We start from the raw sequence: 57,671 nt of genomic DNA, 5'->3' as shown, positions 1-57,671 counted from the left end.
CGGATTATGTCCCCAAAGGTATGTTTTATGCCCATTACGAGAAAGTGCAATCGCCAATGCAGTGCCGTATGAACCGGCACCGAGTACGGTAATGGGGGCTGAATATATTTTTTCCATAAAAATATCTTAATTATTTATAATATACTTATTAACTAATTTATATATGATAATCTCTAAAAGAGATATATTACAGTTATCAAATAAATATTTCACCTAATGATTCATGGGTATAAAAGAAGTCTTTATGATTTTTAACGATTTTACTCATTTATGGAGTAAATTTAATAATGACGAAGAATATCTTAAGGAAGGTCTAATAATATGTAAGACTAACTAGCCATGATGCTAAAAATGCAATAAGACTATTCCTATTGCATTCTCTCTAAGTTTCCATAACTATTAAAATGTTTATATATTAGACGTGTGACCGTATTTTTTAATTTTTACTAACTAAACGAACTCCCCACAGAACCGATACCCTTCACCGTGAATAGTCACGATAATTTCTGGGGTATTTGGGTGATCTTCAAAGTGTTTACGGATACGACGGATCGTCACATCAACGGTACGATCGTGAGGTTTCAATTCACGTCCTGTCATTCGTTTTAACAGATCTTCACGTGTCTGGATTTTCCCTGGATTTTCACAGAAGTGAAGTAAGGCTCTAAACTCACTACGAGGAAGTTTAATTACCTCATTTTCAGGGTTAATCAAACTGCGACTATTTACATCTAAGGTCCAGCCATTAAAGCTATAACTTTCGGTATGATGTGGATCTTTGACTATTTTGTCTTTTTCCTCCATTGTGCGTTGTAGTAAATTTCTTGCACGAATGGTGAGTTCACGAGGATTGAACGGCTTAGTAATGTAATCGTCAGCCCCGATCTCTAGCCCTAAAATTTTATCCACTTCGTTATCACGTCCAGTCAAAAACATTAATGCAATATCGGTGTTTTCTCTAAGTTCTCGAGCAAGCATTAAGCCATTTTTGCCTGGTAAATTGATATCCATAATCACAAGGTTAATTTCGTGATTATCTAAGATGATGTTCATTTCATTGCCGTCAGTGGCTTCAAATACATCATAGCCTTCCGCTTCAAATACGCTTTTTAATGTACTTCTCGTAACAGCTTCATCTTCAACAATAAGAATTTGTGGATTTTGCATTAGATTACCTTCAGTTTGTTTGAATTGCTCTGCTACTATGACTACGATAGCGAACAAATGTTGCAAAGTTGTAGTATTTTATCTCTGTTTTTTAGCATCATAAATACATTATTTTACATTTCTTTAGCTTCAATCAAAATCTGCTAAGAAATATTCGCGATGATCTTAACATTATTGTTAAAGTTTGACATATTCAAGCGGTAAGTTAAGTAAGTTTTTTACCAAACTCTCGGTCATTGCTCGATGGCTGAGTACCGCATATTTTTCAGCAAGAATAACCCTTGAAATTGTCACACCTTCTAAACCTTGCATTCGACGGAAATTTAAAGCACTTTGTAACGGCAAGAAACTTGGATTGAATGCCGCATTTTCTGCATAGCGTCCCGTGATAATCTGTTCACCACACTGTAATGCTACCCCACTCACCGCTTTACTATAAGGCGCATACGCAAGATTTGCCGCCGAAATTGCCGCTTGTTGTAACGCATCGCCACTTGCTTCAAAGCCATTTTGTTGAGGATCGAATAAAACCTTGTCAATCTGTAAATCTTTTGGTCCAAAAGCATCTGGCAGGTAACTGTGTAATAAATTATTTTGACTATGTGGTAAATGAATTTTTAGTTGTTTAGCACTATTGAGTTCATTCATAAATTGGCGACAGTGTCCGCAAGGAGTGTAGTTTACCACCATATCGGTTAATGCAGTTTCCCCTGCGATCCAAGCGTGTGAAACGGCACTTTGCTCTGCGTGAACAGTTTGTTGCATCGCATCGCTCTCAAATTCTTGATTTGCCCCAAAATAGAAATTCCCTGATTTGCCAATCGCCACAGCCCCTACAAAAAAATGAGAAACAGGCACTCTAGCGTAGCAAGCCGCAATAGGTAAGCATTCTAAAGCAAGTTCGACAGGGGATAGGTTGAATGTTTGACAAAATGTGGTGACCTGTTCTGCAGAAAAGTATGCTTTATTGTTTTGTCGAATTAACTGCTCCACAACCGCTTGAACAACAGGGCTTTGTTTTTCTGCAACAAGTTCGATTAAACGTTCTTGGATATCGATCATTGTAGACATAGAATGCTCCTTTATGCTAAAAATTAGGGGCGAAAATTATAATGAGAAATCAATGGGATAACTGTGATCTAGATCGCATTTAGTAATAATAGTACGCTTTATCGTTCAACAATTACACCAACACTTGAGGCTTGAGCAACTGCTTTAGGCTTGTGTAATTCAATGCGTAATGATTTCACTCCAAACTCGTGTTGCAGTAGTTTGGCCACTCGATAAGCAACGGTTTCAACCAACTTAAACGGTGTATTTTCAACAAAATCAAGGATCTTTTGTGAAACTTCCGCATAACTTAAGCAGTACTGTACATCATCATCTGCGACAGCTCGGCTAAAATCCCACGCCATTTCAATATTGAAAACTAAACGTTGTTTAATGGTATGTTCCCACTCATAAGCCCCAATAGATGCAAAAACGGTGAGTTCGTGAATAAAAACTTTATCAGTCATCGGATCTTTCCTTGTTTTTCTTTTTGAAAGTTAAGGTAAAATATAGCACAAAGTAAGCAACAAATAAGGGGAAAAAATGAGCGTTATTGCTTATTTACTGATTTTAGGGGCATATTTGCTTGGTTCTATTTCAAGTGCCGTCATTTTTTGTCGATTAGCAGGACTACCCGATCCACGAGAACACGGATCACATAACCCAGGGGCAACAAACGTCCTACGCATAGGCGGAAAGTTATCGGCATTAGGTGTTTTAATGGCGGACATCTTAAAAGGTATGCTACCTGTTTCTCTTGGTTTTTATTTAGAACTGCCAATTTCGGTGATTGGCTTTATTGCTTTGGCAGCTTGTCTTGGACATATTTTCCCCGTTTTCTTTAAGTTCCAAGGTGGCAAAGGGGTTGCAACTGCCTTTGGAGCAATCATTCCAATGGGCTATTCAGTTGCTGGATTAGCGGTGGGAACGTGGTTGTTCGTTTTTTTGATTTCTGGTTATTCATCGCTAAGTGCAGTTATTACAGCATTGATCGTTCCACTTTATATTTGGTGGTTTAGCCCTGAATTAACATTCCCTGTCGCATTAGTTTGTTGTCTATTAGTCTATCGCCATCACGATAATATTCAGCGTTTGTGGCGAGGGCAGGAAGATAGGGGTTGGAAGAAAAAACATAGTAGACAAAATGGTTACTAAAAGTTGAATTAGCACTATATTACAAGGAATTAATCTACTTTTTGAAAACTATTTTGTCTATTACACTACCACTGTACCTATTATTATCTATTCAATACCACCAAATGTCGCTCTCCAACTAACTCAGGTACGTTCAATTTAATTATGTCCACCAACTCAATCGGTTTGCCCACTTCTGCCAACTCTTCTGGCTGATATTGTCCTTTTAACGCATAAAAATGACCGCTTGTATTCGGTAAATGGTAGCACCAATCAACCATATCATTTAGAGAGGCAAAAGCTCGGCTTAATACGCCGTCAAATTGTTGCTCTTGATACTCTTCAACCCGACTTAACACAGGTGTTACATTAGTCAGTTTTAGCTCTCGAATAGCATTTTTGATAAAGGTAATACGTTTGCCTAAGCTGTCTAACAACACAAACTGTTTGTCGGGATTAGCTATCGCCAGCGGAATACCCGGTAACCCCGGACCTGTTCCCACATCAATAAACTGTTGCCCCTGTAAATGTTGGCTTACCACAAGGCTATCCATAATATGCTTAACCAACATTTCATCAGGATTACGCACAGAAGTGAGGTTATACGCCTTGTTCCATTTATCCAATAATTTCACGAAATCAACCAACTGCTGTTTTTGCTGATCGGTCAAAGGAATGTTTGCTTGACGGAGCAAGCGGTCTAATTTGGCTAACATTTTGTTTATCCTATTTTGTGGTTAATTCTGCGAATAGTTCATCTAACCCTGCAAGGGCTGCTTCCAATTCGGCTTTTGCTTCCGCAATCAGCTCTTCTGGCTCAGGCAAATCTTCACTGCTAACAGCAGCATTATCTTTAAGCCAGCTAATATCTAAACTATCGCCTTTTACATCACGAATATAAGTACGATCAAAACATTTCCAACGGCTATTTTCCGCTGTTTGTTCCCCTTCGGTATAGCTCCACTCCCCTTCTTGGCGAGCACTCAAAATCGTCATTATATTCGCCTTATTGACATCAAGCTCGGTCGGATTAAATACCTTTTCAAAGGCTTCAAGGTATTTTTCTGTAAACGGAGTACGTTTACCAAAGCTCGGCATATTTGTACGTAAATCATAAACCCACGTTTTTTGAGTTGAATTTTCCGCATCGTTACTGACTTTGTCAAAAAACAGCACATTAGTTTTCACACCCTGAGCATAAAAAATCCCCGTTGGTAAACGCAAAATCGTATGCAAATGACATTTATCCATTAAATCTTTGCGAATATCCGTCCCTTTACCGGCTTCAAACAAAACATTATCCGGCAACACTACCGCCGCGCGTCCACCTTCTTTTAAATTACGATAGATATGCTGCAAGAAAGCCAGCTGTTTATTAGTCGTTTCAAAGGTTAAATCATCACGGGTTATCGCCGCATCACCGCCTTTACTGGTGCCAAATGGCGGATTCGCAAGGATAATATCAGCAGGTTTTAAATTTTTGCCTACATCACCTAAGCTGTTACCTTGAATAACCGCCCCTTCTGAACCACCTTCAATACCGTGTAATAAACAGTTCATTAACGCAAGGCGACGAGTATTGGTCACTAACTCCACCCCTTTAAAGGCTTCGTGAATTTGAAAATGACGATCTTGTTCGCTTAAATCAAAATAATCATCGGTTTTGTTGCGCATATATTGGTCGGCAGCAATCAAAAAGCCGGCTGTTCCAGCGGCAGGATCTTGAATTACCTCTCCAACCACGGGGTTAATACAACGCACCATCAAATTAATCAATGCACGTGGCGTAAAATATTGCCCTGCACCTGATTTCGTTTCAGTGGCATTCTTTTCAAGCAATCCCTCATATAAATCGCCCAAACCATCTTTTTGCGCCGAGAACCAATCCATTTCATCAAAGTTACGCACTAATTGCTCTAAATGCTTTGGTTGCGTTAATGAGGTTTTTGCATTGGCATAAATCGCTAACAATAACGGGTTATTATGAACGATCTCATCATTTTCTTTACCCGTTGAAAGCACAAGCAACATACGGCGATAGTTATCTAAAAGATTGATACCTGATTTACCGCTTAAATCTTCCCAACGGCAGCCTTCGGGTAATAACGGTTTAAATTCCGTTTTCTCTTCAATAAATAATTGCTCTTTTTCGTGCACCATTTTAATAAACAGCAACATCACCAATTCGGTTAAATAGTCGTTGTAGTTAATGCCATCATCACGTAGCACATCACACAAATTCCAAAGTTTTTGGACTATTTCATTGTTTGTCATTAATAATTCCTTTTTCGGTCAGCCATTCTCTGCCTTTATCTGTTGTTCGATAGGCTTGCTCTGGATGATTTGGTTGTTCGGGATAAATATAAGTGAGATACCAACTATCAATTAGTTTTTTCAAGTAATTTTTGGATACATATTGCTGATTTCTATTTAATTTTTCAGCAATAAACTCTGCTGAACAAGGCTGTTCTAAACACAACATTGCAATCACTATACTAATTTGTCCAAAAGAACTTCTATTACCTAAATCCTCAAGTAACTCATCTAACTTAGTAGGTTTATCATCTAACTTAGTAGGTTTATCATCTAACTTAGTAGGTTTATCATCTAGCTTAGTAGGTTTGTCATCTATATTAGATGCTAAGTCTGATAGCAGATAAAAAGTATATTGTCCTTTTCCAAACTTATCTAAAAGATGTTTATCTCTTAACTTACCAAGTAATTTACTTGCTGCTAATGTATCAAGACCTGATATTTCCCTTAGGCCTGAATTATCAACAAAACCCGTTTCTCGAGCTAATACCAACGCAACAGCTTCATTATCCGATAAATTATATTCTGAAAATAATTTTAGCCATTCTAATTGCTCTTCACGCATCAAATGTTGTAACAACAGTGTCGCTTTAAATTGATTATTATCTTGATTACTGTGAAAAATAGGTGGGCTAAGTTTTGCCTTTTTTAGCAAGGAACGCATAGTGTTTACACCACTACCTTTTGTTTCTGCAAATTTTAAATCATACAAAACCGCAGCAATTAATGGGTTTCGAGTAATAGATTTTGCATTTCCTAAATCTTCTAATGGTTTTAAAGAATATCCTGCATTTTGTAATTCAAGACGATTACTAAAGCGATTAACTTGCGAGGGCTGATTTACAGCATAATCTCTATTCATAACCATATTAACCACCGCTTCACGCACAACTTTTTGTGGTAAAAATGGTCTATCTGTTCTTTATAAAGCATTTTCTTCCAAATTAAAATATTCTGGTATATCGTCTAAGATCATTGCTTCTAAACGAGGTATTAAAGTCAATAGAGATTCTCTAAAATCTTTGGTGTAAAGAAAACGCTGTTCATCATCGATCCATTGAGAACCTCGATGCCTAATATAATCCACTCTAATCATTGGTAAATGTTTTCTTAATGCAACATTTGTACCAAATAACAATAACCCCGCAATATTTGGCTGAATAGCACCATCTTTTTGGCGAATTAAATTAAATGTATCAAGTAAAGTCACATCATCATAATCTAACTCTGGAGAGTCTTGTCGCACTTTCCTACGTAAACGACGATACTCCTCTATTTTTTCAGGATCAATATCATCCCAAGTAACATTGGGTAAAAACGTATTTTCGTAAGAAAGCCCTTGTTTTTGAGAATAAATGCTTTGTAACTCATCTACCGTGGCTTCATAATCTCCATTAAGTCCTCTTCGCCAAATGCCTGTTTTAGTAAAATTCTTTTTATTTTTTCCACTAGATAAAAAGCTACAAGGTTTAGAAGCTGGATCTAATTCAAATACTTTTACAGCAATTACCGTTTTATTTTCAATAATTGCCATTCCTGCATCAATATTAACTACAACTTTAAATTGATTACGACAATTTGTTAGAATTTGATCTAATACACGATCAGAGTCAGAAACACCTGAAACCCAATAATTTTTATGCTCATCATCAGGCTCACTAACTCCTAGTAATAAATAACCATATTCCAAACCGACTTCATTTGCAAAAGCACATACTGTTTGCATAACTGAATCACTAACAGTATCTGAACATCGTTTAGCTTATATTCGTTGGCTTTCACTTTCTTGCAAACACAATTGTTCGTATAACTCAATAATCTCTTTTGGATAAATCACATTATTTACCTTTTACCAACATCACTTGCACTATCTACTATTCTAATTAATTTACAAAATTTAGATGTTTTTCGACCGCTTAGCTTAAGTTTTGCTTAAGCATTCAAACCTACCCTGTTTTATCCCATAGCCCCTCATTTAATTCTGCCAATAACTCATCTAATGTTTCACCAAATTCGGCTCGAATACCACTAAATTGTCCTTGGAATAGCTCGGTTAAACGACTACGATCTAAGATTTCATCGTGATTTTGTTTAAGCTGTTTTGCGATCCGCTCTAACCATTTTTGTTGGTTGGGTTTAAATGAATGTGCTTGGCACAATTTTTCAATCGCATGATCAACACGCTGTTCAAAAGGAACAAGACTCTCGCCAATCGCCGCACGGCGGATATGCGCCACAATACCGGCGGAAATGTGACGGTTCGTTTTTTGCCCCATTGCTTTATTCAGTTTCGCTTTACTAAACCCCTGTGCATCTAAAGCAAGCTCAATCTCTTTAAGCTGCTGACGAGTAAGATTGCGAGGGCGGTTAATAATTACCTGTATCGCAACACTGTCGTTACTATGCTGTTGAATATAGGCCATAAATTCTTGCAAATAATCGTCCGCACTTTCGCCCTTTCCGTAGATTGGGGTAATTTCTCGCACTTCATCTTCGTGCGTAGAAATCACCGGCATTCGTTCGCTTGGTAACATAGCTTGCAAGCGGTTAAATTCGGTTAAGATATTGCGATGTTTTTCGAAAAATTGTACCGCCCCTTGAACGCCAATCTTAAGTAAATGTTTATGCAACAAATTAGGTTTTACACCCCATTCCTGTTCAAGAATAGCGAGATTTTCCTTCATCTGTGGGCTTTTTTCTGCCATTTTGTCCGCTTTACGCAGCAATCGCATAATTTTTTGGCTAATTTGTTCAAGTAATGCCTGCTGATGTTCATTGGCTAGTGGGTTTGCATTATTTTCAATTTTTCCTACCGCTTGTAATTCTTCCACTAATTGCGAAATGGGTTGATGAACGTTCTTCACTATCGGTTTCATGGTATCCACACTTGCCATTGCTCGGCATAAACCCACCGCATCGTAAATATGGAACACTGTTTTCCCTAATGCTTCACATTTACGTGTCGCTCGACCTTTCATCTGTTCATAAAGCACACGAGATTTTACACGGCGTAAAAAGACTAAATTGCAAATCTCCGGTACATCAATCCCCGTAGAAAGCAAATCCACCGTAATGGCGATATTCGGGTAACGTTCGTTTTTAAAATATTTGATAAGCGTATTAGGTTTATCCGCTTGCCCCGTAATTTTCGCCACGGCATTGGTATTATACTCATCACCATATTTTTGTTTGAATAAGGTATCTAATATGCCTTTAATCTTATCAGCGTGTAGATCTGTCGCACAGAAAATCAAGGTTTTTTCGCTGCCAAAAGGATCAAGATAATCCAGTAAACCTTCACAAACCACTTGATTAAAACTGTCATTTAATACCGTGCGATTAAAACTCTCTACATCAAAATTTTGCTCATCGGCAAGTTCACTTAATACCACTTCACCTGTACCGGTGTCGATAAATTCTAACTGCTCGCCACGCTCAAAATGAATACCATCTTGATTAAGTTTCGTCTTAATCTCTATCGGAGGCTCGTGATCGACCAAATAATCATCAATCACCGCTTCTTTGTAAGAATAGACAAAAACAGGCTCACCAAAAATTTCTTTGGTGTGTAGAGCAGGGGTTGCCGTCAAACCAATTTTTACTGCATCAAAATAATCTAACACTCGGCGATACGTGGATAAATATTGCTCATTATCTTGAAATTCTAACTCACCATCTGTCATTTCTTGATCAAGCGTATAGCCACGATGGGCTTCGTCCACAATAATACAGTCAAATTGATCAATTGCCGGTGCTTCGCCCGAATAAAAAATCTGTTTTACCAAAGATTGTACCGTCGCCACCTTCACTTTCGTTTCAGGTTCAACCACACCATTCACCGCAAAGTTATACAACGTATTTAAGGTTTGGTTGGGTTCCACGTTCATCCCACCAAAGGTATCTTCCGCTTGCTCCGCCAGTGCGGTTCTATCCACCAAAAAAAGAATTCGGCGAAAACGATCCGTTTTTAAAAAGCGGTGAATTAATCCTGTAATTGTCCGAGTTTTCCCTGTTCCCGTTGCCATTGCCAGCAACATTTCTCGTTTACCCTCACTCAAGTTCTGCTCTACCGCTTGGATAGCTTTCTCTTGATAAGGTCGTAGCCCCAAGAAATCAAAGGGTTCATTTTCGAGTTTTTGCGTTGCTTGTTCTTCATCTTTTTTTAACATTTCCAATAATACATCTGGTGTATGAAATTGTTGTAACGCACGCTTAAGATTAGACGGCTGACGAACATCTCTAAACCACGTCCCCGACAGTTCTAGCTGTTGCTTAAGATAAGGTTTACCATTACAGGAATACACAAAGGGTACATAAAAATGCAAGCCATCATTGGCACCTTCATCTGAAGCCCAAGCGACAGTCCGTTTCGCCAACACCCAAGGTGCGGTTAAATTTTCTGTGATCTCAAACTGTTTCGCATAACGCTCCGCTTGTGCAACTTTACCGGCAACATTCACATTCGCCTTTTTTGCTTCCACAATGGCTACAGGCACTAACCCACAAAAAAGCACATAATCTGCACGATCTTTCCCCACCGGATATTCAGCAATGGCAAGATAACGTCCTTTTTCAGGGCGAACACCTTTTCGATAATCCAAATTTTCACTATCGGCTTCCCAGCCGGCTTCTCGCAACATAGGGTCAATCATCAAAAGGCGAGTTTGTTTTTCGTCCAACAAACGTAATTCATAATTCTTCAAACGCTCAAAGGCTTGTGCTGCACGTTTTTCGCGCGCCACATCAAAGGCTTGTTTTTCTTCTTCGCTTTGGTTTGAAAGTGCGGTGGAAATGGCTTGAATTTCTGCTTGATTAGCTTCGACTAATTGCTGTTCTTCCTGTTGCGAAGCAGTCGGATTTTCGGTGTATTTTGCAGGATTTTCATTGCTTCTTACCGCTTGTAAATAATCCGGACAAAACGGTACAGGCTCAAAATTTGCCATATTATCGCCAAAGGTACGAACAAACCAAATAGAAAGCTGCCAAGCTGCAATCATTGCCGTAATTGCTTTTTGACTATCTTCAATCCCTTCGTGAACAGCTTCATTACCTGCATTTTTGAGAAAATGAAACATTGACAAAATCTCACGATCAAGGCGACATTCTTTCAATGCTTTTAAACGATCATTTTGCGTGATATTTTCAGGCAGTGCCAAACGAAAACGTACGGCAATTTGCTTGGCTAAGAACTCGCCAAACTGGCGGAGTTTATACATTGACGTATTCGGATCTTCAGAAAAATAACGCTCTGCAAATTGAACCTGTTTGAATAAGGTTGGAAAGGCTTGAAGAAAAGAGAAGTTGGTTTCCATTATTCGCTCCTCGGTTTTTATTTAAAATTATTGGCAAAATTTTGGCAATTATAACAACTCCCCACGAAATCCTTTCGCCAAAATAGCTTGTGTCATTAAATTTACCCGTTCCAAAGCTGCATTGACTTGGGCTTCAAGCTGATTGGCAAAGTTTAGGTGTTTTTCGACCGCTTGGGTGATGTAGTTTTGTTCTTCAAGAGTTGGTACAGGAACAATCATATCTCTACATTGACTTAAAGATATATTAATTTGCCCAACAATTCCTTTTAAATCGTGTTCTATTTCTCTAATAAATCTACCTTCTCGAAGGACAAAGTAAAAAAATTTATAATGTAAATTTCTAGGATTACATCTAAAAAGCGTAATAGCTTGGTTAATATTCCATTCAGAATATTGATTTGTAACAATCGTAACCTTTCCAAGTGGCGGACCAACAATATTCATCAAAACATCATTAGGTAATGTTATTGAACGCTGTGAGTGTTGTTCTTTAGTTACAAATTGAGGTTTGTAATCAAAATTTAATTCTTGATTTACTATATTATAAACTTTCAAAAAAGGAATTGTGCCATTTTGCTCAAATGGATTACCTTTGGGAGTTGAACCGCTTTGAACTTTATCACAAATATGTTGTGCTTTTTCATATACCCAACTCTCCAAACTTACCCCATTTTCTTCCCGCCATTTCGCCGATAATTCTCCATTAACAGCTCTTGCCAGCACAGATTGGCGGTAAGTTTTCAGTAAAGCAGGGATTTTCTCAAGCCGTTGTTTGATTTCTGCCACTTGAGATAAAAGTACGGTGAATTTTTTGGCGAGTTTTTGTTGTTGGGAAAAAGAAGGGTAAATAAAATCACACTCTTTCAAATAACGAAAATGGCGATGATAACCTTTATTAGGCAAATTTAATGACAAACACTGATAATAAAAAAAATCAGGATCTATATCTTTTGCAGGTTGAAAAATTTTTACACCATCAGCACCAACAATAAAATCAAAATCAATTAATTTGAAATTTCTTGTATGATCACCAAAAACAATTACCTTATTTTCAACAGGAATAACTTTAGTTTCATCGTTAAAATAGCCTGAAATATATTCAGCACCTTGATCAATAACAGGGTATTTACCAACAGATAAACAATCTTTGGTTGCGATATTTTTACCTGTTGTTGATATTTGGGTAAATACTTTAGTTATATTTATTTTATTCCACCCTTCCGGCAATGCTTTGTCTTTCATTCAATTTCCTGTGGGGCAAATGATATTTGCCTAATTAAATTTATTCGGTATTTATTAGGGGCTAATGTGATTAGCCCCTACAACAAGGTTGAATTGTATAATGTCCACGAAACATTTAATTCAATATGTAGGGACACACTGCGTGTGTCCACAAGGGGTTAATAAAATCTAAAATGTGTAAAACATTGAGAACGGACACACGCAGTGTGTCCCTACGATTAATTTATTGAAATGATTGGCAAATTTTACAACTCGCCTCTTTTCAACATACCTTGCTTTTTCAAATTCACCAATAAAATGGAAATCGCCGCTGGAGTAATGCCTGAAATACGGCTGGCTTGTCCGATAGAGACTGGACGATGTTGCATCAGCTTCGCACGCACTTCGTTAGATAAGCTTTCCACTTTGTCGTAATCAAATTCAGCTGGAATTTGGGTGTTTTCGTGGCGTTTGTGGCGTTCGATCTCTTGTTGTTGATGTTCGATATAGCCTTGATATTTAATCGAAATTTCCACTTGCTCGGCAGCTTCTTTATCTTCAATCGCTGGTGCAAAAGGGGCAATTTGAGTTAAGGCTTCGTAAGTCACTTCAGGACGGCGAATTAAATCTTCACCGCTTGCTTCACGGGCAAGTGGGCTATTTAATAACGCATTCACTTCCGCAAGGTTCGCCATTTGTAAGTGCGTCCACGTCTGTTTCAAGCGCGCTTTCTCTTTTTCGATGTTTTCCATCTTCTCGTTAAAACGAGCCCAACGCGCTTCATCAATTAAACCAAATTGATGGGCAATCGGTGTTAAACGCGCATCAGCATTGTCTTCACGCAACAACAAGCGGTATTCCGCACGAGAAGTAAAGACACGGTACGGCTCTTTGGTGCCTAAGGTGCAGAGATCGTCCACCAATACGCCTGTATAAGCTACATCGCGGGTCGGGAACCACGCATCTTTGCCCTGTACTTGTAAACCAGCGTTGATCCCAGCCAATAAACCTTGCGCCGCAGCTTCTTCATAGCCCGTTGTGCCGTTAATTTGTCCGGCAAAGAATAAGCCGTCAATCGCTTTGGTTTCAAGGGTTGGTTTTAGATCTCGTGGGTCGAAATAGTCGTACTCAATGGCATAACCCGGTTTGATAATACGGGTGTTTTCCAAACCTTTCATTGAATTGACGATCCCCATTTGCACATCAAACGGCAAACTGGTTGAAATCCCGTTCGGGTAAACCTCAATGGTGGTTAAACCTTCTGGTTCGAGGTAGATCTGATGGCTGTTGCGATCGCTAAAACGCATTACTTTATCTTCGATCGATGGGCAATAACGAGGTCCGATCCCTTCAATAATCCCCGTGTACATCGGGCTACGATCTAAACTATTACGGATCAAATCGTGAGTTTGTTCGTTAGTGTGAGTGATGTAACACGGAATTTGGCGAGGGTGTTGCTCAACGGATCCCATAAACGACATTACAGGTAACACCTCGTCCCCGTGCTGTTTTGCCAATACATCAAAATTGATCGTGCGAGCATCTAAACGTGGCGGTGTGCCTGTTTTTAAACGATCTACACGCAAATTGAGATCACGCAAACGATCAGCCAACATTGCTGCTGCTGGATCGCCTGCACGTCCACCTGCGTAGTTATCTAAACCGATATGGATCTTACCCGCCAAGAAAGTACCAGCGGTTAAAATGACCGCTTTCGCTTTAAAAGTTAAGCCCATTTTGGTTACCGCACCGACTGCACGGTTATTCTCAACTAGAATATCGACTACTTCTTGTTGGAAAATATCCAAATTCGGTTGATTTTCTAATGCAGTACGCACCGCTTGGCGGTAAAGTACACGATCTGCTTGCGCGCGGGTTGCTCGAACTGCTGGGCCTTTTGAACTGTTTAAGGTGCGGAATTGGATCCCGGCTTTATCCGTTGCTGTTGCCATTAAACCGCCCATCGCATCAATTTCTTTGACTAAATGTCCTTTGCCGATCCCACCAATCGCTGGGTTACAAGACATTTGTCCTAAGGTATCTACATTGTGTGTTAAAAGTAAGGTTTTTAAACCCATACGCGCAGGGGCTAGTGCTGCTTCAGTACCAGCGTGTCCTCCACCAACTACGATCACATCGTATATTTCACGATAAATCATCTTATTTGCCTTGATTAAATTCTGTTTAAATGAAAATTTGTCTATTCTACCTGAAAAAAGCAAGATCTGAAAAAAGGTTTTGATCTAAGGTGAATAGGGTCTTGATAATGATCGCCGATCTTAATAAAAAAAGATCTATTTATATAAAGATCTTTATTATTGTAGTTATTAGTCTTACGAAGAACTGTGAATAACTAATAAATATGTAATAAATTCAATAAGATCTAAAGATAAAACGATTGTGATGATCTTGAAAAAGAGTAAGATCTTAGTTGTGGATAAAGTGGTAAGTTATCCACAGATGATATTTTTTGATAAGTTATTCAAGAATAGATCTCAAGATAAATACAGGAAAAAAGAGAGTTATCCACAGATGAAATGAATTACTTTTCCCTTTTTTTGAACAATATCTATTCTATTTATAATGTGACACAACTCACAGTTTTTAATGGATTAGCTTCTCTTTTAGAAAAAAATCCCTAAAATTTGTGCAGTTCAGTTGTTTATGGATAAACTTTATGCAACATCGTCAGCAATTAATTTTAACTTACATTGAAACCTATCAAGAAGCGAGCGTGCAGGAGCTTGCAACACATCTCAACGTTTCTTTGGAAACTATTCGCCGTGATCTGAATAAAATGGCAAAGGAAGGTCTATTGTATAGAACTCACGGCGGTGCGGTAAGCCATAAAAATCGTGATATAGGTCGTTCTTTTGATGTTCGTCGCAGAATGAATAGTAACGTGAAAAAGTCTATTGCAGAAAATGCATTAGAGCATTTTTTTGTTGGAGCTGTGATAGGTTTAGATGCGAGTTCAAGTAGCTGGAATTTTGCACAACTCTTACCTGATCTACCTTGTACAGTTGTCACAAGTTCTATGCACAATATTAGAGCATTGGCAAATAAAACCAGCATTGAGATCATTGCAACAGGTGGTGTGTATTCAGCGAAATATGATGCATTTTATGGCTCTCTTTCGGGACATATACTATCTCGTTTAAATATAGATATTGCCATTTTTTCTTGCACCGGTATTGCAGACGGTATTGTGTGGGAATCTAATGAAATGAATGCAATAGCTAAACGAAAAATGCTAGCAGCGAGTAAGAAAGTATTTTTATTGGCGGATCATTCAAAATTTGAACGTAAAGATCTGATACAACTTTGTGATCTTTCTACAATTCACCATTTATTTACGAATCGTTCCCCTCCTGATTCTATTCAGATGCTTTGTAGGCAACATCAAATTAATATAACTATTTAAAGTAAAATAATAATGTAATGCTCAAATTTTGCCCTGCTTCTTTATTCCGCTAATCATAAATCTGGGTTTAGAAACAAGGCAATTTTGTTTTAAGTCTGCTATTTACTTACTTGAGTCTTGTTGTAATCAGGATGTTTTGGTCCAATAAGCAAACCACCGTTTTTCCCTAAGTGAACAAGATTTGATGTTGCAGGTGCTGCTATTTGATACCCTTTATCTTTACTGGTATCCATTATTTGACTCACAGCTGCTTTAACTAGCATCACTAGCAGACCATCATTACTATTTGATGATCCTTGTGCGAAAGAACCAATCCCTTCCCATAAGGTTTTTCCTGTCTTGAGATCAACTAGTTTTCCTTCTAAGGATACTTTAGTTACGCTATCAATTAATTTATAGCTCGTGCCATATTCCTCAACATTCACATAGAAGATCGCATCTGCACCAAAAATTTCACGGATTTTGTTTGTTTTTGCTGAGCGGATTGCATTCCCATCAGTTAAACCATTCTGTTTGAATATTTCATCAACTAATGCAACAGGAAAAACATAGTAACCTAGCTCACCTAAAGGATAGCTTGCTCTAGCAAGAACACTTATATCCGCCTTTGCATCTACAGAGCTATTTGTTGGCATCACTACCAAAATTGATTTTGGTTTGCTATTTTTTAACTCAGTATAATCATAAGAATCCACTTTTTGTTTAGCACAGCCAGCTAATAATATTAAACTTGTTAATAAAACAAACAATTTTTTCATAGATGATCCCTATTTTTTACGTTGTAGGTATTGCATAAGCGTTGTACTTTCAGGATGTAATTCCTGCTCTTTTTTCATAGCTGTTTGAGCTTCAGCTTGTTTTCCCTGTTTTAATAAAACAAGAGCTAAATGCCCATATACACCGGGTGCAACAGTTTTTTGATGTTTAGCTGCTTCAGCAATAATTTGATTTAAACTTTCTTCTTGCTTACCAAAATCACCAGGTTCATTATAATAATGATATATAACATCAGAATAATTTCCCCAATAGTAAATATCTTTATTTACATTATTAGAAGAACAAGCAGATAAAATGATAGAGCTAACAAGGAAAATAGTATATTTTATTTTTTTCATATTGATTCCTTAGTGAGATGGCTGCCAAGAGCCAGATTCGATACCATTTACAAGGTTATTTACAGCTTCACGAATTGCAAGATCAAGAACTTTTCCATTTAGTGTTGCATCATAGCTTGCAGTTCCACCAAAACCTAGCACTTCACGGTTTGATAAATTATATTCACCAGCACCTTGTGAGGAGTAAACAACTTCCGATGTTTCTACGTTAACGACGTTTAAGGTCACTTTTGCATAGGCTACTTGTTCTTTTCCTCTACCTAGAATTCCAAATAGTTGATGATCGCCTACGGTTTTACGTCCAAATTCTGTAACATCGCCAGTAATCACATAGGTTGCACCTTTTAGATTTTGTTTTTTACCTTTGATTTTTGCTTCAGAAGCAATTTCACTCATATTTGTACGATCAACCACAGAAAAACGACCAGTTTGTTGCAAATGAGAGATTAAAATTGTTTTTGATTGGTTACCTAATTGATCAGGACCATCAGAGAAAACTCCGTTTTGGAAACTTGATTTGTTATCAAATTTTCCTACTGAAATAACTGATTTTACGCCTTTATATTGACTTGCAGTTGTCGCTGCCTGAGTTGATGTTGGTGTAATTACTTTTGAATTTTCAGTAGCACATCCGACTAATGTTAATACAGTAAGGCATAAAGCTCCTACTTTCAAATTACTCATAAAAAACTCCTGTTAAGATGAAAATAAAACCTATCAAATAGATTTATCAATATTTGATACCAATTTCGGTTTAAAACGAAATTAGTGTGCATATTATTATATTTATTTTATGTTGAAAAGATGCCCGATTTTCCCCTTTCTATCACCAAATCGGGCAAGTAAATTGTAAAAAAATTACTCAATCTTACCGCTTAGGGCTGGCTTTTTGTGAGGCAATTCACAAAATCTGCACAAATTTCGTAAAAATTCTTTTTTCATCGTCAATAAGTAGCAAAATATCCTCGTCAGTTTAACCAGTTAATTAAGGGGATTTTTATGACTCAACTCAAATCAACTCCAGTAAAAATTGGTATCCGCCCAACCATTGATGGTCGTCGTCTTGGGGTGCGTGAATCATTAGAAGATCAAACAATGAATATGGCGAAAGCGGTGGCGAAGCTCATTAGCCAAGAAGTTCGCCATACAAATGGGGATTTTGTCGAATGTGTGATTGCCGATACTTGTATCGGTGGTGTATTTGAAGCAGCTGCTTGTGCCGAAAAATTTAAACGTGAAAATGTTGGTGCGGTGATTACCGTGACACCTTGTTGGTGCTATGGTTCTGAAACCATTGATATGGATCCGCATATGCCAAAAGCGATTTGGGGCTTTAACGGAACTGAACGTCCAGGGGCAGTTTATTTAGCGGCTTCACTTGCAGGGCATAACCAAATGGGCTTGCCGGCGTTCTCTATTTACGGCACCGAAGTGCAAGAAGCGAGCGATCAATCTATCCCTGATGATGTGCGTGAAAAATTACTTCGCTTTGCTCGTGCAGGCTTAGCGGTGGCGACCTTACGCGGTAAATCTTATCTCTCTATCGGTTCTGTATCGATGGGTATTGCAGGCTCTATCGTTAATCAAGAGTTCTTCCAAGACTACTTGGGTATGCGTAACGAATATGTTGATATGTCTGAACTCACTCGCCGTATGGAACGTGGTATTTACGACAAAGAAGAGTATGAGTTGGCATTGAAATGGGCAAATGAATTCTGCATTGAAGGTGTGGATGTCAATGCGCCTGAAAACCAAATGAGTGCGGAAGAGAAAGCTAAATTGCGTGAAACCTTGGTGAAAATGACCATTATCACCCGTGATTTAATGGTGGGCAATCCAAAACTGGCTGAACTCAATTTTGGTGAAGAAGCCTTAGGTCATAATGCGATTGCCGCTGGTTTCCAAGGACAACGCCATTGGACAGACCACAGCCCGAACGGCGACTTTATGGAAGCCTTACTCAACTCTACTTATGACTGGAACGGCGTGCGTCCTCCATATATTCTTGCGACCGAAAACGACTCGCTCAATGCAGTTAATATGTTGTTCGGTAACCTCTTAACCGGTCAAGCTCAAATCTTTGCCGATGTGCGTACTTACTGGAGCCAAGACTCCGTAGAACGTGTAACAGGCTGGCGACCAGAAAGTGGCTTTATCCACTTAATCAACTCAGGTTCAGCCGCGTTAGACGGTACAGGACAACATACCGACAAGGACGGCAAACCTGTGATTAAACCGTACTGGGAAGTGACAGAAGAAGATGGTAAACGTTGCTTAGAAAATACCCGTTGGTGCCCAGCGGTTTATGAATACTTCCGTGGCGGCGGTTTATCTTCACAATATCTCACCAAAGGCGGAATGCCGTTTACGATGCACCGCATCAATCTCGTGAAAGGTGTCGGCCCTGTACTACAAATTGCGGAAGGTTGGTCTATCGACTTACCTGAACACGTCCACGACATTCTCAACAAACGGACAAATGAAACTTGGCCAACCACTTGGTTTGTACCACGCTTGACAGGACAAGGTGCGTTTACCGATGTTTACTCTGTAATGGCAAACTGGGGAGCGAACCACTGCGTTGCCACCTACGGACACGTTGGTGCGGACTTAATTACCCTTGCTTCAATGTTGCGTATTCCAGTCAATATGCACAACGTGGCAGATAAAGATGTGTTCCGCCCAAGTGCGTGGAGTATGTTCGGACAAGATAAAGAAGGTCAAGATTACCGTGCTTGTGCGAACTTTGGACCGCTTTATCGTTAATATCTTGGTATGGGACGCCAAGCGTAGCGTCCCTACAAATAAGCGTTAATAGACATTTGAACAAACTACATTTGTTTAAATGTAGGGACGCCACGCTTGGCGTCCGTTCTTCAAATAAAAAGGAGAACACTATGCCAATCGCATTTATCTTCGATTGTGGTGCAACCAATTTACGCACAGTGGCAATGGATCATCACGGCAAATTACTGGCGGTACATCACATTGCAAACAATACCCAACAAGGTGAAGAAGCAACCGACTATCACATTTGGGATATTGATGAGATCTGGTCAAAACTAATGACCTGTGCCAAACAAACCCTTGCACAGCTTACCCCTGAACAACGGCAAGATATTGTCGGGATTTCGGTTACGACCTTTGGGGTGGACGGGGCGATTTTTGACAAACACGGCAAACAGCTCTACCCGATTATTTCGTGGAAATGCCCACGCACTCAGCCAATCATGCAAGCGCTCGGCGATTATCTCAATGTGGAAAAACTCTACCAACGCAACGGCGTGGGGCATTACAGCTTCAACACGTTATTCAAATTGCTTTGGTTGAAACAACATAAACCCGAACTTTACGCACAAGCGGAGAGTTTCTTGTTTATTTCTTCCATTCTCACTTATCGTTTAACGGGTGTACAAAGCACCGACAGAACAATGGCTGGTACATCAATGATGACCAACATTGCAAGCGACTCGTGGGATAGCGAAGTGTTAGATGTGTTGGGCTTAACGGCAAACCATTTTCCACCGATGAAAAGTGCAGGGGAAAAAATCGGCACATTACTGCCTACACTTGCTGAAGAGCTTGGTTTATCGGCGGATATTCCTGTTCTCTCTTGCGGACACGATACCCAGTTTGCGATCTTCGGCTCAGGCGCAGGCTACAACCAACCAATGTTAAGTTCTGGCACTTGGGAAATCTTAATGGCTCGCACCCAACAAGCCAAACCGGAATGGCAATACGTCAAAGATGGCTTAACCATTGAATTTGACAGCCAAGCAGGCTATTTCAACCCAGGCGTGCAATGGGTCAGCTCAGGTATTATGGAGTGGCTCGGTAAACGCTTCTTTAGCGATGTTGCAGGCACAGCTGACTATTATCCAACGATGATTAACGAGGGATCACAAGTTCCAGCAGGTTCGAACGGCGTAAAACTAGTCGGCAATTTTGACGGTACCAGCCAACAAACAGGCTCAATCGAAGGGCTATCAATGCACACCCAACGGGGCGAAATTTATCATGCAGGTTTGGAATATATGGCTCACCGCTTAAAAGCTGGACTTGATGTATTGCAACAAGTCGGACAGTTCAATGCAGAAAGTATTATCTGTATTGGTGGTGGTTCAAAAAACGGCTTATGGAACCAAATCCGTGCCGATGTGCTTAACCGCCCAATTGATGTCATTGATATGTCCGAAACCACAGTGTTAGGTGCAGCGATGTTCACGCTCACAGGTGCAGGCGTATTCGAGAATATCGAACAAGCTCAACAGGCAATGAAACCCACGTTTAAACGGGTTGAGCCGAGTGGGAATGTGAAAATCTATCAATAAAGATGTAGGGACACACTGCGTGTGTCCACTTAAATAAAATCATATCCAACGGACACACGCAGTGTGTCCCTACAAAGATTTGGAGAATATATGTTAAAAGGCATTCACCCCGCACTTTCCCCTGAATTACTGAAAGTGCTTGCAGAGATGGGGCACGGCGATGAGATCGTGTTGTCAGATGCCCATTTTCCTGCACATCAATTACATCATAAAGTGATCCGTGCAGATGGCATTCAAATTGCCACCTTACTTGAAGCGATCACCCCATTATTTGAATATGACCAATATGTCGAACGTCCACTGGCAATGATGCAAGCCGTACCTGGCGACAGCCTTGATCCAGCGGTGGAAGAACGCTATCTTGCTGCAATCACAAAAATTAACGGAAAAGCACCGCTTGTTGAGCGTGTTGAACGCTTCGCCTTTTACGACCGAGCAAAAACCGCTTATGCCGTAGTGATTACAGGCGAATTAGCCAAATACGGTAACATCATCTTGAAAAAAGGCGTTACCCCAGTTTTAACAGATTAGGAGGAGAGTATGAATCGTCAAACATTAGCGAGAAAAATTATTGACACCTGTTTGGAAATGACCCGTTTGGGGTTAAACCAAGGCACGGCAGGAAACATCAGTGTCCGTTATCAAGACGGTATGCTGATCACCCCATCAGGTATGCCTTATGAAAAAATGACAGAAGACGACATTGTCTATGTAGATAACGAAGGCAATTTTGAAGCTGGAAAACTGCCGTCAAGTGAATGGCAATTTCACCTTGCTGTGTACCAAACTCGTCCAGAGTTAAATGCAGTGGTGCATAACCACGCTATCAACTGCACAGGTGTATCTATCTTAAATAAAGATATTCCAGCTATTCATTATATGATTGGCGTTACGGGAACAAATCACGTTCCGTGTGTGCCTTATGCTACTTTCGGTACTTGGCAACTTGCGGAATATGTAAAACAAGGTATCGCAAAAAGCAAAGCGATTTTATTACAACATCACGGAATGATTGCTGCTGAAGTCAATCTGGAAAAAGCCCTTTGGGTGGCTCACGAAGTTGAAGTGTTAGCCCAATGGTATCTGAAACTATTGGCAACGACACCAGATGTACCAGTTCTTTCTGATGAAGAAATTAAAGTCGTTTTAGGCAAATTCTCAACTTATGGATTGAGAGTTGAAGAGAAACATTAATTTGATGTTATGTTAGAAGGGCGAGTAGTTAAATTACTCGCCCTTTTACTATGAAGCTTTTCTTAAGGCTAATGAAACAGCTATAGTTTGAGCTAATGTCATTGTGGCACATTGTGAACGGAAGCCGCTAATTTGAGCTTCTTTAATAATAAAAGAAACATCACTGAATGTAAGCAGTGGGCTAAGTTGGCTATCTGTTATAGCTATGTGTTTTACACCTGTGCGAGCAGTTGCGTCTAGTACAGATATTGTTTCTGTCGCATAGGGTGAAAAACTGATTGCAATAACGACATCACCTTCTCTAATCCTATTTAGTTGTTCACTAAACATACCACCTAAACCATCAATTAAAAATACGTCGTAATTCAAATGGCTTAAGGCATAATTTAGATAACTTGCGATACTAAAAGATCGTTTTAAACCAACAATAAAAATACGGTTTGCATTATCTAGAATTTTTGTAACGGCTTCTAATTGTTCTTCGGTAATTTGATTGGCTAGTTGAGCGAGAGCTTGATTATTTCCTTGAATAAATAAGCGAAGGACATCTGTATGATCGCCTTTGGATTCATTTAATTTAGGTTCTATTTGACGAAAAAGTTGAACTCGCTCAGTATAACTTGTTGTTCCTTCCATCAAATTTTGTCGATAGAGTTGTTTTATATCGTTAAATCCACTTAAGCCAAAAGCATTCGCAAAACGGATTAGGGTCGAAGGCGGTACTTGTGCTTTTTCAGCAATTTCAGAAACGGTGTCAAAAATTACACTATCTCCATTGTCTAAAATATATTGTGCAACTTGTTTGAGTCTTTTGCTTAACGAGTCATATTGTTTACGAACTTCATTTTGAAAATGGGTTAACTGGGTTTCTTCATTCATTTCATTCAGATTATTATTATCAAATTAAGCACAATTATACTGTATTTTGTTGCTTTTTAAATCAAAACACCCCTAATATTTATTATATTAGGGGTGTTCAGGCTATTGACAAAGTAGCTTGTAGGGTGGGTCTTGACCCACCATATAACCGTAACATATTGATTTTATTGGTGGGTTAAAACCCACCCTACAATATTCAATCCATCTAATATATGGTTTGTCAGCAGGCTAAACACCCCTAATATTTATCATATTAGGGGTGTTTTATGTTTATTTAGTATGCAAAATTAGCGTTGCTTCCAATAACGAATCAGAGTTTGATAACGTAACGCAACTGCATCAATTAACTCTTGATCATTCAGCTGATTTGCTAACCATTTTTCTGATGCTTCACCAAAAATGGTGCGACCTACGGCAAATCCTTTCACTTTTGAGCAATCTTTAGATGCTTTGAAGACCGCTTCAAATACTTCTGTTGGTGCATCCAGACCTAGAATTAAGATACCACGGCAATCTGGATCGTATTTATCTATTGTTTCACTCAATTTAGCCCAGCCTTCTGCAGAAATACCTGGTAATTTCCACCATTCTGGTTTAATCCCCAATTGATAGAAGTGTTCTACCATTTCATTATAGTGATTTTCATCTTGATCCATGGTTGCTGGTAGAATAATTTCTAACAACAATTCATGCCCAGTACGGCAACAGGCTTGATACACTTCTTTTAATTTACGATCTTGGCGTTGACGAAGCTCTTGATTGTCTTGAGGGTGGTAAAATGCTAAACATTTAATCACATGATCTCGTGGGAATGTAACTAATTGGCTACCTAAATCACCGTGCTCAAGCTCTAATGGACGAGAACTTGGTTCTTCAATTGGACGAGCAATCCAATAATTTTTCCCCGTAATTTCATTTAACGCATCTTGACCAAATGTAGTATCAGCTAAGATACCTGCATTTCCATGGGTTAAACCTTCCGCTTGTGCGGTTTGCTCCATAGCTTTAAGCAATAACTGTTTTAATTTTGGAATACGATTAACATCAGCACCTACTTTAGCCGCCATATCCACTAATTGTTTACGATGGTCAAAAGCAAAAATGCATAAATCATCCCACTGTTTTTTGCGTGTAGTAACACGATGTAAGTGATTTAATTTTTCATCTAAATCAGGGCGAGGAACAGATTCAGCACGGCTGAGATAATCATCTAATTCTCGTTTTGTGGGCATTGCAGGTGCACAGCCGTGGCGAGAAACAACTAAAGCACCACAAGCATTCGCATAACGACAGGCTTGTTCCCATCCTTCGTTATTTGCATAACCTCTTAGTAAACCTGACATAAAGGCATCACCAGCACCAAGAACATTCAATACTTCTACCCGTACACCATACACATTTAATCCGCCATCAATATGATTTGGAATATCACCTTCAAATACAGAACAACCTAACGCACCACGTTTGCAAACTAACACGGCTTGTGTAAATTGACGTACATTTTTCAATGCGGTTAAGGTATCAGTTGATCCACCAGCAATATGGAATTCTTCCTCTGTTCCTACAATTAAGTCAAAGTGATGAAGTACTTCTTGAAGAGATTTAGTCACTTCCTGTGAATCAATATAGCGAGTTTCGCCATCACCTAAAGAGGTTAATCCCCATAATACTGGACGGTAATCAATATCTAATGCACGTTTTACGTCATTACGACCTGCATATTCTAAGGCTGTTAAAACTGTTTCTCGTGTTTTAGGGTGAGAAAGATGAGTACCTGTAATTGCTAAAATACGTGACGAAGCAATGTAGCTTTCACTGAAATCATCCTTACTGATCGCCATATCGGCACAATTTTCACGATAGAAAATTAAAGGGAAGGTTTCTTTATCTTTAATACCGAGAATCACTAATCCTGTTAAACGCTCTTTATCGGTAATTAAATGGCTAGTATCTACGCCTATACTATTTAATTCTTCACGAAGAAAACGCCCCATATGCTCATCGCCAACACGCGCTAACATAGATGAACGTAGTCCTTGAATAGCTGTTCCATACGCTACATTCCCTGATGAGCCACCCAAATATTTTGCGAAACTCATTTCCTCTTCAAGCCGAGAACCAATTTGTTGACCGTATAAATCTACCGCAACTCGCCCAAGACAGATGACATCAAGAGGGCGATCTTGATGATTAACGTATGCCATAACAATGCCTCCATAAAATAATTGAAAAGATCTTAATTTTCAATCATTATACAAAATGAAATGAATATTTCAAATTAAACTTGATTTTTTATTTATTTTTGTGACCAATGTCAAATCTTTAACCAATAAGGAATAAAGTTTAAAAAGTGCGAGATAGATCACATCATTAACTAAAATGCTTTGATATTATAAAATGAAATAAATTTTTCATAATATGAGAAACTACTTTAATTTTATCTCTAACCTAGGAGGGAGTATGCAGACTATCAAACTCACAGTGGCACAGGCACTTGTGAAATTCCTTGATAATCAATATATTGAAATTGATGGCAAAGAAATTAAATTTGTTCACGGTATTGCCGCTATTTTTGGACATGGCAATGTACTTGGTATCGGACAAGCTTTAGAGCAAGATCCAGGCAGTCTTAGATTATATCAAGGACGAAATGAACAAGGTATGGCACACCTTGCAATTGGTTTTGCCAAACAATATAAACGTCAACAAATCATTGCTTGTACATCCTCTGTCGGCCCTGGTGCTGCCAATATGGTCACAGCTGCGGCTACTGCCACATCTAACCGAATTCCTCTATTATTACTACCAGGAGATGTATTTGCAACTCGCCAACCTGATCCCGTGTTACAACAAATTGAACAACCGCATGATTTAAGTATTAGCACTAATGATGCTTTTCGTTCAGTGAGCAAGTATTGGGATAGAGTGCAACGACCTGAGCAGTTAATGAGTGCTTGTATCAATGCAATGCGAGTGTTAACTGATCCTGCTGAAACAGGCGCTGTAACTATCGCATTACCACAAGATGTCCAAGCAGAAGCTCATGACTTCCCAGTAAGCTTCTTACAAAAACGAGTACATCGCATTGAACGTACACCACCAACCCAAGAGATGCTGGCTGATGCTGTCAAATTAATCACCTCTAAGAAAAAACCGCTTATCGTTTGCGGTGGTGGTGTTCGTTATTCTGAAGCGTGTCGTTCATTACAACATTTGGCAGAAAAATTTGGTATTCCATTTGCAGAAACACAAGCAGGTAAAAGTGCAATTGTTTCAAGCCACGAGTTAAATGTTGGTGGTGTTGGTGAAACTGGCTGTTTAGCTGCTAACCGTTTAGCTAAAGAAGCTGATTTAATTATCGGGATTGGTACACGTTATACCGATTTCACAACATCATCAAAATGGATTTTCCAAAATCCAGATGTCGCTTTCTTAAATATTAATATTGCTCGTTTTGATGCGTATAAATTAGATGGTGTTCAGGTGACCGCAGATGCGAAACAATCCATTAATGCAGTGATTGATAAGCTACCACCAGGTTATAAAACGCAATGGGGAGATGCTATTAAACAAGCCAAAGCAGACTTTGCTGACGAATTACAACGCTTACGTCAGGTAAAATTTACTGACGGATTTGTACCAGAAATTAATGATAATCTTGATCATGATGCCGTTTATGCTGAATTTATCAAACTCACCAACTCTTGCCTAACCCAAAGCCAAGTTTTAGGTATTGTAAATGAAACGATTGATAATAGTGCAGTTATCGTAGGTGCAGCAGGTAGTTTGCCAGGTGATTTACAACGTACTTGGTTAAGTAAGAGTGAAGACAGCTATCATCTTGAATACGGCTATTCTTGTATGGGATATGAAGTCAATGCAGCTGTTGGTGTGAAAATTGCACAACCAGAGCGTGAAGTATATGTGTTAGTTGGCGATGGTGCGTTTTTAATGTCCCACTCAGAACTCGTTACTTCAATTCAGGAAGGCAAAAAAATCAATGTCGTGTTGTTTGATAATATGGCAAATGGTTGTATTAATAACTTACAAGTTGGTAACGGTATGGGTAGCTATGGTACGGAGTTCCGCTTCCGCAATCCTGAAACAAACCAACTTAATGGTGGCTTAATTCCAGTTGACTTTGCAATGTGTGCTGCAGCTTATGGGTGCAAAACCTACAAAGTTACTACCGAAGATGAACTACGCAAAGCCTTAGCTGATGCAAAACAACAAACCGTATCTACGTTAATTGATATTAAAGTATTACCAAAAACAATGGCCCATGGCTATGGTTGTTGGTGGCACGTTGGTGTTGCTGATGTTTCAACGAGTGAACGTATTCAGCAAGCACATCAACGTTCTAAAGAACAGTTAGCAAAAGCAAGAAAATATTAATTACAAGCGGTACGATTTGTAAAATTTTTTGCAAATCATACTGCTTACACTCTTTCTATTTATTTCTCAATGAGGATTTCACTATGAAAGCTGAAAACATTCAATTAGGTATTGCCCCTATTGGTTGGACAAACGATGATTTACCAGAACTTGGTGCAGAAAACACATTTGAACAATGTGTGAGTGAAATGGCACTTGCAGGCTACACAGGCTGCGAAGTAGGTAACAAATATCCACGTGATGTTGCTGTCCTTAAACATAAATTAGATGTCCGTGGTATTCAAATTTGTAATGCATGGTTCAGCACATTCTTTGTTGATGGTAAACGAGAAGAAACCATTCAAGAATTTATCAAACACCGTGATTTTCTACACGCAATGGGGGCAAAAGTGATTGGTTGCTCAGAGCAAAGCCGTAGTATTCAAGGTACAACAAAAGCAGTATTTAAAGAAAAACCTATTTTCAATGATGAAGACTGGCAACGTTTAGCTGAGGGTTATAATGAATTAGCCAAACTCGCTGCTGAAAAAGGAATGAAAGTCAGCCTACATCACCATATGGGAACAGGCATTCAAACTCCAGAGGAAGTCGATCGCTATATGTCTGTCGTCAATGATGATGTTTACTTATTATTTGATTCTGGCCACCTTTACTATTCAGAAGGCTGCCCAAAAGCGATGTTAGCTGTACTTGAAAAATATATTCACCGTATCGTACACGTTCACTTAAAAGACGTACGTGATGAAGTTGTTGCAGAAGTCAAAGCCAAAGATTTAAGTTTCTTAGAAGGTGTGAAAAAAGGTACATTTACCGTTCCGGGTGATGGTGTAATCGATTTCAAACCAATTTTCGATATTCTTGAAAAATACGACTACAAAGGTTGGATGGTTGTAGAAGCAGAACAGGATCCAGCATTAGCTAACCCATTTGAGTATGCTTTAAAAGGTCGCAAATATATTCGTGAAGTCGCAGGAGTTTAATATGTTAAAAGTTGGTATTATTGGTGCAGGTCGTATCGGTCGTGTACATTCAGAAAGTATCTCAAAATATGTAAAAGGTGCTGAAATTAAAGCGATTTCAGATATTAAGGTCACTGACGAATTAACCGCTTGGGCAAAATCAATGGGCATTCCGAATGTCTATGATGATTACAAAAAAATCCTACAAGATCCTGAAATTGATGCTGTATTGGTTTGTTCGTCAACCAATACCCATGCACCAATTTCAATCGAAGCTGCACAAGCAGGTAAACATATTTTCTGTGAAAAACCAATTGATGCAGATGTGGGACGTATTCACGAAGTATTAAGTGCTGTTGAAAAAGCAGGTGTAAAATTCCAAGTAGGTTTTAACCGTCGTTTTGACCATAACTTCAAAGCAATTAAAAACCGTGTTGCGAACGGTGATATTGGTGAACCACATCTCATTCGTGTCACTTCTCGTGACCCAGATGCACCACCAATTGAATATGTAAAAGTATCAGGTGGAATGTTCTTTGATATGACTATTCACGATTTTGATATGGTGCGTTACTTATCAGGTAGTGAAGTGATTGAAGTGTTTGCGGCTGGCGGTGTATTAGTTAATCCAGAAATTGGTAAAGCTGGTGATATTGATACTGCAGTGATCACCTTAAAACTAGCAAATGGTGCAATTGCAGTCATTGATAACAGCCGTAAAGCGGTATATGGTTACGACCAACGTGCAGAAGTCTTTGGTTCTAAAGGTGCGGTACAAACTCGTAACGATACGGATTCAACCGCTGTATATTCTTGTGAAGCTGGCGTTATCGCAGAAAAACCAAAATATTTCTTCTTAGAGCGTTATATGCAATCTTTCGCAGATGAAATGGCATGCTTCATTGATTCTGTGGTAAACAATAAACCAACACTCGTCAACGGTAACGATGGTTTACAACCTGTCTTAATTGCGTTGGCAGCGAAAAAATCTCTTGAAGAAAATCGCCCAGTTAAATTAAGCGAAGTCGCTTAATTCTCCCGATACAAGCGGTACGATTTGGTAAATTTTTTGCAAAATCGTACCGCTTTCATTTTTATTGATTAAGGTAAATTTAGAGTATCAAATCAGTATTTGAGACATAAAAAAACTTAGCCACTTGGCTAGGTCTTGTTATTTATAGCTTAGATTATTTAGCTTCAGCTCTTGCTCTTTCTGCCATTAATCGTTCTTGTTCTAATGACTCAGCATCTTGGTTTTGTTCTTTCGCTATACAGATTTTTTCATACATTTTGAAGAATGGATAGTAAATGAAAATATCGAGTATGATTAAACTCAAGCTTAAGATAGGAGCCCAAACATCACCACCTGATACCAAATAAGCTCCGATAGGTGCAGGGGTTGTCCAAGGTGCCATTAAGTAGATGCGGTGGATGAGATCAAAGTCTAAGATGAGATAAGCGATGATCGCATTTGCCATTGGTGCAAAGATTAATGGGATAAAGAATAGTGGGTTAACCACCATTGGAACACCATACACAATCGGTTCACCAATTGAGAAGATAGACGGAACCAAACCGATTTTACCAATTGAGCGTAAATGTGCAGAGCGGCTGCGTACGAGTAGGATTGCTAATGCAATAACACCACCAGATGCACCATGTACAATGTAGAAGTCCCAAAATGAGTTAGTAATAATGAATGGAAGTGGTTCTCCTGCCTGTAATGCCGCTAAGTTTGCCGCCATATTTTGTAATAGGAATGGTGTCCAAAGTTGCATTAATACAAGTGATCCGTTAATACCTAGGAACCATAATAAGTGCGTTGCAAATACGAATAAACAGATTGCACCAAGAGAGTCACTCACTTTAATTAATGGAGCCATAAAGTCCATAATTAATTGTGGAATATTTGTTCCTGTGGCGTGTTCTACATAAAGGGCAAATGGGTAGAGTGTCACTAATACAGCTAGAATTGGGATAACAATATTGAGAGATTCGGCAACTGCTGTTGGAACTTCTTTTGGTAAGCGGATGCGAATATGCAAATACTCAAGTAAGCGTGTTAACTCTACGGTATAAATTGCAATGAAGATAGAGGAGAACAGTCCAATACCACCAAAAAATTTAATGTCCATCATACCGTCTTTAACTGGTGCAGCGACCAATAAGAAAGCCATCACAGATAAGAACGCTGCAGGCAGTGGCTCACGTTTATAAGCTTTAGCCAAGTTGTATGCAATACTTCCTGCGGTAAATAATGAAATAGCATTAAATGACATTTGGAAGAAACGCCAGCCATAGTCGCTTGCCCAACGAGCAAACTCCCACCACGCTTTACCAAATGCATTTTGCGTATTCTCATCAAAAGGTGGAATAAGCAAAATCATGATAAAACTACCGACAATCAAAAATGGTAATACAACAATAAAACCATCACGAATTGCAGAAATATGTGGTTGATTTTCCATCCGTTTTGCAACTGGTGCAACGTGGTTGTTCATAAAATCAATAAAACGTCCTGATGTGGTTGACATACTATGCTTCTCCATTTGCAATTTTGAAACCTAACATATACCAATCTTCTTGATAGTTTTCGATATGTAATGTTCTGCCTTTTTCGTTGTGCTCAACGTTAAACTTAACAGCTTTATTTAGTGATTCAAGCTCACCAAACACTGAAAGCGGTAAGTTATTTTGTCCGTTTTGTAATCCATCAATAAAGAGATAGAGATCAGTGCCTACTTTTGTGTAATAGGTAGTGAGATTACCAATTTTTTGCGTTGGGAATTTGCTGTATCTTGAATGGTAGATACCTTCACCGTTGATATTTAGCCATTGTCCCAGAGCAAGTAAACGCTCCACTTGTTCTTCAGGAATTGTTCCATCCGCTTTTGGACCAATATTGAGCAATAAGTTACCGTTATCAGCGACAGTTTCAACCAAAAGAGAAACGAGATCTTTAACAGAAATCAGGTGACTTTCATCTTCAATTTGGTTGTAGCCAAATGAAAGCCCCATACCACGACACATTTCCCATTTTTTATCACGAGAGGCTGTTCCGTGTTTATACTCTTTAGACGTAAAGTCGCACCAAAGTTTATTCCAACGATCATCGACAACGCCGTCTGCAACAGAATTGTAGTAGTGAGCAAAAAGGTGTGGAAGCATATGTTCCCCAACTTTTGGCCAACCAATATCGTTCCATAGAACATCTGGTTTATAGCGGTCAATCAATTCAATGACTTGTTTATAAGCAAAGTCGGCATATTCGTAGGTTGGGCAGGCATTAGAGAAATTTTGGCTTTCTGTAAAAATAGGTGCTGAAGAATATTGCCAGTCGATAATACCAGAGTAGTATGCCCCCATACGTAATCCTTTTTCTCGAACTTGTTCAGTGAGTTCACCCATTAAATCACGTTGAGGACCTGCTTTGGTGCAGTTGAAATCGGTATATTTACTTGGATATAAACAGAAGCCATCGTGGTGTTTTGTCGTTAACACGACATATTTCGCCCCAGCTTGAGCAAAGAGATCTGCCCATTTTTCAGGCTGCCATTTTTCTGCTTTCCATTGCGGAATAAATTGGTCGTAAGTGAAATCTTTTCCATAGGTTTTAATGTGATGTTCGTAAGTTGGTCCTTTCTGAACGTTAATGGAATTAAAATACCATTCTGCGTACGGATTATTACAGAACCACTGCTCATCAATATCAATTTCACCTAATTGGCAAGTTGGTGGAGCGAATGCAGGAACAGAATAAACTCCCCAGTGGATAAAAATACCAAATTTAGCATCTTCATACCATTGAGGTACCTCATGGGTTTTGATTGACTGCCAGTCTGCGTGGTAACGTTTTTGTTTAGTGTCAGTCATAGTAGGCTCCTATTTTTAGCATACATAAAAATAAGGTCCGCATATATTGTGATATGCAGACCCTTCCGATTTCATATTAAATTTCTTTCACATCTACCCAGCGTTTTTCTTCAGCGGATTTAGCGATGGCTTCGAGAACTCTGGATACTCTATATCCTTCTTCAAAATCTGGCCACATTCTGTCATCTGCGGCGATACCATTGACTAAATCACGGATTTCTACGCTTTTTTGATCATTAAAACCAATACCGTGTCCTGCACTTACGCAGAATGCGGCGTAGTCAGGATGTTCTGGTCCAACGAGAATAGTTTTAAATCCTTGACGAGATTTATCTTCATCATGTAAATAAAGTTTAAGTTCAGCCATTCTCTCTTGGGTGTAGGTCAATGTGCCTTTTGTTCCTGTTACCACGTAGGTCAAGCCCATTTTACGACCGCAAGCGATACGAGAGCTTTCAATCGTTCCCATCACACCATTGGCAAAACGCACCATAGCGGTTGCTTGGTCTTCGTTTTCTACTTTCACTTTTTCTGAAAGGTTATTTGGATTTGGGCGTTCTGTGATAACGGTTTGCATATCGCCCACAACCGAGGTAATTTCTTCACCGACTAAATAATGAGCCATATTAACAATGTGAGCTGCGAGATCGCCTAACGTACCTAATCCTGCTTTACTTCGATAGCAGTGCCAGTCAATCGGTGTATTTGGGCTAGCAAGATAGTCTTCATTATGTGTGCCATAAAAATGCACCACATCACCAATTTCGCCATTTTTGATAATTTCACGAGCAAGCTGTGATGTTGGGTTTTTCATATAATTGAAACCAACGAGCGTTTTTACGCCCGCTTTTTTAGCTGCTTCAACCATCTCTTTTGCATCTGCTGCTGTTAATGCTAGCGGTTTTTCTGAATAAACATGCTTACCGTTAGCAATGGCAGCCAAAGCGATTTCTTTATGTAAGAAATTTGGGGTACAAATATCTACAACATCAACATTCGGATCTGCAACCAGTTCTCTCCAATCTCCTGTTGCTCGAGCAAAGCCAAATTCTTTCGCTTTTTTCTCTGCAAGTTCTTGATTAATTTCGGCAAGATACTCAAGGTGTAGTTCACCTTTTAATGGGAATAGTGTTGGTGCTTGTGCATAAGCAATCGCGTGACAACGACCGATATAGCCCGTACCTACTAAACCAATTCTCACTTTTTTCATACAAAGCTCCTTAAGTTGTAAGCGGTATGATATACAGAAAATGTTGCAAACTTTTAGAGATATCTTGCCGCTTGTAATCTGTATATTTATGCGACTATGCGGCTTTTCTGCGGCGTTTTAATGTATCGAGTAATACGGCAATCACGATAATTCCACCTTTCACAATTTGTTGCCAATAAGGGTCAACGCCTAACATATTTAATCCTTTATTGGTTGTGCCGATAATTAAAGCTCCGATAACACACATTGGAATGGTTCCAAAGCCACCGCTTAACGAAACACCACCAATTACTGCCGCAGCGATAGCATCAAGTTCCCACGCTAAGCCATAAGATGGGTTACCTGCATAGGTACGAGCTGCAAGTAATGCACCAGCAAGACCAGATAAAGCCCCCGCAAAGGTATAAACAAGAATTAATGTTTTCGTTGTATTGATACCACAGATTTTGGCTGCGTTGAGATTACCACCCACAGCATAAACGTGACGGCCAAAGGTTGAGCGGCTTAGTAAAATATGTGAGCCAATAACAATGAGAATATAGAGAATAACTAATCCAGGTAAGCCCAGAATGTTTACATCGGCAATCCAAGTAAAGGCTTCAGATGAAGCATCGATAGGGCGTCCAGCAGAATAAAGCTGTGCAGCACCGCGGGCAATAATCATCATACCTAAGGTTGCAATGAAAGGCGGAATACCACCGAGAGCAGTTAACCCACCATTTATTGCACCTAAAAAAGCACCTAGAGCAAGGGACATTGCAAAGGCTAAAATGGCAGAACTAGCTAAATCTCCCCCTGTTACCATTGAGGCTGCAACTACGGAGGTTAGTGCGACAACAGATCCAGAGGATAAGTCGATCCCTGTGGTGATAATGGCAAACGTTACCCCAATAGCAATAATACCGAACATTGATACTTGCTCAATAATACTCCACACGGTACGGGCAGAGAAAAAGCCTTCGATAGAAACGGATAATAGGAGAAATAAAATAATTAAAATTAACACCATTCCATATGTATTAATTATTTTCTTTAATGTTGCTTGTGACATAGTACATACCTCGCTATTTATAAATAATATGGTTTGAGTCTTTACTGTTTTACTAATCCAGATGCAAATGCTAAGACTCGTTCCTGAGAGAGTTCTTGATGTGGAATAATGCCAACCTTATGACCTTCGTGCATAACCATTACGCGATCGCTCATCGATAATAGCTCTAACATATCCGAAGTAATCATAATGATGGTTTTACCTTGTTTTGAGAGTTCTACCATTAACTTATAAAGTTCTGCTTTAGCTCCAACATCAATCCCTTTTGTTGGCTCATCTAGAATGAGGATTTCAGGTTCGAGAAGTAACCAACGGGCGAGTAACACTTTTTGTTGATTTCCTCCAGATAAGTTATTGGTGATGACTTCTACATCGGGTGCTTTAATTTTTAATTTATCTTTTTGCTCATTGGCGGTTTTATGGGATTTATCAACAGAAATGAGAAAATGCTCTAAATAAGGAGACATTTGAGGCATAATCATATTGTCGATAATATTTAGGTTCAGGAATAAGCCTGTTAGTTTTCGGTCTTCAGTCACAAAGCCGATTTTATGTTCCATTGCATCAAGCGGGTTGTTTATCTCAACTTTTTTCCCGTGAATATAAATTTCACCACTATCCGCAGGTTTATAACCAAACAAACTTTCTACAATTTCAGAACGTCCAGCCCCAACTAAACCCGCAATACCAAAGATTTCTCCTTTACGGACAGAGAAACTAACATCTTCATATTTACCTGCTCGAGTAAAATTCTTAATTTCAAGGACGATTTCATCAGGTAATTCAAAACGTTCTCTTTGGAACATTTCTGACATATCCCGTCCAACCATCATTGAAATTAATTCTTCTTTGGTTACATCAGTAGTGGCTTTTGTACCCACATATTGTCCATCTCGAATAACGGTAATTTCATCAGATACTTTGAAAACTTCATCAAGTTTATGAGAGATAAAGATAATGGCGATACCACGTTTTTTAACCGCATCAATGATTTTATATAGTTGTTCTACTTCCATTTCGGTTAAAGCGGTTGTTGGTTCGTCCATAATGATGATTTTGGCATCATTAGAAACCGCAGTGGCAATAGCAACTAATTGAGCTTTTGCAACTGAAACTTCGGACATTTTGACGGTAACGTCCATTGGAATACCAAGCTCAGAGAGAATTTCTGCTGCTTTGCGATCCATCTCTTTTTGGTTTAATAAGAATTTTCCTTGAGTAATTTCTCTTCCCAAATAGAAGTTATCAGCAATAGTTAAATTTGCAGCGGGAGAGATTTCTTGGGGAACCATTGTGAGTCCACTACGAATAGCATCAATAGGGCGAGATGGTTTGAACGGTTTATCATCTAAAATTAATTCACTACCGTCATCAGGAATATAGATACCATACAGGACCTTCATCAAGGTAGATTTACCTGCTCCATTTTCCCCCATTAATGCGTGAATTGTGCCACGTTTTACTTTTAAGTTGATACCGTCCAACGCTTTTACCCCGGGGAACGTTTTAGATACATTTCGCATCTCTAAAATGTAAGGGGAGCTAGTTGTATTCATTTTTGACTCCTTGGTTTTTAAGGATGATTTATCGTTTTGTCCTCATAGATTGAGAATAAAAGAGATAACTTATTAAAGGGTGAATTCACCCTTTAATAAGTTTATGGTTAATTATTTATATTTTGCTCTGTATTTCTCTTTCATATCTGGAGTCACTAATTCAAAAGGAACCCAGTTGTATTTTTCAACAGCTTCTCCTTTTGCGATTTTATAAGCGATTTCTGCTCCAGCGTATCCTTGTCCTTGAGCTGATTGGAATACTGTTGCGTCTAAGCCACTGCCTAAGTATTCAAGAGCATCTGGTGTTGCATCAACACCTACAATAATGATGTCTTCATCTTTAATACCTAACTTGCGGCTTGCAAGTACTGCACCAATCGCCATCTCATCATTGTTACTTGCAATAACATTGATTTTTTTGTTAGCAACAAGCACATTTTCTGCAATGGTGAGACCTCTATCTCTTTCCCATTTACCTTCTTGTTCAGAAACTACTTTAACGTTACCTGTTCTAGCAAAGACTTCTTTCACTCCTTCTGAGCGTTTGGCTGTTGCATCTAAACCAAGAATACCCATTAAGATTAAAGATTCTGCAGATTTACCATTTAAAGCATTTACAATGTAATCACCTTGAATACGTCCAGCTTCAATTTCATCAGAACCAACATAGCTAGTAACATATTGCATATCTTCATCGTTTGGTTTACGGTTAACAACAATTAACGGGATATTCGCTTTCTTCGCTAATCTCCCAATTCTCTTCACAATTTGTGGATCTGTTGGAACAACTAATAATGCATCAACTTTTTGATCGATAAAGTTTTCAACATCATTTAATTGACGTGCAGGGTCACCATTTGCATCAGTGAGTTTAATTTCAACGTCATTATGTTTTGCATCAAAATCTCTTACAGACTCTTGTAAATAGGTTTGCCATTTATCTGCAAATGCAGCCATTGGTGCACCAATAACAATATTTTTGGCAGATGCTGTTTGAGAAAGTAATAAACCACTGCATAAAACAGCTAATAATGCTTTTTTCATAAGCCACTCCTTAAAGGTTGATCGAATAACGAAATCTCTGAAATACCACTATATTGCACAATGTCATAAGAAATTTATTGTGAATATAAATTTCAAAATCCAGCAATTTGAAATAAATTGTCTAAGTGTATGTATAACATTTAGTATTTATGTAGGCAACGACTAGATTTTAATTTTGTGAATTAGATCGTGTTTTTTATGTAAATTTTTTGTTATAGACTTTTGATGATGATAAAAATTTAGAGAATATGTTTTTGGGAAAAAAATAGCCTAACGTTGAAGTTAGGCTATTTTTTTATAGTGTTAGAATTGAGAGATATTATAGTGTTGGCATACTAAAGGCAGCTTGTGATCTCACACTATTATCTGGCCAACGTGTTGTAATGGTTTTCATACGAGTATAGAAACGAACGCCATCGCTACCATACACATTTAATGGACCAAAGATAGAAGCTTTCCAACCACCGAAACAGTGGAATGCCATCGGTACTGGAATTGGAATATTTACGCCAACCATACCCGCTTGTACATCTTGGGTAAATTGACGAGCTGCATCTCCATCACTTGTAAAGATAGCACTACCGTTACCATAAATGTGCCCATTAATAATAGACATACCGTGAGCATAATCTTTCGCACGTACAACGCAAAGAACTGGACCAAAGATTTCTTCTTTATAAATAGTCATATCGGTTGAAACGTTGTCGAATAAGGTTCCTCCCACAAAGTAGCCATTTTCATGACCTGCAACTTTATACGGACGACCATCAACGCAAAGTTTCGCTCCTTGTTCTACGCCTTGATCAATATAGCTGATGATTTTTGCTCTATGTTCTTTTGAAATAACAGGCCCCATATCATTTTCTTGTTGACCTTCTGGTAAAATTCCTGGTCCAATTTTTAATGCTTGTACTTTTGGTACCAAAGCTTCAACAAGTTTATCTGCTGCTTCATCTCCCACAACAACAGCAACAGAAAGTGCCATACAACGTTCACCTGCCGCACCAAATGCTGCACCAAGTAAGGTATTTGCTGTACTTTGAATATCGGCGTCAGGCATAATTAATGCATGATTTTTGGCTCCACCAAGAGCTTGTACACGTTTACCATGAGCTGAACCTTTCTCATAAATGTATTGAGCAATAGGAGTTGAACCTACAAAACTGACTGCTTGAATACGAGGGTCGGTTAGTAAAATATCAACAGCCTCTTTATCACCTTGAACAACGTTGAATACACCATCAGGTAAACCAGCTTCTTTTAATAGTTCAGCTAAACGAATAGATACAGATGGATCTTTTTCAGATGGTTTTAATACAAAAGTGTTACCACAAGCTAAAGCAATAGGGAACATCCACATCGGCACCATTGCTGGGAAGTTAAATGGTGTAATACCAGCTACAACACCTAATGGCTGCTGCATTGAGTGAATATCAATACCTCGTCCAGCATTTGCTGAGAATTCCCCTTTTTGTAAGTGAGGGATACCTGTTGCAAACTCAACAACTTCTAAACCACGAGTTAATTCCCCTATTGCATCAGAGTAAATTTTGCCATGTTCCGTTGTAATTAGACGAGCTAATTCATCAAAGTTTGCTTCAAGTAACTCTTTGAATTTAAATAAAATTCTTGCCCGTCTTAATGGGGACTGTTGCGACCAGTTAGGAAATGCTTTATCTGCAGCTTCAATAGCTTGATTGACTTCTGCTACTGTACTAAGCTTAACTTTTTTGATTTCTTCCCCTGTAGCTGGGTTAAATACAGACGAAAAACGAGAGCTGGCACTCTCTACTTTTGTACCATTAATGAAATTCTGAACAAATTGGCTCATATGTGTGCTCCTTTGAAATATAAAGTAGAAGGAATTCTAGACAATAACGGTGCAAAGCTACCTCTAAAAAAAGAAAATTTCAAGCTAAAAATCATCAAAATGAAAAATATATTTCATTTTTGTGATCCGTATAGAAAAATGAGCATTTTCTAATACAAAAAAGTGTAGATATTTTTTATAGTACAAACTTAGGTCAATAATATTTAATGTGAGGTATTTATGAGCTATTTACTGTCAAAAAGTCAAAAACACGGACAAATCCAGCACATTACACCAGAAAACGCAAATTGGGAGTATGTAGGTTTTGATGCTTACCTTTTGAGTAAAGGAGAAGAAATTACATTAGAGAGCGGGACAAATGAACTCTGTCTAGTATTTGTTGCAGGGAAAGGCAACGTAATCACCCCAACAGAAGTTTTTGAAAATATTGGGAATAGGTCTACACCTTTTGAAAAGATTCCTCCTTATGCTTTATATGTTCCTCATCATTACCAACTCAAAGTTGTTGCTACGGAAGATTTAGAACTGGCTGTTTGTCGTGCTCCAAGTAATGGTGATTTACCATTACGTTTAATTACACCACAAGAGATAGGTGTAGAAAAACGTGGGGTCGGTAATAACCAAAGATTGGTACATAATATTTTGCCTGAAACTGAGCCTGCTGATAGTTTATTAGTTGTGGAAGTCTTTACTGATGAAGGCAATACGAGTTCTTATCCAAGCCACAAACACGACCAAAAAGATTCTCCAAATGAAACTTATCTTGAGGAAACTTATTATCACCGTTTTGAGCATGCACAAGGTTTTGCAATGCAACGAGTTTATACTGATGATAGAAGCTTAGATGAATGTATGGCGGTTTATGATAAAGATGTTGTGAAAGTACCAAGAGGCTATCATCCAGTAGCGACTATTGCTGGTTATAATAATTACTATTTAAATGTGATGGCTGGTCCTGTACGTAAATGGCAATTTACGTGGGAAAGCGATCATGCTTGGGTAAACAGTATGGCTTATAGTGAGAAATTCAAATAGATACTCTACTGAAACGTATAATATCTTTCCGTTTAACCTGCCCGATTTTCCTACATTTTTCAAAAAATCGGGCAGGTTCTTTTTGTGAAAAAATAATCAATAAATGATTTTTTGTGACACCTTTCACAAAATTAACATCTCAATGTAAATCCACTTTGAAAACTGTCAACTTTGTACAAATATGCTTTCCGTTACCTAGGTAAACCATTTTTATTATTGTAATGGAGGCAGAGATGACCGCAGTCAATAACAATACGCCGTTACTCTCAATGAAGAACATCAGCAAATCTTTTGTGGGAGTTCAAGCCTTAAAGAATGTTCAGCTTGAACTACATAAGGGAGAAGCCCACGCTTTAATGGGTGAAAACGGTGCTTGTAGTGGTACACTAATCCTGTACTGGAGTATCTATCTTAAATAAAGATATTCCAGCTATTCATTATATGATTGGCGTTACGGGAACAAATCACGTTCCGTGTGTGCCTTATGCTACTTTCGGTACTTGGCAACTTGCGGAATATGTAAAACAAGGTATCGCAAAAAGTAAAGCGATTTTATTACAACATCACGGAATGATTGCTGCTGAAGTCAATCTGGAAAAAGCCCTTTGGGTTGCTCACGAAGTTGAGGTTTTAGCGGAATGGTATCTGAAACTCTTGGCAACGACACCAGATGTCCCAGTCCTTTCTGATGAAGAAATTAAAGTCGTTTTAGGAAAATTTTCCACTTATGGATTGAGAGTAGAAGAGAAGCATTGATAGTACTAGAGTAACAACTATATTATTAAATATATGCTTGCGGATAGTACTTCTCCGTCAATTGCACCAACATTGCCAGCGAGATTGTTGGCAATGTGGTGGTTAATCCTCTTGCCTCTATATCATTTTGTAACACAAAAACTGTCTTGTTGGTAAAAAGTTGTGGGTATTTTACCGCTTGTAATACGCCATCTTGCCATAACACGATGGCATCATCAGGGGTAACTTGTTCAAGAATAGCGTTTAGTGTTGATAAGTCATATTGTGCTTTGGAAAATGTATAGAGCATAGTATGTCCTTAGAATGTGAGTACTTTTTCGGCTTGATGCAGGGTATCAAATAATGCTGTTCGGCTAACAAAACGGAGTTCGGGTAGTATCCATTCTGCGTGATGTAGCCCACGCTCATCTACTGATTGTTGGCAGACAAAACATTCGGTTAAATCATAGAGATCGATTAGCTTGAATGTGGATATATGATCTTTTTGTAAAATCTTTTCAGGCTGTTGATTAGCAACTAGATTGAATACGCCATCATTGAGAAAGCAAATGGCAATTTCATCTTCATTGCAAAAAGCACTGGCAGCCAATAGAGCATCAAGACCTTCTCGGCTTGTTGATGTGCCAAATGGGGGCTGAGTAAAGAGAATAGCAAGTTTATAACGTTTCATTTTAAATAGTCAGTAATCGATCTGCAGTAAATACCGCTTGGCTAAATTCACCAAGACCTGCAAGGGTAAAACCTTCAGCGAGATTTTGCTCTACAATGCCACGCCGTTGAGCAGCTGCAATACAGAGATGTAACGACAAGCGGTGAGATTGGGCTAAGCTTTTCCAAGCCTCAACCAAATTCAGTTCATCGCTGGCTGGATCAATAAGTTGATTTGCATTGCTAACCCCATCTTGAAAAAAGAAGATTTGTTCAATTCTATGCCCCTGAGCTAAAAGTGCTTGAGCAACTTGATAGGCTAGATACGCCCCTTGTGAGCCATACACCCCGTGTTTTACTGCCAACACATATCGCATTATTCACCGTCCTGTTTGAGCTGGCGAATGTAGAGATAAACCGTGTGGCGAGAGATCTCTAAGCGGTCAGCAACTTGGTTGATTGCATCTTTAATATCAAAAATACCTTTTTCAAATAATGCGGTGACAATATGGCGGTTTTTATTGCTGTTAGAAATGTTGCGGTCGTTTTTTATTTCGACAATGGTGCTTTCAATGGTTTGAGCCACCAAGTCTTCGACAGAGCTTGCAAAATTCACTGAGCCTTCGCTCTCTGGTGGGGCAATAAAACTATTTAAAAATTGCGATACAGGGATATCAAGATTGATATTAATGCAAATTAAGCCGATAACGTGTTGTTTACCGTTGCGAATGGCAATGGTGACAGATTTCATTAATACTCCACTCTTGGCGCGAGTGAAATAAGGTTTGGATACGCTGTCGGTTTGCATATGATGAAGTGACCACAAAGCTCGATCTGTAATCGGCGAGCCAATTTTGCGGTCAGTATTATGCCCATTGACGATATAAATCGCAGAGTGTTCTAAAAATTCAAGGGAATGCAGTACGATTTCACAATGCTCGCCAATGAGAGCGGCAATACCATCAACAACAGGAAAGTAGGAAGCCAAAATGGCGTGATCTTCATCAGAAAGCGGGTTGAATTTTGCTGTCATACTTTGTCGCTACATAAAATTGAAAATAAGGGCACAAATTGTGCCCTTAGAATGAGTGTAAGTAAACTTATTTTGCTGGTTTAAAATCTAATAATTCGATCTCAAATTTTAATGTGGAGTTTGCTGGGATTTTTCCTGCTTGACGGTCGCCGTATGCCAGTTGTGGTGGAGCAACGATTTCCATTTTGCCACCTTTTTTCAACATAGGGATTGCTTCAACCCACGCAGGAATTAATTGATTTAATTGAAATTCAATCGGCTCACCACGGTCGTAAGAGCTGTCAAACACAGTACCATCTGGTAATGTACCTTTATAGTGTACTTTTACTGTATCAGTTGCTTTTGGTGCTTCGCCTGAGCCTGCTTTCTCAATTTTATAGAGTAACCCAGATTGAGTTTTCTTCACGCCGGATTTTTTCGCATATTCAGCACGGAATTTATCGCCAGCCTCAATGGTCGCTTTACTTTTTTCTGCTTGGATTTTAGTTTCTTGTTCAACTAAATAAGCATCTAACGCTTTTAATTGTTTTTGTAAATCTTCATCGGTTAACTTACCGCTTTTTTTCAATGTGTCTTGCATACCAGCTAAAACACGTTCTTGGTTATAAGAAAAAATCTCTTTTTGAGAAGAAATAACATCTTCGATATTTTTACCCATCAATACGCCCACAGCGTAAGATGAATCATCAACAAATTTAGTATCTGCTTTTTCTGCAAACGCAGCTTGTGCAATAAACAGAGAGCTTGTCATTACTGCAAGAGCAGAAAATTTATTTTTTAACATAGCTTTTCCTTGTAAAAATCATTAAATAGTTTGTTAAAACAAAGGTAGATAGGGTAAAGTGTATTTCTTTTTAACACAACCTTTATATTTTGAAATGTCAGAAAATTTCAATAAGATAACTACCTCTTTGGCGGAGTTAGAAGCTAAAATCGCCTTCCAAGATCATACAATCGAGGAACTTAATCAAGCTCTGATTGCCCAACAGTTTATGCTAGAAAAACTGCAGTACCAAGTGCGTCATTTAGCTGAAAAATTGCACAGTGTTCAGCCAAGTAATGTTGCAAGTCGTGCAGAAGAAACACCACCACCGCACTATTAGAGTGATATTTAGTGATTTTGTTCAATGGATAACATAATGAAATTTAGAAATTGGATCTATTTTATTAGCTTATGGCTATTTATATCTTCGCTTTTTGCAGAAGAACCTACAAAAACACCTCTATTCCAAGATGGAAAAGGCTACTACTCTTATAAAAAACCATTAGATATTTTATTACCGAAAGATAATAAGGTGTTAATTACTTATTTTTATCAGTATGGTTGTGAAGTCTGTTTAAATGGTGATGATTATTTAAAACAATACGCTTCTCGACACTCAGATAAAGTGGTTTTAGAACGTGTTGCCGCTTTTAGTGAGAATAAATATGGCATCACAGTAAGTTTAAATGCACTTTTTTCAGAACTGGGAAAACCTGAATTAAGCGAGAAGTATTTATTTGATAGCTCTTATCAAAATGATCGACTTATTACCAATGATGAAGCAATAGCCAAATGGTTGCATAAGAATCAGATTTCGTTGGATGCCGTTGAACAAACAAGAAAAAAGGAAAATTATCCGAAAAGAATCTCACAAAATTATGAATTAATAAAACGCTATTCACCGCCAGTCATTCCCATGGCGGTATTGAATGGTGAATATATTTTAACTAAAAGTACTCTTTATAATGATGATTATACCTACGCCGTACTCGACTTTTTAGTCGATAAATTACAAAAAGAGCAACAAGGAGTCACAAAATGAAAATTGGCATCATAGGTGCAATGGCACAAGAAGTCGAAATTTTATTAAGTTATATGGCAGAGCCGAAATTAACGGAAATTGCAGGTTGTAAAATCTACGAAGGCAAAATTAATAATACTGATGTTGCATTATTGCAATCGGGTATTGGTAAAACCGCCTCCGCAATGGGAACGGCATTATTATTACAACTGGCTAAACCTGAAATGGTGATTAATACGGGATCTGCTGGGGGTCTAGACGCTAATTTGAACGTAGGCGATATTGTCATTTCAACGGAAGTTCGTCATCACGATGTAGATGTCACCGCCTTTGGTTATGAAAAAGGACAACTGCCAGCTAATCCAGCCGCCTTTATGGCAAACGAACAACTTGCACAAATTGCTATCAAAGAAACCGAGAAAGCAGGATTTAATGCAGTATCTGGTTTAATCTGTAGTGGCGATCTGTTTGTGAATGGCAGTGATATGATTGCTCGTATTCGCAATGATTTCCCGTCCGTAAAAGCCGTGGAAATGGAAGCCGCTTCTATCGCCCAAGTGTGTCACGCATTCCAAGTGCCTTTCGTTGTTGTGCGTGCAATTTCTGATGTGGCAGACAAAGAATCTCATCTCTCTTTTGATGAATTCTTACCGCTTGCTGCAGAAAAATCGTCTGAAATTGTGTTGGCAATGTTGAATAATTTTGCCTAATCAAAACAGCAAGAGGTAATTTATCTCGTAATATTTGCAAATTTTAACCATAAAAAAACCGCTTGTTGTCGAAATTTATCTTCAAATTTTGTACAATTCTGTTCCTTTAGCCTATGCTTTGCATAGGCTTGTTTATTTGATTATCTATATTGTTGAGATTGTTTTATGAGTTCAGCACCAAATATCGGCTTTGTGAGCCTTGGTTGCCCTAAAAATTTAGTCGATTCGGAACGTATTTTAACCGAGCTTCGTTCAGATGGTTATAACATCATTTCCAGCTACGAAGGGGCGGATTTAGTGATTGTCAATACTTGTGGGTTTATTGACAGTGCCGTGCAAGAGTCTTTGGAAAGTATTGGCGAAGCATTAGAAGCTAACGGCAAAGTGATTGTGACAGGCTGCTTAGGGGCAAAAGAGAACCAAATTCGTGAAGTTCACCCTAAAGTCTTGGAAATTACAGGACCACATAGCTATGAAGCGGTGATGAAACACGTTCATAAATATGTGCCTAAACCAGAATACAACCCTTATGTCAGCCTTGTGCCAAAACAAGGCATTAAGCTAACCCCGAAACATTATGCTTACCTGAAAATTTCGGAAGGTTGTGATCACCGTTGTACATTCTGTATTATTCCATCAATGCGTGGTGATTTAGACAGTCGTCCAATCGTGCAAGTGCTAGATGAAGCGAAGCGTTTAGTGGATTCTGGTGTCAAAGAGCTGTTGATTGTATCGCAGGACACTTCCGCATACGCTTTAGATAAGAAAAAAGAAGAAGGCACCAAAACGGTTTTCTGGAACGGTATGCCAATCAAAAACAACTTGATCGCCCTCTGTGAACAACTAGGTTCAATGGGTGTTTGGGTACGTTTGCATTATGTTTATCCGTATCCACACGTTGATGACCTTATTCCGTTGATGGCTCAAGGGAAACTTCTGCCTTATTTGGATATTCCATTGCAACATGCAAGTCCAAAAATCCTTAAAGCGATGAAGCGTCCAGGATCTATTGACCGCACATTAGAACGCATTAAAAAGTGGCGTGAGATTTGCCCAGATTTAACCCTGCGTTCAACATTTATCGTTGGTTTCCCGGGAGAAACGGAAGAAGATTTCCAAATGTTATTGGATTTCTTAAAAGAAGCACAATTAGATCGTGTCGGTTGTTTTAAATTCAGCCCTGTTGATGGTGCTGTTGCAACTGAAATGGAAGATCAAGTTCCAGAAGAGGTGAAAGAAGAACGCTTCCACCGCTTTATGCAATTACAACAACAAATTTCGGCAGATCGTTTACAACAGAAAATTGGCAGAACCTTGTCAGTGATTGTAGATGAAATTGATGAAGAAGGAATAATTGGTCGCTCAATGGCGGATGCCCCAGAGATTGATGGCGTTGTCTATGTAGATAACCTTTCAGGTGCAGAAGTGAAAGTAGGTCAAATTATTTCAGTAACCATTACCCAAGCAGATGAATATGATCTGTGGGGAACTTGTTAAGTTTTATTAAGGAATTTGTATAAATTCACAATCAGCGTAGCTTTTCAATAGCTAACTTTTTGAAAGAGTGGTGAGATCTGTTTAGAATTTTTCCACTCTCACCCTCTATTTATTTAGCACCTGCAACCCTCAGATAAGGTACTCAAATATTAATGTACCACTATAGAGCTCCTTCTGACTCTTCAAATAATCAGCATAAATATATTGTGGAGATGTTCAAACAACGCTACGATGCAGATGCTTCTTCTAGTTTGATTTGAATGCTCCTTACTATAGGGTTATTTTCTTAATAGTTCGTATGTGAATCATGGATAAAGTGTAACAGTAAAGATATTTCTTCTAATTTCAAAAAATTCCCAAAATTTCATCGCTTACACGTTATAATAGCCAACATTTTTGAATGAATTTTTAGGAAAAAGACAATGACAGCGAAATTTAACGTGAAAACTTTCCAAGGTATGATTTTAGCCCTACAAGATTACTGGGCAAACCAAGGTTGCACCGTTGTTCAACCATTCGATATGGAAGTCGGCGCGGGGACATCTCACCCGATGACTTGTTTGCGTGCGCTTGGCCCTGAGCCGATGGCGTTTGCTTACGTTCAGCCTTCACGCCGTCCGACTGACGGTCGCTATGGCGAAAACCCGAACCGTTTACAACACTACTATCAATTCCAAGTGGTAATCAAACCATCACCGGATAACATTCAAGAACTCTATTTAGACAGCCTGAAAATGTTAGGTTTCGACCCAACGCAAAACGACATTCGCTTTGTGGAAGACAACTGGGAAAACCCAACGCTAGGTGCGTGGGGCTTAGGTTGGGAAGTGTGGCTAAACGGTATGGAAGTGACACAATTTACCTACTTCCAACAAGTGGGTGGTTTAGAGTGTAAACCGGTAACTGGCGAAATTACTTACGGCTTAGAGCGTTTAGCAATGTACATTCAAGGCGTGGACAGTGTGTACGATCTTGTTTGGTCGGACGGCCCACTTGGCAAAACCACTTACGGCGATGTATTCCACCAAAACGAAGTAGAACAATCTACTTACAACTTTGAATATGCAAATACGGATTTCTTATTCTACTGTTTCGATCAATACGAAAAAGAAGTGCAAGAATTATTGGCATTAGAAAAACCGTTACCGTTGCCAGCTTACGAGCGTATCTTAAAAGCCGCACATAGCTTTAACTTACTTGACGCTCGCAAAGCGATCTCTGTAACCGAACGCCAACGCTACATTTTACGCATCCGCACCTTAACCAAAGGTGTAGCGGAAGCCTACTATGCAAGCCGTGAAGCGTTAGGGTTCCCAGGTTGTAAAAAATAATTATTGATAGGGGCAAATGACATTTGCCCTTAAACAAAGGAAAAATTATGCAAAAACCAGTTTTATATTTCGCCCACTGGTGTCCTGACACCGCCCCATTTGTCGCTGAATTACAACGTCTTGGTATTGACTACGAAGAACGCGAAATGACTACAGGCGGTGCAAATTTAAAAGCTTTTTTAAAACTTCGCGATAACCACCCTGCATTTGATCACGTCAAAGCCAATGGCTATATCGGCATTCCTGCGTTGGTGTTGGAAGATGAGAGAGTGGTGTTGGATTTAGCTGAGTTAGCCCTAGCACTGACGTAATAGGTTAAATATAGTGTTGTCGCTCTGCGACAAGTAAAATAGGTTGCGGAGCAACCGCACTATGCGTAACCCCATACGTTAGTATGGGGGATGCGGTAAAATTTGATAGAGATTTTGCAAATTCGGGTCTCACTGCGTACCGAATTAAATTGGCGTTGAAAAGGCGAATAATGTAGTTCTGTTTGAGAGAATTAATAAGCAAAATAAAAGGTTAAATTTAAAGAGAAAAAACAAAATGACAACACAAAACTTCCTCGCCGAGATCGGCACAGAAGAGTTGCCACCGAAGGCACTCAAAAAATTAGCGACCGCGTTTGCGGAGAATGTTGAAGCGGAATTAAACCAAGCGGGTTTGAGCTTTGACAAAGTGGAATGGTTTGCAGCACCTCGCCGTTTAGCGGTGAAAGTATTGGGGCTTGCGACTAGTCAGCCAAGCAAAGAAGTGGAAAAACGAGGTCCGGCGGTGTCGGCGGCGTTTGATGCGGAAGGTAAGCCGACCAAAGCAGCGGAAGGCTGGGCGAAAGGCTGTGGTATTACCGTTGAGCAGGCGGAGCGTATTGCTACCGATAAAGGCGAATGGCTGGTTCACCGTGCGGTGATTGAAGGTCAACCGACCAAAAACTTGTTAGTCGGTATGATTAGCAATGCTTTGGCGAAATTGCCTATCCCGAAAACAATGCGTTGGGGCGATAAAACCGAGCAGTTCGTGCGTCCTGTTCACACCGTGACCTTATTGTTAGGCGATGAGCTGATTGAAGGCGAAATTTTAGGTATTGCAAGCGGCACGACTATTCGTGGTCACCGTTTCTTAGGCGAGCGTGAGTTCCAAATCAGCCACGCCGATCAATACCCTGCGTTGTTAAAAGAAAAAGGCTCAGTGGTTGCGGACTTCAACGAGCGTAAAGCGTTAATTCTTGCAAAAGCCCAAGAAAAAGCGGCCGCTTTAGGTGGCGTGGCGGATATTGAAGAAGAGTTGTTAGACGAAGTGACTTCTTTGGTGGAATATCCAGACGTGTTGGCAGCAAAATTTGAAGAACGTTTCCTTGCTGTGCCTGCGGAAGCATTGGTTTACACAATGAAAGGCGACCAAAAATACTTCCCGATTTACGATAAAGACGGCAAATTGCTACCGCACTTTATCTTTGTGTCGAACATCAATCCTGAAGATCCAAGCAAAATCATCGAAGGGAACGAAAAAGTGGTGCGTCCACGTTTGACCGATGCGGAATTCTTCTTCAAAACCGACTTAAAACAGCGTTTGGAAGATCAGTTACCACGTTTAGAAACAGTGTTGTTCCAACAACAACTTGGCACCTTGCGTGACAAAACCGCTCGCATTGAACAACTTGCAGGCGAAATTGCAAAACAAATTGGTGCCGATGAAACCAAGGCGAAACGTGCCGGCTTGTTGTCAAAATGTGATTTAATGACCAATATGGTGTTTGAATTTACCGATACGCAAGGCGTAATGGGTATGCACTATGCTCGTCACGATGGCGAAGATGAAGAAGTGGCGGTAGCGTTGAACGAGCAATATATGCCACGCTTTGCAGGCGATGAGTTGCCGAAATCGTTGGTGGCAAGTTCTGTTGCGTTAGCGGATAAATTCGATACGCTCACAGGTATTTTTGGTATCGGTCAAGCGCCAAAAGGCAGTGCCGACCCATTCGCTTTACGCCGTGCGGCACTCGGTGCGTTACGCATTATTGTAGAGAAAAACTTACCACTTGATCTGAGCGATTTAGTAGCAACTTCAGCGAAATTGTTTGGCGACAAGCTCACCAACAGCAATGTTGTAGAAGAAGTGGTGGACTTTATGCTCGGTCGTTTCCGTGCGTGGTATCAAGATGAAGGAATTGCAGTGGACGTAATCCAAGCGGTTCTTGCTCGCCGTCCAACTCGCCCGGCAGACTTCGATGCTCGTGTGCGTGCGGTGTCGCATTTCCGTACATTAGATAGTGCAGAAGCATTGGCGGCAGCGAATAAACGTGTGAGTAACATTTTAGCGAAAGTAGAAGGCAAAATTTCATCAGAAATCGACCGCACTTTATTAGTGGAAGCGGAAGAAAAAGCCCTTGCAGAACAAGTAATTACATTACAAGCAGAGCTTGTGCCACTGTTTGAAAAAGGCGAATATCAAACCGCACTTGACCGCTTAGCCGGTTTACGTGAAGTGGTGGATAACTTCTTCGATAAAGTGATGGTTAATGCCGAAGATCCAAAACTTCGCCAAAACCGTCAAGCAATTCTAAACAACTTACGTAACTTGTTCTTACAGGTGGCGGATATTTCGTTACTGCAATAATAACAAATGATAAAGCCCTATTCACAAAATAGGGCTTTTTTATGGTGGTAGAATGGATTTAGACAAATTAATTGAGATTGACCGAGCGCATATTTGGCATCCTTATTCATCAATGACCCAACCTATCCCTGTTTATGCGGTGGAAAGTGCAAAGGGCGTTGAAATTTACCTTAAAGATGGTCGAATGCTCATTGACGGTATGTCGTCATGGTGGGCGGCACTGCACGGTTATAACCATCCACGTTTAAACAACGCAATCACAGAACAATTAGCGAAAATGAGCCATATTATGTTCGGCGGTATAACGCACGAACCGGCGGTAAAATTAACGGAAAAATTGCTGACCATTTTACCCCAATCATTGAACAAAATATTTTTTGCCGATAGCGGTTCTGTGGCGGTGGAAGTGGCATTGAAAATGGCATTGCAATATTGGCAAGCAAAAAGGGAAGATCGAAATCAATTTGCCACCGTACGATCAGGCTATTACGGCGATACTTGGCACGCAATGTCTATTTGCGATCCTGTTACAGGTATGCACGGTTTGTTTCGTCACCGCTTACCTATTCAACATTTTTTACCCCAACCTTCGATTAAATTTGATGAAGAATGGCAAGAAAGTGCGATTGAACCATTGAAAGCATTGCTTGCACATAAAGGAAACCAAATTGCTGCATTGATTTTAGAACCCATTGTTCAAGGGGCTGGCGGAATGTATTTCTATTCGCCGATGTATTTAAAGCGAGCGAGAGAACTTTGCGATCAGTATGGTGTATTGCTGATTTTTGATGAAATTGCCACAGGTTTTGGGCGGACAGGCAAACTATTTGCTTTAGAATATACCAATGTTGTGCCAGATATTCTTTGTATCGGCAAAGCATTAACTGGCGGTTACTTAACATTAGCGGCGACTATTACTACCGAGCATATTGCTCATACCATCAGTGAAGGTGAGGCAAAATGCTTTATGCACGGCCCAACGTTTATGGGGAATCCACTGGCTTGTGCGGTAGCCTATGAATCTCTGTCACTTTTACTGGAAAGCGATTGGCAACATAAAGTCCATCAAATTGAAGCGCAGCTCAAGGCTGAACTTGCACCGGCTAAAGCGTTTAAATCCGTTGCTGAAGTCCGTGTTTTAGGGGCGATCGGAGTGTTGGAAATGCGTGAAGCGGTCAATATGGTTTCTTTACAAAAACGCTTTGTAGAAAAGGGAATTTGGGTTCGTCCTTTTGGTAAACTTATTTATATTATGCCGCCTTTTATTATTGAACCTAACCAATTAAGCTTTTTAACCGAGCAATTATTAGCCGTGGTCAAAGAGGAATATGGTGAATAAATTTACTCAACATCTTCAGCAATTAGCTGAAATTGGGCAGAAGCGCCAACTCCCTGATATTGAACATCAGGGAAAATTTGTTATTGCTCGTGATCTGACGATGTTGAATTTATCGTCTAACGATTATTTGGGTTTGGCAAATGATGCACAACAGGTGGAAAGATTTTTGCAATCTATCGGTAAAAATCAACCGCTTACGTCATCATCTTCTCGTTTATTAACAGGCAATTTCCCGATTTATCAGGATTTTGAAACGCTATTAGCACAACGTTTTCAGCGAGAATCCGCTCTATTATTTAATAGCGGCTATCACGCCAATATCGGTATTTTGCCTGCGGTGGCGGATAAACAAACTTTAATTTTAGCTGACAAATTGGCTCATGCCAGTTTGATTGACGGCATTCGACTTTCCGGGGCGGATTTTTTCCGTTATAAGCATAATGATTATCTTCATCTTGAGCAGCTATTGCAGACACATTCAGAGCGCTACCAACAAGTGATTATTGTTACGGAAAGTGTTTTTAGTATGGACGGCGATATTGCGGATCTTCAACAGTTAGTTGCACTCAAAAAACGTTATACCAATGTGCTACTGTATGTTGATGAAGCCCACGCCATAGGTGTATACGGGCAGCAAGGTTTAGGAATGGCAGAAGTCTTCGACTGTATTCAAGAGATTGACTTTTTAGTGGGGACTTTTGGTAAGGCATTGGCATCTATGGGGGCTTATCTTGTTTGTGATAGCGAGATAAGAGAATACTTAATCAATACGATGCGTCCTTTAATTTTTTCTACCGCACTTCCACCGATTAATGTTGCTTGGACTTACTTTTTATTTGAACAATTACCGCAATTTACTGAAAAGCGTCATCATCTTGAGAAATTAAGCCAAATCTTGCGAACTGAAGTGACGAAAAGAAGTGAATTTCCGCTGCTAAGCGAAACTTGCATCGTGCCATATATCTTAGGCGAAAATCAGCAAGCGGTGGAAAAAGCCGATTATTTGCAAAAACAAGGCTATTATTGCTTACCTATTCGTCCACCAACAGTGCCAAAAGGCACGGCTCGTCTGCGTTTCTCATTAACCGCAGATTTAACCGAACAAGATATAATGGGCTTAATTAGCTGTTTGTAAAAGGAGAAAAGCGTGCGTTATCAACACATTACACGCCAACAACGTAAATTACTTGTCTATTTTTCCGGCTGGGGAACACCAATCAGCATTGCGAAATCTTTAGAGTTACCGAACGATTTTGATTTACTGATTTGTTACGATTATCGAGATTTGCATCTTGAATTTGATTTTTCGGGCTATCAAGAAATTTATGTGGTGGCTTGGTCTCTAGGCGTTTGGGTGGCTGAACGTGTTTTACATGCTATTCCTTTGACTTACGCTGTGGCGATCAATGGAACGGGGGCACCTAAACACGATCAATTTGGTATTCCAACGGCAGTGTTTGACGGTACGCTTTCATCTTTAAGCGAAGAAAATCTTGTAAAATTTGAACGCAGAATGTGCGGTAAAATTGCCCTAGAAAATTACCGCTTGTTACCTGAAAAGCGAGATTTCACAGAAGTAAAACAAGAGTTAGCGCACTTAAATGATTGTATTATGCAAGATAATCGAACGGGGTTGTTAGTGTGGCAAAAAGCCATTATTGGCAACAAAGATAAAATTATCCCGCCACAAAATCAGCTTGAATACTGGCAAAATCAACCACAAACAAAAATTCAGCTCATTGACGCAGAGCATTATCTTTTTAATCACTTTTCCGGTTGGCAAAAACTGCTTGAGGGTGTGACGTGCAGTTAGTGGATAAACAGCAAGTCGCTATCCGATTTTCACAAGCAAAATCGGAATATGATAATAATGCGATTGCTCAACAATGTATCGTACAAAAGCTGATGGCATTACTCGCAACCCAAGGCAAAGCTTTTGGCAAAATACTTGAAATAGGTTGCGGCACAGGTATGTTAAGTGAACAACTTATGTCGCATTGTGAGTTTGAATGTTTAGTACTAAATGATCTTTGTCGCGATTACGAGCCTGCTTTACGCAAAAAATTACCTTATTCTTCGGTACATTATCACTTCGGCGACGCGGAGCGGGAAAATTTCGGCATAGGTTATGATTTGGTGATTTCCGCTTCTGCAATTCAATGGTTTGAAAATGAAGCGAACTTCCTAAAAAAGACGGCTAACATACTGAATGATGACGGTATTTTATTGTTTAATACATTTTCGCCTAAAAATCTTTATGAAATTAAGTATCTGCTTAAAACGGGATTAACTTATCCCACCGAAGACGAATGGTATAAATTATTAGCCGATGGATTTGAAGTTCTTGTTTTAACAATGGAAGAAATTCCCCTTTATTTTGATTGTGCATTATCAGTACTAACTCATTTGAATAAAACAGGGGTAAGCATTATTGATCCGTCTAAATGGTCGGACAATCGTCTAATGCAGTTTGAACAGCGTTATCGTACGCGATTTCAGCAGGATTTAGGCGTTACATTAACTTATACGCCACTTTATGTAATGGCTCGTAAAAAAAGGAAACAACATGCTTGGTAAAGTGATTTTTGTATCGGGTATTGATACGGATGTAGGAAAAACCATTGCAACAGGTTTTTATGCTAAGACATTGCAGGAACAAGGTTTTTCCGTGATTACGCAAAAAATGATTCAAACCGGCGGTGAAGGAATTGCGGCCGATATTTTAGTGCATCGTAAAATTCAAGGCATTGATTTATTGCCTGAAGATAAAGCAGGTTTAACTTGCCCTTATGTTTTTCCTTATCCTTGTTCGCCACATTTAGCGGCACGTTTAGCGCATACGGAAATTGATGAAAATAAAATTACCAATGCAGTAAATCAATTAAGACAAAAGTATGATTATGTTTTGTTAGAAGGGGCTGGTGGACTGGCTGTGCCTTATACCGAAACGAGAACCACCTTAGATTATTTAAAAACACAGCAGTATTCGCTCATTTTGGTTAGTTCAGGTAAATTAGGCAGTATTAATCACACATTACTCAGTTTGATGACGTGCCAACAATATCAAATTCCTTTAGAAGCACTGGTTTATAATCGTTATCTTGATCAAGATTCATTGATCAGTCAAAATACAGAAATCTATTTATTAAATTATTTACAACAACATTTTCCGAAAGCGAAATTTATTGGTTTAGATAAAATCGATATTTAACACAACATATTAAGAGGTAAAAAAATGTCAGTCAAAAGCGAAGTGTTATTCAGTAATCAGTGGGACGTACGTATCAGCGATCCAGGGTTAGAAGGGGCAATGAGCCACTATTTTGAAACGGTTTATTTAAATCTCACCGCTCACATTGATGCGAACAAAGTCAGCTACGAATTTACCCGTAAAGTCGAAAATGAAGTGCAAACCCATTGCATTTTTCACAGTGTTGATGAACTGTTTAAATTCTTGGCGGAATATCTTGGGCCAGTTGCACTGGGCAATATTGGTGTAAAAATTGGTAAGTTAGGTTTGGCTTAATTGTCTATGAGCAACTTCCTTTACCATCAAACCCAACTGTATTGGGACTTTTTACGCATTGAAAAGCAAGTAAGCCCCCATACGCTCAGCAATTATCAACGCCAACTACGAGTGGTTTGCGAAATGTTACAGCAAGCAGAAATTACTTGTTGGCAAGAGCTTGATGCATCGACGGTACGTTGGATTTTGTCACAAAGCCATAAACAAGGGTTAAGTGCAAAAAGTATTGGTTTACGGTTGGTGGCACTACGTCAGTTTTTGGCGTTTTTGGTGAAGCAAGGGGAATTAAAAGTAAACCCCACCTTAGGAATAAAATCACCTAAAGCCAATAAGCATCTTCCTAAAAATATTGATGCGGAACAGATCGGGCAGTTGCTAAATATAGACAGTAACGAACCGCTTGATCTACGAGATGTGGCAATGATGGAATTGATGTACAGCTCTGGGCTACGTTTGTCTGAATTACAAGGGTTAGATTTAGGCGATATGGATTTACCTAACCGTGAAGTGAGATTGCTCGGTAAAGGAAACAAAGAACGTATTGTGCCGATTGGTTCTAAAGCATTAGATGCAATTGAACAGTGGCTTGCAGTACGTGGGCAGTTTCACCCAAAAGACAACGCCGTTTTTCTTAATCAGCGTGGTGGGCGACTTTCCCACCGCTCTATTCAGTTGGCGATGAAAAAATGGGGGCAAAAGCAAGCATTGGATACCCACCTTCACCCCCATAAATTACGCCACTCTTTCGCAACGCATATGTTAGAAGCAAGTCAAGATTTACGAGCGGTGCAAGAACTACTTGGGCACAGTAGTCTTTCGACAACACAAATTTATACGCATCTTGATTTCCAGTATTTGGCGAGAATTTACGATTTGGCTCATCCAAGAGCTAAAAGGAACAAGTATTAATTTAGATATACATTCAATACTCTATGATAGTATACATATGGAGATTAAGGGGTGAAAATGAAAAAGTTTGATGAACTCGAAGTGGATGATACAGAATTTATTGACTCTAAAGATGCAGAGCTAGTTGATATTGACAATAATGCTTCAAATATTTGTATCACAAATAATATGTTAGTGCCTCAGGGAGCGACGCTGGATAGTTATATTAGAATGGCAAATCAATATCCAGTTTTAACAGCTGAGCAAGAGAAGGAGTTAGCGGAGCGCTTTTATTATGATGAAGATCTTGATGCTGCTAAGCAGTTAATCATGTCTCATTTGCGTTTTGTTGTGTATATCGCTAGAGGTTACTTAGGTTATGGATTACCGTTAGCGGATTTAATTCAAGAAGGGAACATTGGCTTAATGAAAGCGGTAAAACGTTTTAACCCAGAGATCGGTGTTCGTCTTGCTTCTTTTGCGGTACATTGGGTAAAAGCAGAAATACATGAATATGTTTTAAAAAACTGGCGTATTGTAAAAGTTGCTACAACAAAATCTCAACGCAAACTATTCTTTAATTTGCGTAAAAATAAGCAACGTTTGGCATGGTTTAATGAAGAGGAAATTAGAAAAGTCGCAGAAGAATTGGGAGTCTCTACAGATGATGTCAAAGAAATGGAGTCTAGAATGGTAGGACAGGATATAGGCTTTGATACCTCTGTAGGGGATGATGACGATGATAATTATGTTCCCTCCATGTATCTTGAAGATGAATCTTCAAATTTTGTAGATGAATTAGAATATGAAGAGTATAGCGGAAGGGCAACTGCTCAATTAGCTTATGCATTAGCACAACTAGATGAACGTAGTCAAAATATTATTAAAACTCGTTGGCTTGATGAAAATAAGGCCACTTTACACGAGTTAGCGGCTCAATATAATATTTCTGCTGAAAGGGTAAGACAGTTAGAAAATCAAGCTTTAAAAAAAATTAAGGATGTAATTACTTACGATATAACATAGTAGACAAAAGGCATATAGAAAAAATACCTAGTGCTTTGAATAAAACTTGGATACTCAATAATAGGGGGGGGGGCACTACGCTATGCCGAAAAGCTACGTCCGTAAGGAGAGGTAAGGAGGTTAAAGCATGCTTCAGCAATTCTTTTATACATTGAGTGAGATGAAGCTAAATGGGTGAGCCTCTCCCACAATTTGTGTAAATACCTGTTTCTGAGATAATACATTCAGACACAGGTATTTTATTATGAACGAAAAACAACTTCACGCCTTGGAAGCGGAATTTGCCAAAAACCTAAAAACACCAGAAGACCTCAATCAATTTTCACGGATGCTCAAGAAAATTACCGTCGAGGCCGCGTTAAATGATGAACTGACCGACCATCTTGGTTATCTAAAACGAAAATTCAGCTTTGCATTGTGCAT

At 39.2% G+C, this 57,671-nt stretch carries 52 protein-coding genes and 3 pseudogenes (1 of these 55 running past the window's edge); 27 read left to right on the top strand and 28 right to left on the bottom strand.

The window, feature by feature from the left end; genetic code table 11:
* The 4 genes from gpsA to folB all read right to left on the bottom strand — a co-directional run.
* Positions 1–117, bottom strand: partial view of an NAD(P)H-dependent glycerol-3-phosphate dehydrogenase gene (gpsA, locus tag B0183_RS06450; RefSeq protein ID WP_021114335.1) — the start only. Its footprint begins 894 nt before the window's first position; 117 of the gene's 1,011 nt are visible here — the first part of the coding sequence; the start codon lies at positions 115–117; the stop codon falls past the left edge of the window.
* A 333-nt stretch (positions 118–450) separates the two neighbouring features.
* On the bottom strand, positions 451–1,167 hold the full coding sequence (gene arcA, locus B0183_RS06445; RefSeq protein ID WP_021118562.1) for a two-component system response regulator ArcA: 717 nt from the start codon (positions 1,165–1,167) through the stop codon (positions 451–453).
* A gap of 177 nt (positions 1,168–1,344) precedes the next feature.
* On the bottom strand, positions 1,345–2,238 hold the full coding sequence (gene cdd, locus B0183_RS06440) for a cytidine deaminase (RefSeq protein WP_005710890.1): 894 nt from the start codon (positions 2,236–2,238) through the stop codon (positions 1,345–1,347).
* A 98-nt stretch (positions 2,239–2,336) separates the two neighbouring features.
* The gene (gene folB / locus B0183_RS06435) at positions 2,337–2,684 is read right to left on the bottom strand and encodes a dihydroneopterin aldolase (protein WP_078208536.1); all 348 of its coding nucleotides are present in this window, start codon (positions 2,682–2,684) and stop codon (positions 2,337–2,339) included.
* A gap of 76 nt (positions 2,685–2,760) precedes the next feature.
* On the opposite strand from folB, the gene plsY reads away from it, so the two are divergent.
* Positions 2,761–3,372 carry a glycerol-3-phosphate 1-O-acyltransferase PlsY gene (gene plsY / locus B0183_RS06430; RefSeq protein ID WP_021118563.1) on the top strand — a complete coding sequence of 204 codons (612 nt, stop codon included), beginning with the start codon at positions 2,761–2,763 and terminating at the stop codon, positions 3,370–3,372.
* 83 nt (positions 3,373–3,455) lie between these two features.
* On the opposite strand, the gene rsmG is transcribed toward plsY, so the two are convergent.
* The 7 genes and pseudogenes from rsmG to mnmG form a co-directional block, all read right to left on the bottom strand.
* Entirely contained in the window at positions 3,456–4,067 is a 612-nt protein-coding gene (rsmG, locus tag B0183_RS06425; RefSeq protein WP_062924124.1) for a 16S rRNA (guanine(527)-N(7))-methyltransferase RsmG, read from the bottom strand.
* Between the two features lie 10 nt (positions 4,068–4,077).
* On the bottom strand, positions 4,078–5,625 hold the full coding sequence (locus tag B0183_RS06420; RefSeq protein WP_062924123.1) for a class I SAM-dependent DNA methyltransferase: 1,548 nt from the start codon (positions 5,623–5,625) through the stop codon (positions 4,078–4,080).
* Entirely contained in the window at positions 5,612–6,532 is a 921-nt protein-coding gene (locus tag B0183_RS12730; RefSeq protein WP_234802042.1) for an ATP-binding protein, read from the bottom strand. Before B0183_RS12730 ends, B0183_RS06420 begins: the two co-directional genes overlap by 14 nt.
* 54 nt (positions 6,533–6,586) lie before the next feature.
* Positions 6,587–7,396: pseudogene (locus tag B0183_RS12725) on the bottom strand (AlbA family DNA-binding domain-containing protein); the annotation flags it as partial.
* 214 nt (positions 7,397–7,610) lie between these two features.
* Complete coding sequence (gene hsdR, locus B0183_RS06410; RefSeq protein WP_078208535.1) at positions 7,611–10,976, bottom strand: type I restriction-modification system endonuclease; 3,366 nt, start codon at positions 10,974–10,976, stop codon at positions 7,611–7,613.
* Between the two features lie 48 nt (positions 10,977–11,024).
* Positions 11,025–12,218: a restriction endonuclease subunit S gene (locus tag B0183_RS06405; protein ID WP_021110155.1), complete on the bottom strand. Its 1,194-nt coding sequence runs from the start codon at positions 12,216–12,218 to the stop codon at positions 11,025–11,027.
* A gap of 245 nt (positions 12,219–12,463) precedes the next feature.
* On the bottom strand, positions 12,464–14,356 hold the full coding sequence (gene mnmG, locus B0183_RS06400; protein WP_078208534.1) for a tRNA uridine-5-carboxymethylaminomethyl(34) synthesis enzyme MnmG: 1,893 nt from the start codon (positions 14,354–14,356) through the stop codon (positions 12,464–12,466).
* A gap of 518 nt (positions 14,357–14,874) precedes the next feature.
* On the opposite strand from mnmG, the gene B0183_RS06395 reads away from it, so the two are divergent.
* Complete coding sequence (locus tag B0183_RS06395) at positions 14,875–15,621, top strand: DeoR/GlpR family DNA-binding transcription regulator (protein ID WP_021111419.1); 747 nt, start codon at positions 14,875–14,877, stop codon at positions 15,619–15,621.
* A 98-nt stretch (positions 15,622–15,719) separates the two neighbouring features.
* Here the strand turns inward: B0183_RS06395 and B0183_RS06390 are convergent, their stop codons facing one another.
* From B0183_RS06390 to B0183_RS06380, 3 genes are read right to left on the bottom strand one after another with little or no spacing between them, the layout of a single operon-like run.
* Positions 15,720–16,379, bottom strand: a complete 660-nt coding sequence (locus tag B0183_RS06390) for a DUF799 domain-containing protein (RefSeq protein WP_021111420.1) — start codon at positions 16,377–16,379, stop codon at positions 15,720–15,722.
* Positions 16,380–16,388: 9 nt separating this feature from the next.
* Complete coding sequence (locus tag B0183_RS06385; protein ID WP_005710916.1) at positions 16,389–16,736, bottom strand: DUF4810 domain-containing protein; 348 nt, start codon at positions 16,734–16,736, stop codon at positions 16,389–16,391.
* 9 nt (positions 16,737–16,745) lie between these two features.
* Positions 16,746–17,420, bottom strand: a complete 675-nt coding sequence (locus tag B0183_RS06380; protein ID WP_021111421.1) for a CsgG/HfaB family protein — start codon at positions 17,418–17,420, stop codon at positions 16,746–16,748.
* A 315-nt stretch (positions 17,421–17,735) separates the two neighbouring features.
* Here B0183_RS06380 and fucI point away from each other — a divergent pair, with 315 nt between their 5' ends.
* The 4 genes from fucI to fucA all read left to right on the top strand — a co-directional run bounded on the left by fucI (position 17,736) and on the right by fucA (position 22,261).
* Positions 17,736–19,502: an L-fucose isomerase gene (gene fucI, locus B0183_RS06375; RefSeq protein ID WP_021117593.1), complete on the top strand. Its 1,767-nt coding sequence runs from the start codon at positions 17,736–17,738 to the stop codon at positions 19,500–19,502.
* A gap of 131 nt (positions 19,503–19,633) precedes the next feature.
* Positions 19,634–21,067 (top strand): L-fuculokinase, encoded by a 1,434-nt coding sequence (fucK, locus tag B0183_RS06370; RefSeq protein ID WP_078208533.1) that lies wholly within the window; start codon positions 19,634–19,636, stop codon positions 21,065–21,067.
* Between the two features lie 90 nt (positions 21,068–21,157).
* Positions 21,158–21,598 carry an L-fucose mutarotase gene (gene fucU / locus B0183_RS06365; protein ID WP_071610615.1) on the top strand — a complete coding sequence of 147 codons (441 nt, stop codon included), beginning with the start codon at positions 21,158–21,160 and terminating at the stop codon, positions 21,596–21,598.
* Between the two features lie 9 nt (positions 21,599–21,607).
* A complete protein-coding gene (fucA, locus tag B0183_RS06360; RefSeq protein WP_021110160.1) occupies positions 21,608–22,261 on the top strand; it encodes an L-fuculose-phosphate aldolase in 654 nt (217 codons plus the stop codon).
* Positions 22,262–22,309: 48 nt separating this feature from the next.
* Here fucA and B0183_RS06355 read toward each other — a convergent pair whose 3' ends face one another.
* Together B0183_RS06355 and B0183_RS06350 are read right to left on the bottom strand one after the other, a co-directional pair.
* Positions 22,310–23,140 (bottom strand): MurR/RpiR family transcriptional regulator, encoded by an 831-nt coding sequence (locus tag B0183_RS06355; protein ID WP_021110161.1) that lies wholly within the window; start codon positions 23,138–23,140, stop codon positions 22,310–22,312.
* 287 nt (positions 23,141–23,427) lie between these two features.
* A complete protein-coding gene (locus B0183_RS06350; protein ID WP_021110162.1) occupies positions 23,428–25,344 on the bottom strand; it encodes a bifunctional 5-dehydro-2-deoxygluconokinase/5-dehydro-2-deoxyphosphogluconate aldolase in 1,917 nt (638 codons plus the stop codon).
* 256 nt (positions 25,345–25,600) lie between these two features.
* Between B0183_RS06350 and iolD the strand changes: the two genes are divergently transcribed.
* The 3 genes from iolD to iolG all read left to right on the top strand — a co-directional run bounded on the left by iolD (position 25,601) and on the right by iolG (position 29,527).
* Positions 25,601–27,535: a 3D-(3,5/4)-trihydroxycyclohexane-1,2-dione acylhydrolase (decyclizing) gene (iolD, locus tag B0183_RS06345; protein WP_078208532.1), complete on the top strand. Its 1,935-nt coding sequence runs from the start codon at positions 25,601–25,603 to the stop codon at positions 27,533–27,535.
* Positions 27,536–27,618: 83 nt separating this feature from the next.
* Entirely contained in the window at positions 27,619–28,515 is an 897-nt protein-coding gene (iolE, locus tag B0183_RS06340) for a myo-inosose-2 dehydratase (protein WP_078208531.1), read from the top strand.
* 1 nt (position 28,516) lies between these two features.
* Positions 28,517–29,527, top strand: a complete 1,011-nt coding sequence (iolG, locus tag B0183_RS06335; RefSeq protein WP_005710935.1) for an inositol 2-dehydrogenase — start codon at positions 28,517–28,519, stop codon at positions 29,525–29,527.
* A gap of 154 nt (positions 29,528–29,681) precedes the next feature.
* Here iolG and B0183_RS06330 read toward each other — a convergent pair whose 3' ends face one another.
* The 7 genes from B0183_RS06330 to B0183_RS06300 all read right to left on the bottom strand — a co-directional run bounded on the left by B0183_RS06330 (position 29,682) and on the right by B0183_RS06300 (position 39,059).
* Positions 29,682–31,028 (bottom strand): PTS sugar transporter subunit IIC, encoded by a 1,347-nt coding sequence (locus tag B0183_RS06330; RefSeq protein ID WP_051453320.1) that lies wholly within the window; start codon positions 31,026–31,028, stop codon positions 29,682–29,684.
* A 1-nt stretch (position 31,029) separates the two neighbouring features.
* Complete coding sequence (locus B0183_RS06325) at positions 31,030–32,367, bottom strand: alpha-L-fucosidase (protein WP_078208530.1); 1,338 nt, start codon at positions 32,365–32,367, stop codon at positions 31,030–31,032.
* Between the two features lie 76 nt (positions 32,368–32,443).
* Complete coding sequence (locus tag B0183_RS06320; protein ID WP_035492498.1) at positions 32,444–33,577, bottom strand: Gfo/Idh/MocA family protein; 1,134 nt, start codon at positions 33,575–33,577, stop codon at positions 32,444–32,446.
* A 94-nt stretch (positions 33,578–33,671) separates the two neighbouring features.
* Entirely contained in the window at positions 33,672–34,628 is a 957-nt protein-coding gene (locus B0183_RS06315) for an ABC transporter permease (RefSeq protein WP_010786404.1), read from the bottom strand.
* 41 nt (positions 34,629–34,669) lie between these two features.
* Positions 34,670–36,184 carry a sugar ABC transporter ATP-binding protein gene (locus tag B0183_RS06310; RefSeq protein WP_078208529.1) on the bottom strand — a complete coding sequence of 505 codons (1,515 nt, stop codon included), beginning with the start codon at positions 36,182–36,184 and terminating at the stop codon, positions 34,670–34,672.
* A 111-nt stretch (positions 36,185–36,295) separates the two neighbouring features.
* A complete protein-coding gene (locus tag B0183_RS06305) occupies positions 36,296–37,228 on the bottom strand; it encodes a substrate-binding domain-containing protein (RefSeq protein ID WP_005710945.1) in 933 nt (310 codons plus the stop codon).
* A 319-nt stretch (positions 37,229–37,547) separates the two neighbouring features.
* Entirely contained in the window at positions 37,548–39,059 is a 1,512-nt protein-coding gene (locus B0183_RS06300; protein ID WP_016528618.1) for a CoA-acylating methylmalonate-semialdehyde dehydrogenase, read from the bottom strand.
* Positions 39,060–39,278: 219 nt separating this feature from the next.
* On the opposite strand from B0183_RS06300, the gene iolB reads away from it, so the two are divergent.
* The 3 genes and pseudogenes from iolB to B0183_RS06285 form a co-directional block, all read left to right on the top strand.
* On the top strand, positions 39,279–40,094 hold the full coding sequence (gene iolB / locus B0183_RS06295; RefSeq protein ID WP_078208528.1) for a 5-deoxy-glucuronate isomerase: 816 nt from the start codon (positions 39,279–39,281) through the stop codon (positions 40,092–40,094).
* 233 nt (positions 40,095–40,327) lie between these two features.
* Positions 40,328–40,486 (top strand): annotated as a pseudogene (locus B0183_RS06290) (D-xylose ABC transporter ATP-binding protein); the annotation flags it as partial.
* Positions 40,485–40,850 (top strand): annotated as a pseudogene (locus B0183_RS06285) (class II aldolase/adducin family protein); the annotation flags it as partial. The pseudogenes B0183_RS06290 and B0183_RS06285, both read left to right, overlap by 2 nt.
* Positions 40,851–40,875: 25 nt before the next feature.
* Here the strand turns inward: B0183_RS06285 and B0183_RS06280 are convergent.
* From B0183_RS06280 to fkpA, 5 genes are all read right to left on the bottom strand, one after another.
* Positions 40,876–41,139, bottom strand: a complete 264-nt coding sequence (locus B0183_RS06280) for a DsrH/TusB family sulfur relay protein (protein ID WP_005710954.1) — start codon at positions 41,137–41,139, stop codon at positions 40,876–40,878.
* A 9-nt stretch (positions 41,140–41,148) separates the two neighbouring features.
* Positions 41,149–41,520: a sulfurtransferase complex subunit TusC gene (gene tusC / locus B0183_RS06275; protein WP_010786398.1), complete on the bottom strand. Its 372-nt coding sequence runs from the start codon at positions 41,518–41,520 to the stop codon at positions 41,149–41,151.
* A 1-nt stretch (position 41,521) separates the two neighbouring features.
* Positions 41,522–41,875, bottom strand: a complete 354-nt coding sequence (gene tusD / locus B0183_RS06270) for a sulfurtransferase complex subunit TusD (RefSeq protein WP_005710960.1) — start codon at positions 41,873–41,875, stop codon at positions 41,522–41,524.
* The gene (locus tag B0183_RS06265) at positions 41,875–42,531 is read right to left on the bottom strand and encodes a helix-turn-helix transcriptional regulator (protein ID WP_021115375.1); all 657 of its coding nucleotides are present in this window, start codon (positions 42,529–42,531) and stop codon (positions 41,875–41,877) included. The genes tusD and B0183_RS06265 overlap by 1 nt, the downstream gene beginning before the upstream one ends.
* A 67-nt stretch (positions 42,532–42,598) precedes the next feature.
* Positions 42,599–43,315: an FKBP-type peptidyl-prolyl cis-trans isomerase gene (gene fkpA / locus B0183_RS06260; RefSeq protein WP_021111434.1), complete on the bottom strand. Its 717-nt coding sequence runs from the start codon at positions 43,313–43,315 to the stop codon at positions 42,599–42,601.
* Positions 43,316–43,409: 94 nt separating this feature from the next.
* Between fkpA and B0183_RS06255 the strand changes: the two genes are divergently transcribed.
* The 15 genes from B0183_RS06255 to rpoH all read left to right on the top strand — a co-directional run bounded on the left by B0183_RS06255 (position 43,410) and on the right by rpoH (position 57,248).
* A complete protein-coding gene (locus B0183_RS06255) occupies positions 43,410–43,634 on the top strand; it encodes a SlyX family protein (protein WP_035496145.1) in 225 nt (74 codons plus the stop codon).
* A gap of 36 nt (positions 43,635–43,670) precedes the next feature.
* Positions 43,671–44,336 carry a thioredoxin domain-containing protein gene (locus B0183_RS06250; protein ID WP_035523498.1) on the top strand — a complete coding sequence of 222 codons (666 nt, stop codon included), beginning with the start codon at positions 43,671–43,673 and terminating at the stop codon, positions 44,334–44,336.
* The gene (gene mtnN, locus B0183_RS06245; RefSeq protein ID WP_021112941.1) at positions 44,333–45,025 is read left to right on the top strand and encodes a 5'-methylthioadenosine/S-adenosylhomocysteine nucleosidase; all 693 of its coding nucleotides are present in this window, start codon (positions 44,333–44,335) and stop codon (positions 45,023–45,025) included. Before B0183_RS06250 ends, mtnN begins: the two co-directional genes overlap by 4 nt.
* A gap of 165 nt (positions 45,026–45,190) precedes the next feature.
* A complete protein-coding gene (gene rimO, locus B0183_RS06240; RefSeq protein ID WP_016528611.1) occupies positions 45,191–46,522 on the top strand; it encodes a 30S ribosomal protein S12 methylthiotransferase RimO in 1,332 nt (443 codons plus the stop codon).
* Between the two features lie 422 nt (positions 46,523–46,944).
* Complete coding sequence (gene glyQ / locus B0183_RS06235; protein WP_021112968.1) at positions 46,945–47,853, top strand: glycine--tRNA ligase subunit alpha; 909 nt, start codon at positions 46,945–46,947, stop codon at positions 47,851–47,853.
* Between the two features lie 47 nt (positions 47,854–47,900).
* On the top strand, positions 47,901–48,164 hold the full coding sequence (locus B0183_RS06230; protein WP_062924109.1) for a hypothetical protein: 264 nt from the start codon (positions 47,901–47,903) through the stop codon (positions 48,162–48,164).
* Between the two features lie 235 nt (positions 48,165–48,399).
* Complete coding sequence (gene glyS / locus B0183_RS06225) at positions 48,400–50,469, top strand: glycine--tRNA ligase subunit beta (protein ID WP_078208527.1); 2,070 nt, start codon at positions 48,400–48,402, stop codon at positions 50,467–50,469.
* A gap of 52 nt (positions 50,470–50,521) precedes the next feature.
* Positions 50,522–51,808 (top strand): adenosylmethionine--8-amino-7-oxononanoate transaminase, encoded by a 1,287-nt coding sequence (gene bioA / locus B0183_RS06220; RefSeq protein ID WP_078208526.1) that lies wholly within the window; start codon positions 50,522–50,524, stop codon positions 51,806–51,808.
* On the top strand, positions 51,801–52,943 hold the full coding sequence (gene bioF / locus B0183_RS06215) for an 8-amino-7-oxononanoate synthase (protein ID WP_005710988.1): 1,143 nt from the start codon (positions 51,801–51,803) through the stop codon (positions 52,941–52,943). The genes bioA and bioF overlap by 8 nt, the downstream gene beginning before the upstream one ends.
* 12 nt (positions 52,944–52,955) lie before the next feature.
* Entirely contained in the window at positions 52,956–53,621 is a 666-nt protein-coding gene (locus tag B0183_RS06210; protein WP_035523511.1) for a DUF452 family protein, read from the top strand.
* Positions 53,621–54,385 (top strand): malonyl-ACP O-methyltransferase BioC, encoded by a 765-nt coding sequence (gene bioC / locus B0183_RS06205; RefSeq protein WP_234802041.1) that lies wholly within the window; start codon positions 53,621–53,623, stop codon positions 54,383–54,385. The genes B0183_RS06210 and bioC overlap by 1 nt, the downstream gene beginning before the upstream one ends.
* Positions 54,375–55,019, top strand: coding sequence for a dethiobiotin synthase (gene bioD, locus B0183_RS06200; protein ID WP_005710994.1), 645 nt, complete (start codon positions 54,375–54,377; stop codon positions 55,017–55,019). The genes bioC and bioD overlap by 11 nt, the downstream gene beginning before the upstream one ends.
* A 24-nt stretch (positions 55,020–55,043) precedes the next feature.
* Positions 55,044–55,334, top strand: a complete 291-nt coding sequence (locus tag B0183_RS12490; RefSeq protein ID WP_005710996.1) for a DUF5377 domain-containing protein — start codon at positions 55,044–55,046, stop codon at positions 55,332–55,334.
* Positions 55,335–55,340: 6 nt separating this feature from the next.
* On the top strand, positions 55,341–56,243 hold the full coding sequence (gene xerC / locus B0183_RS06190; protein WP_078208525.1) for a tyrosine recombinase XerC: 903 nt from the start codon (positions 55,341–55,343) through the stop codon (positions 56,241–56,243).
* Positions 56,244–56,300: 57 nt separating this feature from the next.
* A complete protein-coding gene (gene rpoH / locus B0183_RS06185; protein WP_005711000.1) occupies positions 56,301–57,248 on the top strand; it encodes an RNA polymerase sigma factor RpoH in 948 nt (315 codons plus the stop codon).
* The last annotated feature ends 423 nt before the right edge of the window (positions 57,249–57,671 follow it).

The organism is Glaesserella parasuis (assembly GCF_002015085.1).
In the GTDB taxonomy this organism is placed as follows: Bacteria; Pseudomonadota; Gammaproteobacteria; order Enterobacterales; family Pasteurellaceae; genus Glaesserella; species Glaesserella parasuis.
This window is presented reverse-complemented; position numbering and strand designations above follow the sequence as displayed.

Bases quoted from the DNA above. Each gene is read 5' to 3' on its own strand.
- arcA (WP_021118562.1), bottom strand. From the start codon at position 1,167: ATGCAAAATCCACAAATTCTTATTGTTGAAGATGAAGCTGTTACGAGA.
- cdd (WP_005710890.1), bottom strand. From the start codon at position 2,238: ATGTCTACAATGATCGATATCCAAGAACGTTTAATCGAACTTGTTGCA.
- folB (WP_078208536.1), bottom strand. From the start codon at position 2,684: ATGACTGATAAAGTTTTTATTCACGAACTCACCGTTTTTGCATCTATT.
- plsY (WP_021118563.1), top strand. From the start codon at position 2,761: ATGAGCGTTATTGCTTATTTACTGATTTTAGGGGCATATTTGCTTGGT.
- rsmG (WP_062924124.1), bottom strand. From the start codon at position 4,067: ATGTTAGCCAAATTAGACCGCTTGCTCCGTCAAGCAAACATTCCTTTG.
- B0183_RS06420 (WP_062924123.1), bottom strand. From the start codon at position 5,625: ATGACAAACAATGAAATAGTCCAAAAACTTTGGAATTTGTGTGATGTG.
- B0183_RS12730 (WP_234802042.1), bottom strand. From the start codon at position 6,532: ATGGTTATGAATAGAGATTATGCTGTAAATCAGCCCTCGCAAGTTAAT.
- hsdR (WP_078208535.1), bottom strand. From the start codon at position 10,976: ATGGAAACCAACTTCTCTTTTCTTCAAGCCTTTCCAACCTTATTCAAA.
- B0183_RS06405 (WP_021110155.1), bottom strand. From the start codon at position 12,218: ATGAAAGACAAAGCATTGCCGGAAGGGTGGAATAAAATAAATATAACT.
- mnmG (WP_078208534.1), bottom strand. From the start codon at position 14,356: ATGATTTATCGTGAAATATACGATGTGATCGTAGTTGGTGGAGGACAC.
- B0183_RS06395 (WP_021111419.1), top strand. From the start codon at position 14,875: ATGCAACATCGTCAGCAATTAATTTTAACTTACATTGAAACCTATCAA.
- B0183_RS06390 (WP_021111420.1), bottom strand. From the start codon at position 16,379: ATGAAAAAATTGTTTGTTTTATTAACAAGTTTAATATTATTAGCTGGC.
- B0183_RS06385 (WP_005710916.1), bottom strand. From the start codon at position 16,736: ATGAAAAAAATAAAATATACTATTTTCCTTGTTAGCTCTATCATTTTA.
- B0183_RS06380 (WP_021111421.1), bottom strand. From the start codon at position 17,420: ATGAGTAATTTGAAAGTAGGAGCTTTATGCCTTACTGTATTAACATTA.
- fucI (WP_021117593.1), top strand. From the start codon at position 17,736: ATGACTCAACTCAAATCAACTCCAGTAAAAATTGGTATCCGCCCAACC.
- fucK (WP_078208533.1), top strand. From the start codon at position 19,634: ATGCCAATCGCATTTATCTTCGATTGTGGTGCAACCAATTTACGCACA.
- fucU (WP_071610615.1), top strand. From the start codon at position 21,158: ATGTTAAAAGGCATTCACCCCGCACTTTCCCCTGAATTACTGAAAGTG.
- fucA (WP_021110160.1), top strand. From the start codon at position 21,608: ATGAATCGTCAAACATTAGCGAGAAAAATTATTGACACCTGTTTGGAA.
- B0183_RS06355 (WP_021110161.1), bottom strand. From the start codon at position 23,140: ATGAATGAAGAAACCCAGTTAACCCATTTTCAAAATGAAGTTCGTAAA.
- B0183_RS06350 (WP_021110162.1), bottom strand. From the start codon at position 25,344: ATGGCATACGTTAATCATCAAGATCGCCCTCTTGATGTCATCTGTCTT.
- iolD (WP_078208532.1), top strand. From the start codon at position 25,601: ATGCAGACTATCAAACTCACAGTGGCACAGGCACTTGTGAAATTCCTT.
- iolE (WP_078208531.1), top strand. From the start codon at position 27,619: ATGAAAGCTGAAAACATTCAATTAGGTATTGCCCCTATTGGTTGGACA.
- iolG (WP_005710935.1), top strand. From the start codon at position 28,517: ATGTTAAAAGTTGGTATTATTGGTGCAGGTCGTATCGGTCGTGTACAT.
- B0183_RS06330 (WP_051453320.1), bottom strand. From the start codon at position 31,028: ATGTCAACCACATCAGGACGTTTTATTGATTTTATGAACAACCACGTT.
- B0183_RS06325 (WP_078208530.1), bottom strand. From the start codon at position 32,367: ATGACTGACACTAAACAAAAACGTTACCACGCAGACTGGCAGTCAATC.
- B0183_RS06320 (WP_035492498.1), bottom strand. From the start codon at position 33,577: ATGAAAAAAGTGAGAATTGGTTTAGTAGGTACGGGCTATATCGGTCGT.
- B0183_RS06315 (WP_010786404.1), bottom strand. From the start codon at position 34,628: ATGTCACAAGCAACATTAAAGAAAATAATTAATACATATGGAATGGTG.
- B0183_RS06310 (WP_078208529.1), bottom strand. From the start codon at position 36,184: ATGAATACAACTAGCTCCCCTTACATTTTAGAGATGCGAAATGTATCT.
- B0183_RS06305 (WP_005710945.1), bottom strand. From the start codon at position 37,228: ATGAAAAAAGCATTATTAGCTGTTTTATGCAGTGGTTTATTACTTTCT.
- B0183_RS06300 (WP_016528618.1), bottom strand. From the start codon at position 39,059: ATGAGCCAATTTGTTCAGAATTTCATTAATGGTACAAAAGTAGAGAGT.
- iolB (WP_078208528.1), top strand. From the start codon at position 39,279: ATGAGCTATTTACTGTCAAAAAGTCAAAAACACGGACAAATCCAGCAC.
- B0183_RS06280 (WP_005710954.1), bottom strand. From the start codon at position 41,139: ATGCTCTATACATTTTCCAAAGCACAATATGACTTATCAACACTAAAC.
- tusC (WP_010786398.1), bottom strand. From the start codon at position 41,520: ATGAAACGTTATAAACTTGCTATTCTCTTTACTCAGCCCCCATTTGGC.
- tusD (WP_005710960.1), bottom strand. From the start codon at position 41,875: ATGCGATATGTGTTGGCAGTAAAACACGGGGTGTATGGCTCACAAGGG.
- B0183_RS06265 (WP_021115375.1), bottom strand. From the start codon at position 42,531: ATGACAGCAAAATTCAACCCGCTTTCTGATGAAGATCACGCCATTTTG.
- fkpA (WP_021111434.1), bottom strand. From the start codon at position 43,315: ATGTTAAAAAATAAATTTTCTGCTCTTGCAGTAATGACAAGCTCTCTG.
- B0183_RS06255 (WP_035496145.1), top strand. From the start codon at position 43,410: ATGTCAGAAAATTTCAATAAGATAACTACCTCTTTGGCGGAGTTAGAA.
- B0183_RS06250 (WP_035523498.1), top strand. From the start codon at position 43,671: ATGAAATTTAGAAATTGGATCTATTTTATTAGCTTATGGCTATTTATA.
- mtnN (WP_021112941.1), top strand. From the start codon at position 44,333: ATGAAAATTGGCATCATAGGTGCAATGGCACAAGAAGTCGAAATTTTA.
- rimO (WP_016528611.1), top strand. From the start codon at position 45,191: ATGAGTTCAGCACCAAATATCGGCTTTGTGAGCCTTGGTTGCCCTAAA.
- glyQ (WP_021112968.1), top strand. From the start codon at position 46,945: ATGACAGCGAAATTTAACGTGAAAACTTTCCAAGGTATGATTTTAGCC.
- B0183_RS06230 (WP_062924109.1), top strand. From the start codon at position 47,901: ATGCAAAAACCAGTTTTATATTTCGCCCACTGGTGTCCTGACACCGCC.
- glyS (WP_078208527.1), top strand. From the start codon at position 48,400: ATGACAACACAAAACTTCCTCGCCGAGATCGGCACAGAAGAGTTGCCA.
- bioA (WP_078208526.1), top strand. From the start codon at position 50,522: ATGGATTTAGACAAATTAATTGAGATTGACCGAGCGCATATTTGGCAT.
- bioD (WP_005710994.1), top strand. From the start codon at position 54,375: ATGCTTGGTAAAGTGATTTTTGTATCGGGTATTGATACGGATGTAGGA.
- B0183_RS12490 (WP_005710996.1), top strand. From the start codon at position 55,044: ATGTCAGTCAAAAGCGAAGTGTTATTCAGTAATCAGTGGGACGTACGT.
- xerC (WP_078208525.1), top strand. From the start codon at position 55,341: ATGAGCAACTTCCTTTACCATCAAACCCAACTGTATTGGGACTTTTTA.
- rpoH (WP_005711000.1), top strand. From the start codon at position 56,301: ATGAAAAAGTTTGATGAACTCGAAGTGGATGATACAGAATTTATTGAC.